A 53,195-nucleotide genomic window follows, 5' to 3' on the forward strand; every position below is an offset into this window, starting at 1 on the left:
CGCCGATGGAGGCGGGGACGGAGAAGGTGGCGTAGCCCGCCTGGTTGGCCAGGGCCCGGAGGGTTCCCTCCCGTCGGTCCGTGGTGGCAAAAATCCGGTCCCGGGCGCCCTCCCGGCCGTATTTTTCCTCCAGCAGCCGCCGGAAGAGGAAAAAGGCGATGGAGGACTCTGTGGTGTCGCCGGATTTGGAGATGACATTTACGGAGAAGTCCTTGTCCCGCACGTAGTCCAGCAGCTCGGTCAGGGCATCTGAGGAGAGGGTATTGCCTGTGAAGAAAATCTGAGGGGTCTTTTTACGCAGCAAGTTATAGTTGGGGGAGGTCAGTAGCTCCAGCATGGCCCGGGCGCCCAGATAGGAGCCGCCGATGCCAATGACAATGAGAACCTCCGACTGCCCCCGGATGATCCGGGCGGTTTGGAGAATCCGCTGCAGCTCCTCCGGGTCGTAGGAGGCCGGAAGATCCACCCAGCCGGTGAAAGCCCCCCCCAGTCCGTTGCCCCGTTCCAGCAGGTTCCGGGCCTCGGTCAGGCCGTCCAGCCGGGAGGAAAGCCAGTTCTCCGGCAGGAAGGGGAGGGCGTGGGTCACATCAAATTGCAGCAAATCAAACACCTCCTGATACAGGCGCGACGTTCCGTCAGACTCAGTTTTTCAGACTCTGCATGGGGGCCGGAATGCGGCCGCCCCGCTGGATGAAGGGGGCGCTGGAGAAGGGATGGACGGGGATCACCGGGGCGGAGCCCAGCAGGCCGCCAAACTCCACGGTGTCCCCCACCTTCTTGCCGGGGGCGGGGATCAGGCGCACGGCGGTGGTCTTGGAATTGACCATGCCGATGGCGGCCTCGTCGGCGATGATGGCTGAGAGGGTCTCGGCGGAGGTGTCTCCGGGCACGGCAATCATGTCCAGACCCACGGAGCAGACGCAGGTCATGGCCTCCAGTTTGTCCAGCCCCAGGGCCCCCTGCTGGGCGGCGGCGATCATCCCTTCGTCCTCGCTGACGGGGATGAAGGCACCGGAGAGGCCCCCCACGTGGTTGGAGGCCATGACGCCTCCCTTCTTCACCGCGTCGTTGAGCAGGGCCAGGGCGGCGGTGGTGCCGTGGGTGCCGCAGACCTCCAGCCCCATCTCCTCCAGAATCCGGGCCACCGAGTCCCCCACGGCGGGGGTGGGGGCCAGGGAGAGGTCCACAATGCCGAAGGGGACCTCCAGCCGGGCGGAGGCCTCCCGGGCCACCAGCTGGCCCATGCGGGTGATACGGAAAGCGGTCTTTTTAATGGTCTCGGCCACCACGTCAAAGGGTTCGCCCTTCACCTGCTGGAGGGCGTGGTGGACCACCCCGGGGCCGGAGATGCCCACGTTGATGACGCACTCCGGTTCCCCCGCCCCGTGGAAGGCGCCGGCCATGAAGGGGTTATCCTCCACGGCGTTGGCGAAGACCACCAGCTTGGCGCAGCCGAAGCCCCCCGCCGCGGCGGTGCGGTCGGCGGTCATTTTGATGACCCGGCCCATCTCCGCCACGGCATCCATGTTGATGCCCGCCTTGGTGGAACCCACGTTCACCGAGGAGCACACCAGGTCGGTGGTGGCCAGGGCCTCGGGGATGGAGGCGATGAGCTTTCGGTCAGACTGGGTGAACCCCTTCTGCACCAGGGCGGAAAAGCCGCCGATGAAGTTGATGCCGATGGTTTTGGCGGCCTTGTCCAGGGCGGCGGCAAAGGGAGCGTAGTCCGCTGTGTCACTGGCGGAGGCCACCAGGGAGATGGGGGTCACCGACACCCGCTTGTTGACAATGGGGATGCCAAACTCCTTTTCAATGGTCTGGCCGGTGGCCACCAGGTTTTGTGCCCGGCGGCAGATCTTGTCATAGACCTTCCGGCAGGCGGCCTTGGGGTCGGGGTCGGCGCAGTCCAGCAGGGAGATGCCCATGGTGATGGTGCGGATGTCCAGATGCTGCTGGTCGAACATGTGGATGGTTTGCAGAATTTCCGAGGAATTGATCATGACAATGGTTCTCCTTCCTCAGATCCGGTGCATGGCCTGGAAGGTGTCCTCCCGCTGGGCCCGGATGACCATGCCCATCTGGTCGCCCAGAGCGGACATCTGGTCGGCCAGTTCGCCAAAAGGCACCTTGGCGGCGCCGGCGTCCACCAGCATGACCATGGTGAAAAAGTCGGGGGGAAGGATGGTCTGGGTGATATCCAGAACATTGACATTCTGCTGGGCCAGGGTCTGGGTGACCGAGGCGATGATGCCCACCCGGTCTTTCCCGGCGACGGTGATAACTGCACGCATAGTGAATGATACCTCTCTTATCCTTAGTTTGATCTTATGGCCGTTCTGGGCTGCCTATGCCTGGGCGTCGGCCTGGAGTTCGTCCAGGGTGAGGGGAAAGGCGGGGAGAAACTCCGCCAGGAAATAGTCCAGCTCCGGCAGGTGGAAGGCGTCCAGGGCCGCGCGGGTTTGCTGGGCGGCGGACTGGAACTCCCGGTTGCCCGCCTTCAGTTCCTCCAGGCACTTGAGATGGGCCGAGAGCTTGTCGGCGGCCTTCACCAAAACCAGCACCTCCGGGTCGGATTCCTCCAGCAGGGTGGCGAAGGCGGGGCGCATCTCCTGGGGGAGCATGGCCACCAGCCGCTGGGCGGCGTCGGCCTCCACCGCCTTGTAAGCGGTCTGGATGGCGGGATTGGCGTACTTCACAGGGGTGGGAAGGTCCCCTGTGAAAATCTCCGGCGCGTCGTGGTAGAGGGCCACGGCGGCCACCCGGCCCGGGTCCACCGTTCCCCCAAACTTGTCCCGCCGGATGACCGCCAGGGCGTGGGCCAGCACGGCCACCATGTGGGAGTGCTCCTGGATATTTTCCTGCATGGTGTTGCGCATCAGGCCCCAGCGGACAATATAGCGCATGCGGGCGATGTAGGCGAAAAAAGGATGGGACATGGCAAACTCCCCTGGAAACAAATTGACCGACCTGCGGATTTGTGTTAAGATCGATCATGAGTGTTCTATTATACCAGGTTTTTTTCCAAAAGAAAAGCATTTTTCCCACACAGGAGGTTCCCCATGCGCGTTGCCATCCACACCCTGGGGTGCAAAGTGAATCAGTACGAGAGCCAGGCCATGGAGGAGCTCCTCCGGGCCAGGGGACACAGCCTGGTGCCCTTTGAGGCCCAGGCCGATGTCTATCTCATCAACAGCTGCACCGTGACGGCCACCAGCGATAAGAAATCCCGGCAGGCGGTCCGGCAGGCCCGGAAGCGGGCGCCCGGGGCGCTGGTGGCGCTCTGCGGCTGCTATCCCCAGGTCTCCCCGGAGGCTGCCCGGCAGCTGGAGGCAGACCTCATCGGCGGCAGCGGAGACCGGCGGGGATTTTTGGACCTGCTGGAGCAGCTGGCACGCACCCGGGAGAAGGCGGTGGCCCTGGATGATCCCTTCCGCCGCCGGGTCTTTGAGGCCCTCCCCGCCGGGGGGCTGGAGGGGCGGACCCGGGCCATGCTCAAGGTGGAGGACGGCTGCACCAACTTCTGCGCCTACTGCATCATCCCCTATGCCCGGGGGGCGGTGCGCTCCCTGCCGGTGGAGCAGGCGGCGGCCCAGGCCCGGGACCTGGCCGAAGCGGGCTACCGGGAGCTGGTGCTCACGGGGATTGAGCTGTCCGCCTATGGCCGGGACCTGCCGGAACGGCCCGGCCTGGCCGCGCTCATTGCTCAGGTTTGCCGGGCGGTGCCCGGGATGCGGGTGCGGCTGGGGTCCCTGGAGCCCAGGACGGTGACCGAGGACTTCTGTGCCCAGCTGGCCGGTCTGCCCAACCTATGTCCCCACTTTCACCTGTCCCTGCAGAGCGGCTGCGACGCCACCCTGGCCCGCATGAAGCGGCGGTACACCACCGAGCGCTACCTGGAGTCGGTGGGGCTGCTGCGCCGGCATTTTGACCGGCCCGCCCTCACCACGGACCTGATTGTGGGCTTTCCGGGGGAGACGGAGGGGGAGTTTGCCCAGACGCTGTCCTTTCTCCAGACCTGCGCCTTTGCCCAGATGCACATTTTCCCCTACTCCCGCCGGCAGGGCACCCCGGCCGCCGGGATGCCCGGGCAGATTCCCAACGGGGAAAAGGCCCGCCGGGCCCATCAGGGGGCGGAACTGGCCCGGGCCATGGAGAAAAGCTGGCTGAGCAGCTGGATGGGACAGCGGGTCGCTGTCCTGTTTGAAGAGGAAAAGGACGGGTTCTGGCGGGGCTATACCCCCCAATACATAGAAGTTCGGGGGAAGGGGGAGAACCTGCACAACCGGGTTTGCCCCGTCACCCTTACCGCTGTGGGGGAGGGCGTGGCCTTCGGCGTTGTCACAGAGGAGGAAGCACCATGAGCAAAGCAGACCAAATCTTCCTGGCCAACTGCCAGGAGATTTTGTCCCGGGGCACCTGGGACACCCATCTGCCGGTCCGCCCCCGGTGGGAGGACGGCACCCCCGCCCATACGGTCAAATGTTTCGGCCTGGTCAACCGCTATGATCTGCGGGAGGAATTTCCCATCCAGACCATCCGGCGGATGTACCTGAAAAGCGCGGTGGAGGAGCTGCTGTGGATCTGGCAGAAGAAGTCCAACAACGTCCGGGCTCTGTCCACAGGCATCTGGGATGCCTGGGCGGATGAAACCGGGTCCATCGGCAAGGCCTACGGCTATCAGATGGGGGTGAAGCACCGCTACCCGGAGGGAGAGATGGACCAGGTGGACCGGGTGCTGTATGACCTGAAGCATAACCCCTCCTCCCGGCGCATTCTCACCAACCTGTACAACCACCATGATTTGAGTGAGATGGCCCTGTATCCCTGCGCCTACTCCATGACCTTTAACGTCACAGGAAACACCCTCAACGCCATTCTCCACCAGCGGTCCCAGGACATGCTCACCGCCAACGGCTGGAATGTGATGCAGTATGCTGTGCTGGTTCACATGCTGGCCCAGGTGTCCGGGCTGGAGGCGGGCGAGCTGGTCCACGTGATCGCGGACGCCCACATTTACGACCGCCATGTGCCCCTGGTGGAGGAGCTCCTGGGCCGCACGCCTTACCCGGCCCCCAGGCTGCGGCTGGACCCGGCGGTGACGGACTTTTATGCCTTTACCCCCGACAGCGTCCAGTTGGAGAATTACCGGTATCATCCCCTGAAGGAAAAGATTCCCGTGGCCATTTGAGGAGGTGCGCCCATGAAGCTCATTGTTGCGGTGGATGCCTGCTGGGCCATTGGAAAAGACGGGGATCAACTGTGCTATATCCCCCCGGATCTCAAGCGGTTTCAGCGGCTGACCACCGGCCATCCGGTGCTGCTGGGACGAAAGACCCTGGCCACCTTTCCCGGGGGACGCCCCCTGAAAAACCGGCGGAATCTCATCCTCTCCACCGACCCCGCCTTTGCCCCGGCGGGCGGGGAGGTCTTTGCTACCTTGAAGGCCGCCCTGGCCGCCGCGCCGGCGGATACCTTTGTCATTGGCGGGGCCTCCGTATACCGGCAGGCCCTGGCCTACTGTGACACAGCCTATGTGACCCAGATTCACAGGGCCTTCCCGGCGGCGGACTGCTATTTTCCCAACCTGGCGGCGGACCCCGCCTGGGAGGCTGTGGAGACGGAGGGGCCTTACCGGTATGAGGACCTGGCCTATACCTATGTGACGTATCGAAGACGGTAACGCCAGATATTTTCTGGAAACGAAGAAAAACGGTCAAGAAGAGAAGAACTCTTCTTGACCGTTTTTTGGCAGGAGAGGAGAACCCATCCAGCATAGGCTATCCCTGCTGTACCGCTGCTTTGGCCTGGCCCTGCCGCAGCATGATCCAGAGGATGCCCATACCGGTCCCGCCGGTTACAGTGGAAAAGGCCAAGGTGGGTCCGGTGCCGGCGGCATCCAAGAGAAAGCCGCCCAGAAAACTGCTCAGAACGATGCCCAGGGTATTGGCCATGGTAAAATAGGTTTGTCCTTGGACCCGGTCTGCGGGCGCTGTCATGTCGTTGACCCAGTAGACGGAGGCCACAGCGTACAGGGCATATCCTGTGGTCTCAAAGATCTGAATGCCATAGAGGAAGAATACACTGGGGGCCAGCCAGGTGAGCAGGGCGTGGAGGAAAAAGGAAAGACCGGCCAGACGGACCCAGCGCCAGCTGGCAGCCCGGCGGAGCAGGAGGGAGAAGAGCACCATGGCGGGGATGTCCATAAGGCCCTGGAGGGTGAGAAGGGTTCCCATTTCCCCGCTGCCGCCGCCCAGATATTGGACAATTTGATAGGGAAAACTCATGAGAATATTGTGGCTGGTGTAGAGAAGAACCACCCCGGCCAGTAGGGGGAGGAACCGGGGGTAGCGCCGCCAAAAGGACTGGGGAGACGATGGCGGGGACGCTGGGGGTGGGGCCGCCTGCTTGGCTGGGGTACCGGGCCGGAAGGAAAGGGCGGCCGCCAGCAGCAGGAGGGTCGCCCCGCCCAGCAGCACAGGGATACACTTTGGACCAAAAGCGGCGGCTGCGCTGCCGCAGAGGGTGGAGGCCAGCGCGTAGGACCCTGCCCCCACACCCCGGGCAAGGCCGAAGTTCAGCGGCATACCCTGGTTGACACAGTCCATCCCCAGGGCATAGAGCAGGGAGGTCAGGAGCTGAAGCAGGAGCAACAGGGAGAGAAAGAGTCCCCCTTGGACGGCCTGTCCAGGAAGCAGGAGCAGACCGCCGGTGCACAGCAGCATGGCCAGGATCAGCAGGGCGGCGAACTGCCCCAGGGAGAGAACCTTTAGGTGGTCCGCCCTGGCCCCCACAAAGGGTTGCAGCAGGGCGGTCAAAAGGCCGGACAAGCCAAGCAGCAGGCCGATCTGGGTGTTGGAGAATCCTTGGTCCAGCAGATATACGCTGGAAAAGGAAAGCAAAATGCAGTAAGCCATCCAGTAGCAGCCCTGTATCCAGGCGTAGTGGGATGTGAGAAAGCGAGGTTTCATGGGGGCCTCCTTTCCAAAGGGGAAAGATCACCCCCCGCTGTTTCTGCGCAGCGGGGGGAGAGAAAAAAGGGAGAGAAGTCACAGAGGGATCAGGCGTTGCGGCGGCGGAAGCTCGGGGCTTTCTTCTTGGGTTCGGCGGAAGATTCCGGCCCGGTCAGGCGGCCGATGAGCGCGGCGGCCAGGAAAGCAACCAAGGTGGGCGGGAGGATGGGGAGAAAGATCTGGGCGGGGGTGCCGGAGAGGTTGGAAAGCATCAGGTAAAAGATGAGGCCCACACAGAAGACATCGACGATTCCCAGCAGGATGGCAAAGAACTTTTTCATGATGATCGCTCCTTTTTAAACTTTATTTCACGAGGAGGGCTGTCAAACCGTTCTCTCTTGATCTGTCTGTATCATACCGGGAAAATTGCTTGATTTCAATGACTAAACCCAGTGAAAATTCCAACATAGATTAGGTAGTCCTTCTGAAAAATGAGTGGACAGCATACGAAAGATAAGAAGAAATTATGAAAAATAAGTAGGAATCATATGGAAGACTCTGGCGGGAATGCGGAAGGATGCGGCTTTTGGAAAGAGAAAAGAACATAAAAATCCCGGCGAAGAGGAGCGGGGAGGGGCGCGGCATAAAGTGCTTGATTTTAGCTGGGGGAGACGATAGAATGAAAAGGAATCGGTGCCTTGGATGTCTGCTCTGGAGGAAATCCCCATGGAGAAAAACGACTTTCTGCTGTACAATGAGATCATCTATCATATCCATACCTGCCAGGATATGGATGACCTGAAACGCTCTATTCTGGCCCAGGTGAAGCTGATGATCCCTTATACCTATGCCAGCCTGATTGTGGTGGAGATTGACCCCGAGACCCGGGAGATCCGCCACAGCGATCCCTTCTGCCTGCCGGACAGCTTCACCGCCCTGGAGGAGGCCTGGATCGACCGGGATCACCAGGACGAGAGCTTTTGGGTCAGCCACGCCCCCGAGTCCATCGTGGTCCGCAGCAGTGACCTGACCGGGGAGGCCCGGCTGGAGAGCCCCATTTTTCAGGAGCTCTATCAGCAGTATAACATTTACGACACCATGAGCATGAATCTGGCCTACGATCACCAGGTGATGGCCCTGCTTACCCTGTACCGGACCCGGGCGGATGGGGTGTTTACCGACCAGGAGGCCTTTTATCTCCGGGCACTGGCAGGACATGTCAACTATGCCTATTACACCATGGCCCAGCGGGAGGCCAGCAAGCCCCCCAAGACCCGGACCATGGAGGAGCTGGTCCAAGACTACGAACTGACCCGCCGGGAGACGGAGATTCTGGGCCTGGTCTTCCAGGACCTCAACAACGAAGAGATTCTGGACCGGCTCCATATCTCCCGGCACACCCTGCTCAAGCACTTGCAAAACCTGTACCGCAAGTGCGGGGTTTCCTCCCGCTGGGACCTGCTGAAGCTGCGGCCCTAAAAGGGGAACGACGATGCACAAGGAGAGATCTGCCCATGGAAACCAATGACTTTCTGCTGTACAATGAGGTGCTCTACCGGCTCCACGCCTGCCGGACCATGGAGGAGCTGAAGCCGACGCTGCTGGGACAGTTGAAGCTGATGATCCCCTACACCTATGCCAGCTTTCTCTCCATTCAGGTGGACCCGGAGACCCAGGAGCTTGTCCACCGGGACCCTTTTTGTCAGCCCCGGCAGTTTGAGGCGGCAGAGCGGGCCTGGCTGGGGCAGATTGACCAATCGTACAGCATCTGGCTCAGCCATGCGCCAGAGTCCATGGTGGTGCGGGACAGCGAAATCCTGTCGGGAGACAACCGGTTTTCCGCCCCCAGCTACCGGAAAATCTATCTGGATTATCACATCTACGACTGCATGCAGATGAACATCACTTACGCGGGCCAGGCCATGGGCCGCCTGGCCTTTTACCGTACCCAGGCGGACGGCCTGTTCACCGACCGGGAGGCCTTTCTCCTGCGTACCCTGTCCAACCACATTGATCTGGCCTGCTATCACTGTACCCAACGCCAGGCCCAGGCGGCACAGCCGGCCCGGACCCTGGAGGAACTGACCCAGGTCTATGGGCTGACCCGTCGGGAGACGGAGATCCTGGGGCTGGTGTTTCAGGACCGGAACAATGAGGAGATTTTAGAGCAGCTTCATATCTCCAAAAACACCCTGCTGAAACATCTGCAGAACCTGTACCGCAAATGCGGGGTCTCCTCCCGCTGGGACCTGCTGAAGCTGCGATAACGGACAAAAAGAAGGTCGTTTCCCTCTTCGAGGAAACGACCTCTTTTTTTCAAAATTTTTGTAACGTTTGTTCTCTTCCGGCGTTATTGGAGAGAAAGGAGGGGGAGTTGTGTGGACTTCGAGGGGATTTATCAGTCCTACTGCAAGGACGTGTTTCGGTATCTGCGGAGCCTGTCGGCCGGGGAGGACCTGGCCGAGGAGATCACCCAGGAGACCTTTGCTAAGGCCCTCAAGGCCATTGACCGGTTCCAAGGGGACAAGGACATCCGCGCCTGGCTGTTTACCATTGCCAAACACACGTACTATACCCACTGCAAGCGGGAGAAGCGGACCACGGGGGAGGAATTTCCCCCGTCCATCCCCGGACCGGAGAAACCTCTGGTGGAGCAGATCATCGACCGGGAGCGGGCCTTTCAGGTCCACCGGTTTCTGCACGGGATGCGGGAGCCGTACAAGGAGGTGTTTACCCTGCGGGTGTTTGGGGAGCTTCCCTTTGAAAAAATCGGCCTGCTGTTCGGGAAAACGCCCAGCTGGGCCCGGGTGACCTTTTACCGGGCGAAGAAACAAATCATCGAATATATGGAGGGGATTGAGAATGAACACCATCCGTTGTAGCATTGTGGAGGACCTGCTGCCCCTGTACATCGACGGGGCGCTGCGGGAGGAGACTGCCCAGGCGGTGCGGGAACACCTCAGCGCCTGCCCCGCCTGCCGGAACGAGTATGAGAAGCTGGCCCAGACCCTGACGCTGCCCTCCGCCCCCGACCTGCAGGAGGAGGACCGGCGGGCGTTCCAGGCCTTTCGCCGGCACTGGAAGCGGAAGAAGCTTCAGGTGGCGCTGCTCTGCGTTGTTTTGACCGCGGCGGTGGTGATCGCCGGCTGTGTGGTCTATCAGGAGGTGGAGGTAGTGCACGATTTATTTTCCCCCACCACCACGGTGGTCCTGCGGGAGGCTCAGACCCACGGTACATGGGCACCTGTCCCGTGGGAGGAGGGAGACCGGCTGCGGTTTGAGGGCCTATTTGCAGAGAGAGCGGTCACCCTGGATGCCAACAGCGACAGCGCGGTCACACTCCGGGTGTGGGATGACCAGCACAACCTTGTGGTGGACGAGCTGACCGTGGCGCCGGGGGAAGAGGTCTCCCTGAAAACGCTGGAGCGAAACACCGACTATCAGGTGGAGATGCAGACAGAGGCGGAGTTTGCCTGCCTTCGCTTTCACTGACAGGGGCGGTCAGGGCCGGGCGGCGCGGAGCGCCCTGCCGTAGTTCCGGCCAAAGAGGAGGCCGGCCAGCAGCAGGGCGGCCCCCAGACCAGAGTAAAACACGGCCAGGAAGGGGTCCGGCGCCAGACCGGAGACACGGAGAAACATGCCCAGGCTCATCATCCCGGCCATGAGGAGAAAGGACTTCTTGTCAAAAAAGCGGAGGAAGAACTGTCTGTCCTCCCAATATCCCAGGATCCGTCTGGTGTGTTTTCCCACCAGGCGGCCGAAGACAAAGACCTGAAAGAGAAAAAAGACCAAAAGGGAGAGCAAGATGTGGGGGAGAGAGACTTGGGTGGCATAGGCCAGCAGGCCGATGCGGAGGATGTTGACCCCCGCCGCGGTCCAGACCAGGCAGGCCAGGAGCAGCAGGGTGTTCTTTTTCACTTGCATCTGAAAAACTCCTTTCTGAACAATGTTCAAGTTGGCGTTTGAAAAATTCCCACGATTTTGTGGGAATTTTTCAATAAATGGTTCTGCGGATCAGGGCAAGGATGGGGGCGCAGGGCGCGTCTTTCCGCAGCAGGGCGGCCAACAGCAGGGAGAACAGCAGGTCGACAAAGTCCTCGGCGGAAAACCCCTCGTGAAATGTCCCGGGGCGCACCTGGGGGTCCTGGGCCAGCACAGCGAGGAGGAACTGCTTGATGTGCGCCCAGGACCGCTCCATTCTACGCTGGCCGGCGTCCAGTTCCTCCTGGGAAAAGCAGAGAGCGTGGACGGAGAGAAAGCCCGGGTAGGTTTGGCGGCTCTCCTCCAGCCGCTGAAACAGCCATGCCACGCAGGAGAGCAGGTCCGCAAAGGCCCCGGGGTCCTGGGGAAGGCAGAAGATCTCCTGCCAAATGCTCTCCACCGTGGCGGCCACCAGCTGGGACTTGGAGCCGAAACGGTTATAGATCGACCCCACCGAGACCCCGCAGGCCGCGGCGACCGAGCGGATGTTGAGAGCGGTCCAGCCCTGCTCCTGGAGGAGGGTTCTGCTGGCCTGCAGGATGGCCTTGTCAGAGGTGACGGAGGGATACATGGAAGGACTCCTTTCAAGTTGAACAATGTTCAGCATACAGAAAAACCCGCCCCCTGTCAAGGCATGCCCGGAGAAAGCCGCGCGCCGGGACAGGGGGCGGGGGATCAGAAAGCGCCGGCCAGCTGTTTCCAGAAGGCCGCGCCTTTTGCTAAAATGGACTCGTCAAAGGCAAAGTTGTCCGCGTGAAGGGCCGGGGAGGGGCCGCAGCCCAAAAAGAAAAAGAGGGCGGGCAGATGGCGCTGGTACCAGGAGAAGTCCTCTGAGATCATGACAGGCTTCTCCAGCTCCAGGAAGGGAAGGCCCAGGTTTTTGACCCGGTCGTACAGGGCGTCGGGGTTCCATACGGCGGGATACCCGTCGTTGGTGTGGACCGCCACCTGACAGCCGGTGTCCGCCTGGACCTGCTGGCCAATCTCCCGCAGCCCCTGCTGGAGGTCCAGAAAGACCTCGTCCTGAAACGCCCGGAGACTGCCCAGCAGAACCGTTTTGCCGCTGACCGCGTTGCGGACGGTGCCGCTCTCCATCCGGCCGAATTTCAGCAGGCGGAAGAGGTGGGGGGGCAGGGCGGCCTCCAGGGCCGCAGCCCGGCGGTAGAATTCCACCCCGGCGGCCAGGGCGTCCAGGCCCTCCTCGGCCTTGGCGATGTGGCTGGAGCGGCCGGTGATGGTGACGGAAACCTCACAGGACCGGCTCATCATCTCCCGCTTTCGGGAGGCGATGACACCGGCGGGGAGCTCCGGCCACAGGTGCATGCCAAAGACGCACTGGACCTTATGGGCCTCCAGCACGCCGCTCTGGCACAGGTCCTTGGCGCCGCCGGTGGTCTCCTCCGCCGGCTGAAACAGGAGCAGGACGTTGTGGGGCAGGGCGGTCTGCTGGTCCAGCCATACCGCCAGGTCCAGGACCATGGCCATGTGGCCGTCGTGGCCGCAGGCGTGCATGCGCCCTGGATGGACAGAGGCAAAGGGCAGCCCGGTCCGCTCGGTGATGGGCAGGGCGTCGGCGTCGCTGCGGAAGGCGATGGCGTCGGGCCGGCCAAAGTCGAAAAAGGCGCACAGAGCGCCGGGGATGGGAGAGGAGAGGGTGCAGGAGAGGGGGGAGAGAATCCCCCGAAGGTAGGACAGGGTCTCCGGCAGGTCCCGGTCCAGCTCTGGAATCCGGTGCAGGGCCCGGCGGTATTGGATGACTTGCATAAAAAACCTCCTGCGCCGGGAAAGGGCGCGTCAAAGTGTGGGGCGGGGCGGTGGTCCGGGGGCGCCTGGGAAAGGTGCTTGCACAGCGGGGGAAAAGATGGTATACTGCCCCCATCTTACTGTCCCAAAGGAGGCGCTCAGATGAACGCACAGGAAATCATTGAACGAATCCGCACCGCGGAGAAAAAAACCCCGGTCCGGGTGTTCCTGAAGGCCCGGGAGCCGGTGGAATTTCCCCATGCCACCGTGTTTCCCTGCGGGGAGACCACCCTGGTCTTTGGGGACTGGAAGGACATCGGCCCGGTGCTGGAGGAGCACAAGGGGGACATCCAGGAACTGGTGGTGGAGAACGACAGCCGGAACTCGGCCATCCCGCTGCTGGACAAGCGGACGGTCAACGCCCGGATTGAGCCCGGCGCCATTCTCCGGGAGCAGGTGGAGATCGGGGACAACGCGGTGATTATGATGGGCGCCATTTTGAACATTGGCGCTGTGGTGGGCGCGGGTACCATGATTGATATGGGCGCGGTTCTGGGGGGCCGGGCCACGGTGGGCAAGAACTGCCACATCGGGGCCGGGACGGTTCTGGCCGGGGTCATTGAGCCGGCCAGCGCGGTGCCGGTGGTGATTGAGGACGATGTGGTCATCGGCGCCAACGCGGTGGTGCTGGAGGGCTGCCGGGTGGGCAAGGGCGCCGTGGTGGCCGCCGGTGCCGTGGTGGTCAGCGACGTGGCCCCCAACACCGTGGTGGCCGGCGTCCCCGCCCGGGTGCTGAAGGACAAGGACGGAAAAACTGCGGAGAAAACCGCCCTGATTGACGCCCTGCGGGCGTTGTAATAGTCGGCGCGGAAGCAAAGAAAATGGGCCGTTCGGGGATGACCCGAAGGGCCTTTTTTCTGATGTTTTCCACAGCCCGGCCCAGATTTGACCCCGGTTCATCCCCGGTCACACCGGGGCCAAATCCGGGCGGGGGTGGGGTCGGATTTGGGCCACAAGTAAAATAAATAGTCAAACAAAGAGTCAATCAAATCCTATTATGAGAAGCGGGGAAACACGACCACCGGGGCCAGTTATCCACAGGGGGAAAAAGATGGGGGCAGTTCCTCGTCAAAGACCTCTCCCTTGGCCACAAGGTTGGTGGGGCCGGTGAGCCAGAGGCCGGTGATCCGGTCCCCTGTCCGGGCCACGTCAATGGTGAGCACGCCGCCCGCCATGGAGACCTGCACCCCCTGGCCGCTGACCTGTCCCAACAGGGTGAGGACCGCCACCACGCTGCCGGTTCCCGTGCCGCAGGCCAGGGTGAAATCTTCCACCCCCCGCTCAAAGGTCTTCTCCAGGACCTGGTCCGGCCCGGTGGGTTCATAGAAGTTTACGTTGGCCCCCTTGGGGAAGGCGGGGTGCGACCGCATGGCCTTGCCCAGCTGGAAGAGGGCCTGGGGATCGGCGTCGGCCAGACCGGGGTAGGGGACCACCGCGTGGGGCAGGCCGGGGCTGCCCAGCTCCACATAGGCGCAGGGCCAAGCTTTGCCCTCCACCACCGGGGCCTCGTGGAGGCGGATTACGGTGGGGGAATTCAGCTGGACCCGATACTGCCGCCGGTCGATCCGGGTTCCGGTGACCAGACCGGCGGTGGTCTCCACCGTCTGGGTCGGGCCGGACAGCCCTGTCTCGTAGCCGTAGCGGCAGATACAGCGGGCGCCGTTGCCGCACATCTCTCCCAGGGAACCGTCGCTGTTGAAAAAGAGCATCTTGAAGTCCGCTCCTTCCTGGGCCTGCTCCACCACCATCAGGCCGTCGGCGCCCAGGGAGCGGTGGGGGGTACAGAGGGTACGGGCCAGCAGAGGAAAGGCGGAGGGGGGGAGCCTCTCTTCCAGGTTGTTCAGGATGATAAAATCATTGCCCGCGCCGTTCATTTTCCAAAATTGCATGGGGGGTCTCCTTTCCCGGAATTGCTGTGTTCTATTTCAACATAAACCCGTGGAAAAATCAAGGCCGGAAAAGACATGGTTCGCTCTTGACAAAAATTTCTTCCAGTGTTACTATATTTTTGTACAAACTGTTTCGCTGTTTTGAATGGAGGAGGGCGGTTTCCCCCGCTCTCACAATCTATTTGAAAGCCGGCAAATGGCGTGCGCTGACGCTCCCATTGCCGGTTTTTTTGCGTCTTTGGGGAAGAGAGAAGGAGAGATTGTCATGCACTTAGGTCCGCTGCACGTGGTGGGAATGCTTGCCACCATTGGGCTTATCGTTGGAATTGGCGTATATTCCGGCCGGAAGGTGGCCTCCGCTGCGGATTTTTCCAGCGGCGGCGGGAAGGCCGGGGCCTGGATTGTCTGCGGGGCCATTATGGGTACCTTGGTCAGCGGCCAGGCCACCATCGGCACGGCACAGCTGGCGTTTTCCTTTGGAATGTCCGCCTGGTGGTTTACTCTGGGCTCGGGGATTGGCTGTCTGATTCTGGCCATTGGCTACGCCGCGCCCTTCCGGCGCAGCGGCTGCACCACCCTGCTTCAAGTGGTTTCCCAGGAGTACGGTCCCCGGGCGGAGACGGCGGGAAGCATCTTCTGCTCCGTGGGCATTTTCATCAGCGTGGTGGCCCAGGTGCTGTCGGCCACGGCGCTGCTGACCACCATTTTTCCCCTCAGCCACTTGGCCGCGGCCCTTATCTCCATCCTACTGATGGGGTTTTACGTGATCTTCGGGGGAATGTGGGGGGCCGGCATGGGCGGGGTCGCCAAGCTGATCCTCCTCTACGCCTCTGCCATTGTGGGGGGAATTCTGGTTTACGGCCTGGCCAATGGATTCGGCGGACTGCTGGAGACCCTGGAGCAGCTGCTGACCTCCTCCCCCCTGGGGGCGGTCAGCGGCCTGGCCACGGAGGAGGCGGTCCACCAGCGGTTTACCTCCCTGGTGGCCCGGGGCGCCTCCAAGGACATTGGATCGGCGCTGTCCCTGGTGCTGGGAGTGCTGTCCACCCAGACCTATGCCCAGGCCATCTGGTCAGGCAAGAGCGACAGCGCGGCCCGGAAGGGGGCCCTGCTCAGCGCCCTGCTGATCCCGCCCATCGGCGTTGCCTGCATTCTCATCGGCCTGTACATGCGGGGCCACTGCATCACCGCCGAGGAGGTGGCGGCGCTCCAGGCCCTGGGCCAAACCGTGCCTGGGGATCTCATCCCCCTGGATTCCACCTCCCAGGTGTTCCCGGTGTTTGTGGCCCGGTTTATGCCCCAACTCCTGGGCGGGGTGGTGCTGGGCACCCTGTTTATCACGGTGGTGGGCGGGGGCTCCGGGCTGGCCTTGGGGATGGCCTCCATTCTGGTCACCGACCTGTTTGCCCGGAAGAGTAGCCGGATGAAGCAGTCCCGCACCAATCTTCTGGTCACCCGGGGTACCATCCTGGTGATTCTGATGGCGGCGGCTGTGGTGGCCATTTTGGTGCCCGGCGCCATGATCAACGACTTTGGTTTTCTGTCCATGGGGCTCCGGGGCGCTGTGGTTTTCCTGCCCATGTGCGGGGGGCTGTGGCTCAAGGGGAAGATTCCCCGGGGGTTTGCCCTGGCCTCCATTTTCGCCGGCCCCATCGCGGTGCTGGCGGGGAACTTTATGGACCTGCCTTTTGATCCGCTTTTCCTGGGGATGGCGGTCTGCCTGAGCATTCTGGCGGTAGGGCTGGCCGTGAGGACCCATCGAAACGCTTCTTTGTCCATACACTGACTTGCAATAGACGCCGCCTCCGGCCGGGAACAGCAGCCCGCCGGAGGCGGCGCCGCGCGGAGAAAAGACCGCTGGTTGGGACGGACGCCGGCAAAATTACCTGGGGAGCCGATGACAGGAGGGAAGCCGTGTGCTATAATAAAAACAGAGACATGAAGTGCGGAGAGAATGGAGAGGGGTGCGTTTTGGATGCTGGGTGCGTTGATTGGGGATATTGTGGGCTCGGTCTATGAGTGGCGGAATCGAAAGGACAAGGGGTTTCCCCTCTTTCAGCCGGACTGCCGGATGACGGATGACAGCGTGATGACCGCAGCGGTGGCGTCGGCGGTGCTGATGGGGGGCTTGGAGGAGCTGGAGCTCTTTCAGGCCCACGTGATTACGGAGATGCGCCGGCTGGGGCGGAAATATCCGGCCCTGGGGTACGGCCCCCGGTTTGAGGCCTGGATTCTGTCCCAGGAGCCCAAGCCCTACCGCAGTCTGGGCAACGGCAGCGCCATGCGGGTTTCCCCGGTGGCCTGGGCGGCGGAGAGCCTATCCCAGTGCCTGGCGCTGGCCAAGGCCTCGGCGGAGGTGACCCATGACCATCCCGACGGCATTGCCGGGGCCTGCGCGGTGGCCGGGGCGGTCTACCTGGCCCGGATGGGGGAGAGCAAGGAGGCCATTGTGGACCACGTGACCCGGTATTACCCCCTGGACTTTACCCTGGACGAGATTCGAGAGGGCTACGCCTTTGACGTCTCCTGCGCCGGCAGCGTCCCCCAGGCCATGGAGGCCTTTTTGGAGGCGGAGGATTTTGAGGACGCGCTGCGCAACGCCGTCTCCATCGGCGGCGACAGCGACACCATCGCCTCCATGGCCGGGGCGGTGGCCGCCGCCTTTTACGGCATTCCCCGGTCCATCCGGGATCAGGCCCTCCCCTTCATCGACGGGGAGGTACGGAACATCTATGACCGGTTTATTCGGCGATATTGAGGAGGCGTGGCTATGTGGAACACCACCTTGTGTTACATCGAGCGGGAAGGGCAGTATCTGATGCTCCACCGGGTGAAGAAAGAAAACGATGTCAACCAGGACAAATGGGTGGGCATCGGAGGAAAATTTGAGGACAAGGAGAGCCCCGAGGAGTGCCTGGTTCGGGAGGTCCGGGAGGAGACCGGCCTGACCCTCACCGACTATGCCTATCGGGGGCTGGTGACCTTTGTCTCGGACCGGTGGGAGACCGAATACATGCACCTGTTCACCGGGCACACCCAGCAGGACCCCTGTGTGGTCTGTGATGAGGGGGACCTGGAGTGGGTGGATCAGGACAAGGTGAAGGACCTGCCCATCTGGACAGGAGACAAAATCTTTCTGGACTTGCTGGCCCGGGAGGTTCCCTTCTTCTACCTCAAACTCTCCTATGAGGGGGATACTCTGGTCCAGGCGGTGCTGAACGGCAAGGAGCTTTCCACTGAAATCTAAAACCAACGGCCTGCCGCATGTGTTGCGGCAGGCCGTTGGTCAAATGCTGAAGAAAAAGGGACGGGACCCAATGAGTTCCTCAATTTGGGACTCTCCATAGACCGTGATGCCGTGTTTTTTCAGCATCTGGGCGGTCAGACCATCCCCTAGGGTCAGGGTTTTGGTGAAGGTACCGTCGTAGATCTGCCCGCTGCCGCAGGAGGGGCTGCGCTCCTTGAGCAGGGCGGCCCTGCAGTGGTAGAGGTCTGCCAGGCGGAGGACTTCGGCGGTTCCCCGGACGAAGGCCTCGGTGACATCGTCACCGTCCCGGGTGACTACCCGGTTCCCCTGGCGCTCCGCCGGGACCCGGGGGGTGGGGAGGCCGCCAAAGAGCTCGGCGCAGACGGGGATGCAGGTGTGCTGCTTCAGCAGCTGCTCCAGCTGCGGAAGCTGGTTGCTCTGCCCGTCGTACCGGCAGCCCACCCCCAAAAGGCAGGCGCTGACCAGAAGTCTCATAGGACCGGCCCTCAGCCCAGGGCTTCGGCCCACTGGTCCTGCTGAAAGCCCACCAGGACCCGGCCATCGTCCAGCACCAGAATGGGGCGCTTGACCAGCATGCCATCGGAGGCCAGCAGGGCGTACTGCTCCGCCTGGGTCATGTCCGGCAGCTTTTTCGACAGGGACAGGGCGCGGTAGAGCTGGCCGCTGGTGTTGAAGAATTTTTTCAGGGGCAGGGCGCTGGCCTGGTGCCAGGTTTCCAGCTCCTGCAGGGTGGGGTTGTCCTCCTTGATGTCCCGCTGGGTGTAGGCGATGCCCTGTTCATCCAGCCATTTCTGGGCCTTTTTGCAGGTGGAACACCGGGAATAACAGAGAAACAGCATGGTTTTATCCTCCTATGAACGTGAATGGTCTCTTCTGAGATTCTTGAGATTCTATCATATCGAAGTGCGGCCGGAATTGCAAGACCGGGCGGACGGGAAGGGGCCGCCCCATAGGAGGTCGTCACAGAGCAAACGAAAGGAGAGCGCGTGCAATGCAGGTAGAACAGTATGTCATGGCCTATGAGGTGGAACAGGACCGGCTCCGTGCCCTGCTGCCGGCGGGATTTGTCTCCCTGCGGCCTGTGCTGCGGATCAACGGTGAAATCCGGCGGGGACCGGAAGAGACAGCCTATCTGGAGCTGAATACCCCTGTGGAGGGGCATGGGAAACGGGGCTGGCTGAATGTGGGGCACTGGGACAGCCGGACGGCGGAGCTGTCCTATGCCCGAGAGGGAAAAACCGTCACCTTCGCCGCCCCCTTTCTCACTATCTCCTTTGCGGCGGTTGGGGTGGAGGGCGGGTGCCCTGCGGAACGGGACAACGAGGGGTGCTTCTTTCTGGGGGAGACCCTGTCTTTTCGGCCCAGCCAGCCTGGAAACAGCCACAAGGAATTTTGTGACTGTGTCTTTGCTTGGCAGTTTTCTCCGGGGGACGCCCAGGGCGCCAGCCAGGGGAAAACCCTACCCGCCTTTGCAACAGCTCCCCGGAAGACGTATGAAAAGCGCGCCCTCTCCCCGGAAAACGCGGCGGCCATTCCCTGCCGGCAGGTGCTGGGGTCCTATGTGGTTCGGTGGGAGCGGGGGGAGGACCCGTCGGAGCAGGGGTCCTGAACGGGGATCTCGATTTGGGTGATATAGTCCTCGTCCTGCTGGATCACCAGCTCATTGACGCCCTTTTCATAGGCGAAACCGGTCAGGGTCAGCTCGTGGTCCCGGGCATAGGCCAGAATGGCCTCGTACTTGGCGGGAAGTCCCTGCCAGGGTCCCTGGTAATAGGCCAGAAGATACCGCCCTTTGGGACGCCGGTGCAGCCCCGTCCGGCGGGTGGGGGCGGGGACCTCCAGGAAGAGGTGGGTGTAGTCGGTGAACCGCCCCTGCCGCAGGTGCTCCACGGGGAGCATGGCGCCATAAACCCCTTCGTGAAGGTGGCCCAGCTGATGGGCCTTGGCCTGGTCGATGACCGCGGCAATCTCCCGGTCCGTGGGGGTGTCCCCGGGCAGGGGCACTGTGGCCAGGTAGCAGGTCTCCCGGCGGACCAGGGAGATTTGTGTCAGGGGCAGGGTTTCCAGCCGGGCCAGGGAGGCCTGCTGCCGGACCAGGGCGTGGCGGATTTCCTCCAGGCGGCGGATCTGCCCCTCCACTCCGGCAATTTTTTCCGTGAGCAGGCGCCGCAGCTCCCCGGCGGAACGGTGGGACAGAAAGGTTTTGATCTCCGGGATGGAGACCTCCAGAGCCCGCAGCATCAGGATGGTTTCCAGCCGGGCGCTCTGGCGGTAGCTGTAATATCGGTAGCCGTTCTCCCCCACAAAGGCGGGGGAGAGCAGTCCCACCTGGTCGTACCACATCAGTGTTTTTTTGTGGATGCCGTGGATGGCGGCAAACTGTCCGATGGTGAATGTTGTCTCTTGTGGTATCAATGTAAAAACTCCTCTTGACTGTCCAGTTACAGTACGGTTTATTGTACTGGATACAGCGGGGAAAGGCAAGGGGAACCGTCGCCTCCCCGGCTGAATTGCACAACAAGGAGAGGCAAGAAGCAATGGAGTACCAAATAGACATCCGCCCGTTCCAGCCGGAGGACCAGGAGGCCTTGGCCGGGGTGATCCGCCGGACCTGGCAGTATGATCGTTTCTGTGGGCCGAAGACGGCCCAGCGGCTGGGACGGGTCTACCTGCGCCAGTGCCTAACGCAACAGACCTTCACCCGGGTGGCGGTGGTGGACGGTGTGCCTGTGGGGATCATCATGGGGAAGAACGAGAGGACCCACCGCTGCCCCTGGTCCCTGCGCTGGCGGGCGGCCCGGGCAGTCCTGGCGCTGCTGGCGACCCGGGAGGGGCGGAAGGTGGCCCGGCTCTTTTCCGGGGTGGAAAGGATCAACCAGGCGCTGCTGTCCCGGTGCCCCCAATCCTACCCCGGCCAGGTGGCGTTTTTCGCCGTGGACCAGCCCCGCCGGGGCATGGGACTGGGCAAACGTCTGTTTCAGGCGGTGATGGACAACATGCGGCAGGAGGGCATCGGGACCGTTTTCCTGTTCACAGATACCAGCTGCAACTATGGCTTTTATGAACACCAGGGGATGGTCCGCCGGGCCGAGCAGACCCAGCGTATCTGGCTGGGACAGGAATCTGGAGAGATGACCTTTTTCGTCTATGACTACACCCTGGCCGGCTGAGACCGGGGGTTGCGGCGGGGCCGGGACTGTGGTATGATAAAAAAGCCGGGAGAACCGGCGTGAGAACAGAAGAAAGGACGATGTTTTTTGAGAAACTGGTGTGATTCGGTGCTTGTGGCCTGACCGGGAGGTTGGTGCCAGACCATCATCGCCAAGCCTCCCCAGATAAAGAAAGTATGGAGGAGGACCTTCCCAATGAATCGGGAAAACAAACGAAAAACCTTTGAAAAGGGTTACTATAAAACCCATCGCTGCAACGATACCTTTTCCTGCCGGGTCTGCGACCGGCTGGTCTTTCCCACCCCCACGGGGGGCGACCACCGCAACCACTGCCCCAACTGCCTGAGCAGCCTCCACGTGGACCAGGAGCCGGGAGACCGCGCCGCGGATTGCGGCGGCATCATGGACCCCATCGGGGTGTGGGTGCGGAAAAAAGAGGAGTGGGCGGTGATTCACCGGTGCCGCCGGTGCGGCAAGCTCAGCTCCAACCGGGTGGCGGGGGATGACAACCCCATGAAGCTGATGTCCATTGCCCTCAAACCCCTCTCTCTGCCTCCCTTTCCCCTGGAGCGGATCGAGCAGCTCACAGACGCCATGGGCGGCAGCGGCAGCCTGGGGATAGGCGGCAGGACCCCTTAAAGCGTGATACAGAGGACGTTCCCCCGGGAGCGTCCTCTGTTTTTCTGGAAGAAGGAGGGTTGACCGTTGAAAAATGACGCGGTCCATGGTACAATAAACTCCTACCAAGCAAGACAGAACCCAGATTCCGTCCTGAAAGGAGGGAGCGTATGAAACGAATCAAGACCATTGTGTCCTTTCTCTGCGCCGCGGCGCTGGCACTGACCCTGCTGGTGATGCCCTCTTCGGCCTCTGGAGGACTGTTTTTCCTGTCCCTCAACGACACGCTGCCCGCCCAGTCTGTGCAGATGACCCCGGTCCAGTACAGCGGCTGGGTGTACGTGCCGGTGAATGTCTTCAACAGCCAGAGCACCGGGGTCAATTTCGGTCTATACTATGGGCTGACGGAGAACAACACCAAGCTCGTTCTCTATAACCTCTCCGGGAAGACCATGACCTTTGATCTTCAGAATGGGACCGCCACGGCGGTGGGGGGAGAGGCCCCTGTCCCAGGGAAGGTTCTGCGGCAGAACGGGGTGTACTACGTCCCCGCCTATGCGGTCTGCCGGTATTTTGGCCTGAGTTATTCCTTTTACAGCACCGACTACGGTCCGCTGCTGCGGCTGAAGGACGGAAACGCCATGCTCAGCGATTCCCTGTTCCTCAGTTCCGCGGCCTCGATTATGCGAAGCCGGATCAACAGCTATTACCAGAGCCAAAGCCCCAATGGCGGCGGGGACGGGGGCGGCAACAGCACCATTGTTATCCCCAATGATCCCGATTCCGGCACCCCCAGCCAGCCCAATCAGCCGGGGAACCCGGATACTCCGGTGGCCCCGGACATTCCGGCGGATGCGGAGCCGGCCCCCACATTCTCCCTGTATGTAGGGGTCCAGGCCTCGGCGGACCGGGAGATTACCGCGACCCTGAATGCCATGAGCACGGTGGGAGTCCGCGGCGTGGTGTTCTTCCCGGCGGAAGAGGTGAACCAGTGTGCCGACCAGATTCGGCAGGCAGCCGGACGGGGGCATAAGGTGGGCCTGATTCCCACGGGGAACACCCCGGCGCAGCGCCTGGAGAGCGTGGAGGCCGGCAGCCGGCAGCTGGCGGGCATCCTGCGCCAGGAGACATGGTTTGTTCTGAGCAAGGAATCCACCCTGGCGGAGGCAGGCTATCTCTGCTGGACCCCCAGCCTGACCTTCTCCTCCGTCACCGACCCGACCCGGACCTATGAGACCCTGGTGCGGGCGGGAGAACAGCAGGGGTCGGCCCTCCGGGTCTTGGTCCACAGCCAGTCCGCAGGCGGGGCCCTGGCCGGCGTGCTGGGCCAGCTGGCCCAGGATGGAGACACCTTCCTACCGGCCCGGGAAACCAGCTATTGAAAAAGGAACTGCCAGAATCCCTGATCCCCCGGCATTTGCCGGGGGATTTTTCATGGAAAACAGGGGAGAAATCCCCCCAGGCCCCCAGGCTGATTTTGGTGAAAACGACAAAAATGCACCGCAGAGCAAAAAAAACGCAGCAAGGGCTTGCAATCTGTCTCTGGTGTGGTATTATGTTAATACTTTATCACGATAGAGTGCTAAAAAATCGTGAGAAAAGAAGGAAGAAGTTTGATTGAGAATGGAGCGTTAGAACATGAAAAAAGCACTTGCAGTCTTGCTGGCAGCCGTGATGTGCTGCACCCTCCTGTCCGCCTGCGGGCAGCCCGAAACCACGGACCCCACCGAGGGAACCGAAGGTACCCAAACAGAGACCAATGCCGCCGACCTGGTTTACGCGGTGGAGGCCGGCAGCGCCGGTGAAGCCATTGCCAAGGAGAAGGGCTGGCAGACCAACCCGGTGACCGCCCAGGCGGACACCCTGATGGAGGTCTCCGCCGGCACCTCCGACGCGGCCATCATCGACCTGCTCATGGCGGCGGCTATGACCGGGGAAGGCACCAGCTATCCCGATCTCACCTATGACAGCCAGGGTCTGACCACCGAGGAGTACGGCATCGGCTGCCGCAAGGGCTCTGACCTGGCCCAGTACATCAACAATGTCCTGGCTGAGGCCTATGCCGACGGCACCATGAAGGAGATCGCTACCACTTATAAGCTCCAGGACGCCCTGGTGGAGCAGCCCGCCGCAGAGGAGTTCACCCCTGCCGCAGACGGGGATGTGGCCTATATCCAGGACAAGGGTACCCTGATTGTGGGCATCACCGAGTTTGAGCCCATGGACTACAAGGATGAAAACGGCCAGTGGATCGGCTTTGACGCAGACATGGCCAAGGTCGTGGCGGAAAAGCTGGGCGTGGAGGTCCAGTTTGTGGTGATCGACTGGGACAACAAGATCATGGAGCTGGACTCCAAGAATGTGGATGTGCTGTGGAACGGCATGACCCTCACCGATGAGGTGAAAAACTCCATGGAGTGCACCAACCCCTATTTCAACAACGCCCAGGTGGTGGTCACCGCCGGGAAGTGACGGGGGCTATCCCAGAGAAAGCAATCAACCGCAAAGGCAGAGAGCGGCCGCTCTCTGCCTTTGCCTGGCCTATTGAACATCAGACGAGGAGTTCACCATGTTTTGGAACGTAACCTTAACCCTGCTGAGCGGCTTGGGGACCACAATACAAATCTTTTTCTTGACGCTGCTGTTTGCCCTGCCCTTGGGGCTGGTGATTGCCTTCGGCTCCATGAGCCGGCTGACCCCCCTGCGCTGGCTGTGCAACACCTTGGTCTGGATTGTCCGGGGAACCCCCCTGATGCTCCAGCTCATCGGTTTCATGTACATCCCTGGGATTTTGGGCAACAACATTTGGGACGGAGAGGCCGGCCGGATGACAGCCACAGTGGTGGCCTTTTCCATCAACTACGCCTGCTACTTCTCTGTCATTTACCGGGGCGGAATCCAGGGGGTCCCGGCGGGCCAGCGGGAGGCCGCGGAGGTCCTGGGACTGACCAAGCAGCAGATCTTCTTTAAGGTCACCCTGCTCCAGATGATTAAGCGCATTGTGCCCCCCATGTCCAACGAGATCATCACCCTGGTCAAGGATACCTCCCTGGCCCGGATCATCTCCGTGTATGAGCTGACCTTCACCGGTTACTCCTTCATGAAAAGCAGCGGCCTGGTGTGGCCATTCTTCTATACCGGCGTGTTTTACCTCCTTTTTGTGGGCATCCTCACCATCCTTTTCAATCTCATCGAGCGGAAGCTCAGCTACTTCCGGTAAGGAGGCACTCTATGGCGATTTTAGACGTACAACATATTGAGAAGAGTTTTGGCGCCACCAAGGTGCTCAAGGACATCAATTTCTCCCTGCCGGAGGGACAGGTTTTGGCCATCATCGGCTCCTCTGGCAGCGGCAAGACCACCTTGCTGCGCTGCCTGAACTTTTTGGAGACCCCGGACAAGGGGAGCATTTCCGTGCGGGGCGAGACCCTGTTCGACGCAGGGGACCCCGCCACCCAGCGGGAGAGTGAGATTCGCCGAAAGCGGCTCCATTTTGGCCTGGTGTTCCAGAATTTCAACCTTTTTCCCCAGTATACGGCCCTGGAAAATGTCACCCTGGCCCGGGAACTGATGGCAAAGGGAGAGAAAACCGGAGAATCCCTGGAGGATATCCGGGCGGAGGGGAGAGACCTGCTGACCCAGATGGGACTCCAGGACCGGATGGGGAACTATCCCCACCAGCTCTCCGGTGGCCAGCAGCAGCGGGTGGCCATTGCCCGGGCCCTGGCCATGAAGCCGGACATCCTCTGCTTTGACGAGCCCACCTCCGCCCTGGACCCGGAGCTCACCGGTGAGGTGCTGAAGGTCATCCGAAGCCTGGCGGACCAGCACACCACGATGATTATTGTCACCCATGAGATGAGCTTTGCCCGGGATGTGGCCGATCACGTTCTGTTCATGGACGGCGGCGTGGTGGTGGAGGAAGGGACGCCGGAAGAGGTTTTCGGCCATCCCCAGCAGGCGCGTACCCGGCAGTTTTTGGAGAAATACAAGGGGGACTGATCCCCGGCATAGAGAAAGAGCGGCCGTATCGGCCGCTCTTTTTTTCCTGTAAAGATGCGGAAGGGGGATTAAAAGGCGATTTCATACGCTGGGCCCAGGGTCACGGGCCCGCCGACGGACAGACGACGGAGACTGCCGCCTTGAATGGCCACGGTGGTTTGAAGGGTGCCCCCCGGCTGCCGGATGGTTCGCTTATGCAGTCCCTCCTGCCGGCGTGCGTGCCAGGCGGCCATAGCGGCCGCAGCAGTGGAGCAGCACGGGGGCTGGAGAAGGGTGTCGGTTTTTGGCAGGTAAACCGCAGAACGCATGAAGTCCTCCTGGGGGTTCCAAAACAGAACGCCTGCGCCGGGAATCTCCCATTCCCGGGCCAGCTGGGAGAGGAGAGTCCGCAGTTCCGGGTCAGGGGGGAGGGCGCTTCCCTGGCAGATGACATAGGAGAGGCCCGGGAAGTGGAGTACGGAGGCCTGCTGGCCGAACAGGGAACGAGTGCCTTGGGCCTGGGGTGGGGGCAGGTCCACGGTCACCTGGCCGGTGAGGGGGTTGGCGTGGACCAGAAGAGGGGCGGGGACACTCTGGGCCTCCACCGGGAATTTTTTCTCCCGCCGGATGCCCCGGCTCACGGCGAAGGCCAGGCCGGCTTGGCGGAGTAGGTCCCCGCTCAACGCGCCTGCCGCGGTCTCCAGCCGAACCACACCGTCCCCTTGAGGGGGGGTAAGAAAGGCCACCTGTTGAGCTTGGAGTTCTTGGACAGACAGCAGGCGCTGGGTCAGGTCCTGGTAGGCATCTGGAGAGACTGAAGTTTTGACCAATAGGGTCCGCGCGCCATCCGGGCCGGCGGTTTGAAAGGATAGCTTCATGGAGCACGCTCTTTTCCTTGTGAAGTGGGAGCGGCGCTCCAGGCAGGAGGGCCGCCGGAAAAACATGGTATTTGTGATTATTGTAGCATAATGCCCCCCTTTCGTAAAGGGGAAGCTGGGATTCCGCCCAAAATGAATGACAATATTTTGCGGAATCTTTACAAATTGGGTGTTTTCAGGGCGAAAGAGATATGATATAATATCCTGAACTATGTAGAATTAAAATGAACCCGATGACTTTTCTGTTTCAGAACAATCGTCAGGAGGATGATAGCATGCGTTACGATGATTATGACGATTACAGCAGCCGGTCCTCTCGAGGGAGCTCCCGCCGGGGCTCCTCCTCTTATTCCAGTGGACGGGACTATGACCGGGACTATTATCGCGACCGGGATTACCGCAGTGACTTTGGGCGGGACTATGACCGTGGATACTATGACCGGGACCGCTATTCGGACCGATACAGCACCCGGAGCAGCCGGGATTGGTATGATGACTTTGACCGCTCGGACTGGGAGCGCACAGCCCCCAACTGGGAGGACCATGGCGCCGCCCGGAAGAAACGGCCCGCCGGCGGCAGCACCCGAAGCAGCCGGCCCGCCCCCAGCGGACGGAGTGGTTCCCGCAGCGGTTCCTCTTCCAGCCGGAACACCTCCCGCTCTGGGCAGGGCAGCCGGAACGGAAACCGCCGGCCCCCGGAGGACCCCAGGAGAAGACCGTCCAGCCAGAGCCAGCGCCGGCCCCCCGCGTCCTCCAGCCGGAGAAGCGCGGTGCAGCTGGTGCCCATTATCCTGGGCCTGGTGGTGATTGTGCTGGCGGCGCTGGTGATCCGCTCCATGCTGGGCGGCAAGAGCGGCTATGAGCTGGAATTCTCCACGAAGAACATTGTGGTGGGAGAGACGGCCACCGCGACCCTTAAGGGCGTGGACAGCAACGCCGCAGAACCAGAGGTTCTCTGGACCAGCAGTGAGAACAACGTGGTCTCCGTGGAGGGCGAGGGGCTGGAGTGTACCTTGACCGCCAAGAGCCTGGGCAGCGCCACCATCATCGCCACCGTGGAGGGGGAGAAGGTGGCCAGCGGGACGGTCACCGTGGTGGACACCGCCCCTGGGGTTGTCTCCATCCGGGTGAGCCAGGACGAGGTGACCATTTCCTCCGGGGAGACCTACACCATCAACGCCACTGTGGAGATGGAGAAGGCGGATATGACCCCTGCCACCATCAAGTGGAGCAGCAACAACACCTCCGTGGCTGAGGTGGACAGTGAGGGTGTCATCACAGCTCGGGAAGTGGGCAACGCGATTATCAAGGGCGTGGCGGGAGAGAAAACCGTGGAAATCGCCGTGGAAGTGGTGGAGAACCCCAATTCCACCCCCCATGACTCCACCCAGGATGCAGGACGGGAGCCGGAAGAGGGACAGGACGCCACAAATAACAATAACAACAGCAATAACAACAGTAACAGCAATAACAGCAGCAACAACCAGAACAACAGCAGCAACGGTGGCGGTACCACCAGCGGCAACAGCGGGACCGGCGGCACGGGGGATGGAAACCAGACCAACGGCGGCACAGGGAATACCACCACCGGCGGGACGGGCGGCACAGCCGATGGCGGCGCCACCGGCGGCCAGGGAACCGGCGGCACAGACGCCGGGACCGGACAATAAGCCATGCAGAGCGCGGACAGGTCCAACCGGACCTGTCCGCGTTTTGTAAAGGGGCGGACAAACAGGAGGGAACCAGATGAAAAGCATTGGATGGATTGGCGTGGGCATCATGGGAAAACCAATGGTGCGGAATTTGCAGAAGGCGGGGTATACACTCCATATTTATGCCCGGAACCGGGAGAAGGTGGCGGACGTAATCCAAGAGGGGGCCATATTTCACGACACCATTGGGGACTGTGCCCAGGGACGGGACGCGGTGATCACCATGGTGGGCTTTCCCAAGGATGTGGAAGAGGTCTATTTTGCCCCGGGAAATATCCTGGACCGGGCAGACCCGGGGACCTATCTCATCGACATGACCACCACCAGCCCTGCCTTGGCCCAGCGGATTTTCCAGCAGGGCCGGCAGCGGGGCCTGCGGGTTTTGGATGCCCCGGTGACCGGCGGGGACATCGGGGCCCGGGCGGGCACCCTCTCCATTTTGGTGGGCGGGGAGGCGGCGGACTACCAGGCCTGCCGGCCCCTGCTGGCGGCCATGGGGACCAACCTCAGCCACCAGGGCCCCGCAGGCTGCGGACAGCATGCCAAACTGGCCAACCAAATCATGATTGCCGGGACCTTGTCCGGTCTCTGCGAGGGACTGCGCTATGCCCAGGCCAAGGGGCTGGACGGCAGAAAACTCCTGGGGGCGCTGGCCACGGGGGCGGCGGGGAGCAAGCAGATGGACGCTTTGGGGGGAAAAATTCTCGCCGGAGACCATGCCCCGGGGTTTTTCCTCAAACATTTTGTCAAGGATATGACCCTGGCCCTGGGGGAGTCCCGGGACAGCGGCCTGTCCCTGGAGGTGCTGGGGCAGGTGCTGGAAAACTGCCGGGATTTGGAGGAACGGGGGCTGGGGGACCTGGGAACCCAGGCCCTTATGGTTCATTACCGTCCGGAGGAGTGACCGGCCTGCTTCGGCGGAGAGAGGACGGAGAGAAAAGGAGGCGGGCCCCATGGCGCGGCGGCGGGCGTTTGATATGTGCCACCCCAGTGTGAATTTACTGTATTTCCTGCTGGTGCTGGTCTGCTCCGTGGGCTGCATGCACCCTGCCTGCCTGGGGATTTCCCTGGGCGGTGCCCTGGCCTGCGGGCTTCTGTTCCGGGGGCGGCGGGCCGTGGGACGGCTGCTGGGCCTGCTGGGGCCGGTGGCCCTGCTGGCGGCGGGGGGAAACCTCCTTTTGGTCCGCCAGGGGGAGACGGTGCTGGCCCGGCTGCCCGGCGGGCGGCCGCTGACGCTGGAAAGTACCCTCTATGGCCTGGCGGCTGCCTGCCTGCTGGGGGCGGTGGTGCTCTGGTTTGCCAGCTGGCAGGCGGTGCTCACGGCGGATAAGATCACCTATCTCTTTGGACGGATTGCCCCTGCGCTGGCTCTGCTGCTCTCCCTGACCCTCTCCTTTGTGCCCCGGCTGCGCCGCCGGCTGGAGGAGACGGACCGGGCCCAGCGGGGCCTGCTGGGTCAGCCCCGGCGGCGCTTGGACAAGGTGGGCTGGGGCGCGGCCCTGCTCTCCAGTCTGCTGGGCTGGAGCCTGGAGAACGCCATAGAGACAGCGGACACCATGAGAAGCCGGGGGTACGGCCTGCCGGGCCGCACCTGCTTCTCCATCTACCGGCTGGACCGCCGGGACAAGGGACTGCTGGGGTGGCTGGCCCTCAGCGGCGGTTATGTGGTGGCCGGCTGGGCGGCGGGGGGCCTGTCGTATACCTATTATCCGGCCTGCCAGGCCGCTGGGGGCCCAGGGAGCCTCAGCCTGCTCACCGTGTATCTGGCCCTGTGCCTGACCCCGCTGGCACTGGAGGCATGGGAGGAGAGACAATGGAAGAGAACAACCAAAAACACTGGTCGGTAAGGGAGAGCCTGTCCTTCCAGCGGCAGGTTTCCGAGACCATGCGCCTGGGCATTCTATTGGCATTGTCTGGAGGGCTGATGGACGCTTATTCCTATCTCTTTCGAGGGGAGGTCTTTGCCAACGCCCAGACAGGAAATATCCTGCTGTGCAGCGTGGCCCTGTCCCAGGGGGAGTGGGGGGTGGCGGTGCAGTACGCCTTTCCCGTGCTGGCCTTTGGCCTGGGGATTTTGATGACCTTTCTGATTCGCCAGCGGTTCCGCAACCGCACCAACCGGATTCACTGGCGGCAGCTGGGGGTGCTGGCGGAGATTTTGCTGCTGACTTTGGTGGCCTTTCTGCCGCAGCAGGCCAATCTGTTGGCCAACAGTCTCATCTCCCTGGCCTGCGGCTTTCAGGTGGAGGCGTTCCGAAAAATTCACGGCAACGCCATCGCCACCACCATGTGCATCGGAAACCTGCGGGCGGGGATTCATGCCGCAGCGGAATTCGGCTTTTCCAGGAAGCGGGAGGACCGCAACCGGGCCATCACCTATTTTACGGTGATTCTGGCCTTTGCCCTGGGGGCGGTTTTGGGGAACCTGGCCATTGCCCAGTGGGGGACCTGGGCCATTCTGGGCAGCAGCGCCCTTCTGCTGGTTTGCTTTGGCCTGATGTTTTTCCAGGGAAAGGAAGGGGAAGGTCATGGCACAGCTTGAGCTCCACGACCTGACCGTGTTCTACCCCGGGCAGGAGACCCCCGCGTTGAGAGGGGTGACAGCTTCCCTGGAGGCGGGAGAGTTTGTGACCTTGTGCGGCCGGTCGGGCAGCGGAAAGTCTACCCTTCTGCGCTGCTGCAAGCCTGCCCTGGCGCCCCAGGGGACCCGGCGGGGGGAGATTTTCTGGGCGGGGAGGCCCCTGTCGGGGCTGTCGGACCGAGCCCAGAGCGCCAGCATCGGATATGTGGGGCAGTCTCCCGAGAACCAGATGGTCACGGACCGGGTTTGGCAGGAGCTGGCCTTTGGCCCGGAGAATCTGGGCTGGGACCCGGCGGTGATCCGCCGCCGGGTGGCGGAGATGGCCTCTTTCTTTGGCATCCAGACCTGGTTTCACCGGGAGATATCCACCCTCTCCGGGGGACAGAGACAGCTGCTGGCCCTGGCGGCGGTGATGGTGCTGGAGCCAGCCTTGCTGCTGCTGGATGAGCCCACCAGCCAGCTGGACCCCATTGCCGCCGGGGATTTTTTGGAGATGGTCCAGCGGATCAACCGGGAACTGGGGACCACAATTCTTTTGGCGGAGCACCGCTTGGCAGAGGCGGTCCCCCGGTCGGACCGGCTGCTGGTGCTGGAGGGCGGCCAGCTCCTGTGCCAGGGAACCCCGCGGGAGGTGGGGGCGTGGCTGCGCCGGCAGAACCACCCTCTGGCCGCCGCCCTGCCTGCCCCCATGGAGATTTGGGCCCGGGTCTCTCAGTCAGGGCCCTGCCCGGTGACGGTGGGGGAGGGACAGATCTGGCTGGCCGAGTATGCCCGGTCACACCCTCTGGGTGACCTGCCCCCGGTGTGTCTCCCGTCCCCGGGAGAGACGCTGCTGCAGGCGGAGAGCCTCTGGTTCCGCTATGACCGAAACGGGCCTGATGTGGTCAAGGATTTCTCCCTGTCGGTGGGACGGGGGGAATTGCTGGCCCTTCTGGGAGGGAATGGAACGGGGAAAACCACGGTGCTGCACTTGCTGGCCGGGCTCCGGGCCCCCCAGAGGGGGAGGCTGCGGAGGCAGGGGCGGGTGGCGATGCTGCCCCAGAACCTCCAGACCCTCTTTTGGAAGAAAACCCTCCGGGAGGACCTGCTGGACCAGACAGCGCGGATGGACCTGCCGCCGGCGGAGGGGGCCGCGGCGGTGGCGGAGATCGCGGCACTGTGCGGCCTGGAGGGGCTGCTGGACCGTCATCCCTACGATCTGTCTGGGGGAGAGCAGCAGCGGGCCGCCCTGGCAAAGGTCTTGCTGACCCGGCCGGAGGTCCTGCTCCTGGACGAGCCCACCAAGGGGCTGGACTGGCGGTGGCAGGAGGAACTGGCCGCCCTGCTGCAAAGGCTCCTCTCCCAAGGGGCGGCGGTGATTCTGGTCAGCCATGATTTGGAGTTCTGCGCCCGGCACGCCCACCGCTGTGCCCTGTTTTTTGACGGTGCTGTTGTGGCTCAGGACCAACCCCGGGCCTTTTTTTCCGGGAACCGGTTCTATACCACCGCCACCAACCGGATGGTCCGGGCATACCTGCCCCAGGGGATCACGCCGGAGGAGGTCATCTCCGCCTGCGGCGGGGAACCCAGTGGGGAGAGGAAACCGCTGGCCCGCCCTCCTGAGAACCAGGCGGCGCCGGAAGAGGCAGGGGAACCAAGGGAGCCTGCCGCCATACCGGCCCCGCCCCGGGACAGAGCGCCCCGGCGTAAGCTGACGGTGGTGGGGGTACCCCTTGTTCTGGGCGCTTTGACCCTGCTGGCCGGGGAGCTTCTGTTTCAGGGGAAGCAGTATCATTGGATCAGCCTGCTGCTTCTGATGGAGGGCCTGCTGCCCAGCTTTTTCTGGTTTGAGCAGCGGCGGCCCGGGGCCCGGGAGCTGGTGCTGCTGGCCTGCCTGTGCGGGCTGGGGGTTGCGGGGCGGGGGGCCTTCTTTTGGGCGCCCCAGTGTAAGCCAGTGACCGCGTTGACCATTCTCACCGGCGTCAGCCTGGGGGGACAGGCGGGGTTTTTGGTGGGCGCGGTGACCATGCTGGTCTCCAACCTGTTTTTTGGACAGGGCCCCTGGACCCCCTGGCAGATGTTTGCCATGGGGTGCATTGGCGGCTTGGCCGGCAGCCTGTTTTCCCGGCGGGGGCGCCGTCCCAGGAAGGGGATGCTGTGCCTGTTTGGCTTTTTGGCGGCTGTGGTGCTCTATGGGGCCGTGATGAACACCGCCTCCGTACTGCTCTGGTCCCATTCCCTCCAGTGGGAGCTGATCGCGGCCGCCTGCGCGGCGGGTCTGCCCATGGATTTGCTCCACGGGGGGAGCACAGCCCTGCTCCTGTACCTGCTGGCAGACCCGGTGCAAGGCAAGCTGGACCGGATGCGGGAGAAGTATGGATGGGGCCGAGGGTGAACGGGGAATGGGCCATGGAAACAAAAACAGACCACCGGCCGGACATGCGGTCGGTGGTCTGTTTGTTTGGAAGGGGCGCTATCCCCGGAAGAAGCCCACAGAGGGGTTCATCAGATCGAAGATCACAAGGAAAATGAGCACCAGGGTCAGCACGCAGCAGCAGACAAACAGCCTGTGCAGCCATTTGTTTTTGGACTCTATCATGGCTTCGTAGAGGGATAGGATCTCCTGGCTGGCCCGGGCCTTTTTCTCTGCCTGGGGAATCTCTTGCTGGATGCCCACCAGCTCGTCCAGGGAGCCGTCCATGGCCATCACCATGTCGCAGACAGTCTGAAAGCTGGGGTTGTCCGTCTGCCCGGACAGAATGCGGTTGATGGTCCCCACGGGGACCCCGGAGAGGTCGGAGAGCTGCTGGTTGGTGAGTTTTCGTTTTTCTTTCAGAAGCTTTAATTGGGTGGAAAGCATCATTTTATCACCTATGATAACGGATTTTATCAAATAAGGGTGGAGATTTGAGGGGACATCTATCCCTGCCATTGACGAATTCTGTCGAATTGGCTACCATATAGCCAGTTTTTGTCGAACCATAGCGAAGGAAGCGGGGGAGATGTCCCCAGGAAGGGCCCGGCGAGTCAGGGCAGGCAGTGCGCTGCCCCCATGCCGCGGAACCCGCCTTAGTATATCATTTTGCTTCCCGGCCTGTAAAGCACAATTTTCGAGAAAGGAGCAGGCGGCATGACGGAATACGTGGAAAAGCAGGAGGATTGGATGGCCCCCAACGGATGGGGGCAGCGGCTTTCGGTTCAGGGGGTGCGGTATCAGACGGTCTGTTCCCGGCGGCAGGATGCCCCGGAGGCCTACTGCACCTATGGCCTGGAATGTTTGGGAGAGTGCAGGGGAACCTGGGTCCAGATGGATGTGATTGAGGATGTCTCTCCCAGCCGGGAGAATGTTCTCTTCCTGGCCGAGCGGTTCAATACCTTGGGCCTGTCCCCCCTCCATTTTCGGGATGCGGTGCTGGACAGCCTCAATGGATAACAGGGGAAACAGGCAGACTACGGCGTATGCCTCAGAAAGGTCTCTCGGGGAGAGGCCTTTCTTTTTTTGCCGGAAAAGGCCGGAACAAACTGGTCCATCCTCTCCCCCTTCTGACCTTTTTTGAGGGGGGCGGGCCGTATAATGGGAGACAAGCTTGACGGGGAATGAGAGGAGGGGATGCTGTGACGGTGGTCTATCTGGATGCCTTCCTGGTGCTGAATTTTGTGGTGAACTATCTGCTGCTGGCCTGTGCCGGCAAGCTGGATGGGGAGCCGGTGGGCCGGGGGCGGACCGCGCTGGCCGCCGCCCTGGGAGCGGCCTATGGAGGATTGGCCCTGCTGCCGGACTGGGGCTTTTTGGAGCACCCGGTCTGCAAGGCCGGCGCGGCGGTGCTTATGCTCCTGGCGGCCTTTGGTCGGTCGGAGCGGCTGCTGCGGACAGGGGCGCTGTTCCTGGTGCTCTCCTGTGCCTTCGGGGGGGCGCTGCTGCTGGTGGCCATGGTCCGGGGGGGTGACCCGGGGACAGGGGGGCTGCTGGGGCCCTCTCTGGGGATGCGGGGCATCCTCATTGCGGCGGCTTTGAGCTATGGAATGCTCTCCCTGCTGCTGCGGGGGCAGTTTGCCCACACCAGGACGGGGGGAGAGCTTCAGGAGCTGACCCTCTCCCGGCAGGGGCGCTCTGTGACGGTGCTGGCCCTGCGGGACACGGGCAACACCCTGCAGGATCCTGTCACAGGCCGGCCGGTGGTGGTCATTGAGGGGGAAAAACTCCAGACCCTGGTGCCGGAACTGCCCGTGCTGGACCGGCAGAGCCTGTCCCACCCGGTGGACCTGCTGCGGGACCTGGAGGGGGAACTGGGCGGTCTGCGCCTGCAGCTTCTGCCCTACCGGGCGGTGGGGGTGGAGTGCGGTATGCTGCTGGCCCTGCGGGTGGACCGGGCCCGCTATGGCCCCTGGGAGTACCGGAACTGTTTGACCGCCCTCTCTCCCACCCCGCTGTCCGATGGGGGCGGATACTGCGCCCTCATCGGCGGACGGGAGGGAGCCTGAGCGGGCGGATCGGAAACGAATGGGAGGAAGCGCACATGAAGGGACGTTTTGGCGTGTGGTATCTGCGGCTGTGCCAGTGGCTGGCCCGGCACCGGCTGTGGCGGCCGGGAAAAATTATGTACATTGGGGGCAGCGACGTGCTGCCCGCTCCTTTGAGCCGGGAGGAGGAGGGGGAGCTCATCGCCCGGCTGGCGGAGGGGGATCAGGCGGCCTCCTCCACCCTAATTGAGCACAACCTCCGGCTGGTGGTCTACATTGCCCGGAGGTTTGAGAACACGGGGATCAACATTGAGGACCTGATCTCTATTGGGACCATCGGGCTGATCAAGGCGGTGGGCACCTATCAGCCGGCCAAGAACATCAAGCTGGCCACCTATGCCTCCCGGTGCATCGAGAATGAAATCCTGATGCACCTGCGCAAGACGGCCAGCCTGAAAAGCGAGGTGCCCTTTGACGAGCCCTTGAGTACCGATTGGAATGGCAATGAGCTCCTGCTCTCCGACATCCTGGGGACGGAGAGCGACCTGGTGATGAGGCCCATGGAGGAGGATGCGGACCGCCAGCTCCTGGCCGACGCCCTGGAAAAGCTCACCCAGCGGGAACGGGAGATCATCACCCTCCGGTTTGGGCTGGGCGGCCGCCGGGAGCATACCCAGAAGGAGGTGGCGGATCGAATGGGAATCTCGCAATCCTATATCTCCCGGTTGGAAAAGCGCATCATCGGCCGCTTGAAGCGGGAGATCCTAAAGGTCACGGAGATTCCGTGACAGGGGTAAACAGGGGAGGACCCCACAGACAAAGGACTGGGTGAGACGTGTGAGGTCTCATCCAGTCTTTTTGTGTAAGGGCACCGGTTTGGCAGGACAGATCAAAAAGGACTGTTATCGAATATAAGAAATCAACAAATGATAGAATTTAATAAATAGTATTTGAAAAGGGATGAATTTCAAAAGGAATTTTGATATAAACAGATATCTAATCCAATGATTCAATGGAAAAGAGAGGGGAATGGGGGTATTATAAAAGAAAAAACCTGTCAAATATCATAAAAAGCTTGATTTTCGATGGGAAAATTAGTAAACTAATGCCAAAGGAGGCGGGGAGATGGATCGGCGGTCGAAAGGGTATCTCATGGTGGCGGCGGCCATTGCCCTGGTGGCGGTGGGGGTGGCTGTGTGGGCCCTGTTTTTCCGAGACCCTTCCCCGGCCCCAGCCCCGGATATCGCCCCTCCGGTGGAAGACAACGCCCTGCCCACGGGAGAGGATGACGGGGACAAACTGCCCCAGGCCCAGGGAGGCGGGGCGGTGAACATCACCTATTCTGACCAGGTGGCGGTCTGTCTGGAGACAAGGACGGTATCCATTCGGTTTGCCAACCCCGCCCGCTCGAACCAGAGTATGGTGGTGCGTCTCGTCCTGGGGGAGCTGGTGGCGGCGGAATCCGGCACTCTGCCCCCAGGCAGCGCCCTGGAGTCCCTGCCGCTGCTGGCCGATGTGACGCTGCCGGCCGGCGAGTATGCGGGGGCGTTTCACGTTCTGTTCTACGACAGCCAGGATGGCGGCCGGGCGGGGGTCAGTACCAAGCTCCCGGTGTCTGTGACGGTGGCGTAGAACCCCGCGCCGTGTGTCTGCGGCCTGCTGCAAAGGAGTTGGATGGGATGAAAAAATGGTTGACACTGCCCCTGGCGGCCGGGTGCCTGGTTCTCCTGGCCATGCCCGCGCTGGCCAATGAGGGCCACATGAATCGGCCCTCTGACCTCTCCACGATTCCGGTTAAGGGGTCCTATCAGGAAAAGCTGGAGACGGAGACGGTATACAGCGTGGATATCTCCTGGGGCAGCATGGAGTTTGTCTATGCCAAGGAGGGGACAGGGGTCTGGAACCCGGAGACCCATAGCTATGACAACGTAAGCGGCGCGGGCTGGCAGTATCCCGCTGGAGGACCAGGGGGGCTGGCGGGCAATGAGGTTCAAATTACCAACCACTCCAACACGAAGATTGTCTGTTCCCTGGACTTTACCACGGAGGAGGCATTCCCGGAGATCGTCGGAACCTTTGACCGGCCGGAGATTTCCATTTCCAGCGCGGAGGGGAAAGCCGTGGACGACGAGACGCTGACCCAGAAAAGCAAGCTGAACATGCAGGGCGCCCTGGCAGAGCAGGTGGTGACACCCACGCCCATTGGAGAAATTTTGGTGACGCTCCAGGAGTGACGGCCTGGTTGAGAGGAAAAAAGAGGAAGCATCGGCGGGATGCTTCCTCTTTTTGTTGGGTTACGTCTCCGCCACCTCCGCGAGCATGGACCGAAAGAGGCGGACGTGGTGTTCCTCATCCTGGATGATTCGTTGGAGATTGGCCACGATGTTGGCGTCCTGGATGGTTTCCGCCTGCCGGCGGTATTTTCCAATGGCCGCCAGCTCGCCCTGGATGGCGTTTTGAAGAAGGGCCGGCAGCTGCTGGGGATAGCGATTGTAGGCGGGGGTCCAGTAGTGGGACCGGCTCCCCTGGACGCTCCACAGGCGGGGGTCCAGCCCCATCTGGTGGGCGAAGGAGGCGAAGATGTCCAGATGGTGCATCTCCACAATGCTGATCTGGTGAAAGCACCGGGCGAACGCCGCGTGCTGGGGGGAGAGGAGAATGCTGTTGTAGAAGTAGAGACTGACAGCGGACATCTCGGAGTTGTCGCTGCCCACGTTGCTCAGCATGGCGTAGGCGTACTCTTTCCGATGGGTTTCCGGCTGGACGGGGGGATAAGGCAGGTCGAGATCGACGGAAAATTTGCCGTTTTGATTGGTTTCCATGGGGCGCCCTCCTTTTGGGATGATGGTCTCGGAATACTTTACGAGAGCGGGCCCAAAAGTATGACGGAGGGGCTTTTCCGATGAGGACACCGGGGCTACTTTAGCCGGCGGCGTTATGAGGCGTCGGGCGTTTCCTTTTGCCGGAGCATCCGATATCCCACGCCGATGTGGGTCTGGATGTACTGGGGGTGGCTGGGGTCGGTTTCCAGCTTTTTCCGGAGAGTGGCCATAAAGACCCGGAGAGAGGGGGTGTCCGAGGCGGTGGAGTTGCCCCAGACCTGGCTGAGGATATAGTTGTGGGTGAGGACCTTCCCGGTGTTTTTGGCCAGCAGACACAGCAGTTTATATTCAATGGGGGTCAGATGGATTTCCTGCTCCCCCCGATAGGCGCAGCCGCCAGCGTAGTCAATTTTCAGCGCGCCGTTTTGGTAGACGCTGGCCTCCTGGTCGGTTTTTTGGGTGTCATAGCGGACCCGCCGCAGGGCGACCCGAAGCCGGGCCAGCAGCTCCTCCACGGAGAAGGGCTTGGTGAGATAGTCATCGGCGCCGGCGTCCAGGGCGGAGACCTTGTCGCTGTCCTCGCTGCGGGCGGAGATGACAATGATGGGCAGATTGCTCCAGGAGCGGATTTTTTGAATGAGGGTGACGCCGTCCATATCGGGCAGGCCCAAGTCCAGCAGGATCACGTCGGGGCGGTAGGACAGGGCGTCCATCAGAGCGCCCGCGCCGGTTTTCGCCCGGTGGAAGAGATAGTTTTGGGTCTCCAGGGTGGTGGTGATGAGGTTGCCGACAGCGGTGTCGTCCTCCACCACTAAGATCTGGGGTTTGTTCATGGATGGTTACCTCCAAGGGATTGTAAAGTCGCGGATGGGTCCGCTGAGGGGAAGAACAGCGGATAAAGGCGCCATAAAGAGAAGGAAAAGCGGAGCAGTCTGGAAAAGGGACAAATGGCGGAAAAAATGGCCAAAAAAGAGGGGGAGAGCGCCGTTTCTCCCCAGTATACCACAAGCTTGCCGGTTTTCCTATTTTTATTTCCACCAAAAATGCGACATTTCTTAATGCCGCCTTAATACCTTGACGTTTTCTTTAATGGGACGCTAATTCGGCCCGTGCTATAATACAACCAGATAGGACGACCCCAGACTGGCGTGCAGTTCCGGGGGGAAAGTTCGGAGGTTCTCCATGCCTTTTTTGAAACATGATCGCATCACCCCGGCCCAGGTGGTGATTTTGGGCTTTCTCTTTCAGATTCTGATCGGCGCCTGCCTGCTGAGTCTGCCGGTGGCCACCCAATCCGGGGAGCGCGTCCCCTTTCTGGACGCGCTGTTTACCGCCACCTCCGCCACCTGCGTCACCGGCCTGGTGATCCATGACACCGCGCTGTTCTGGTCACCTTTCGGACAGGGGGTGATCCTTCTGCTGATCCAGGTGGGGGGCATGGGGGTGGTGACCATGGCGGTGGCCATCTTTATGTTTTCCGGCCGGAAGATCGGTCTGAAGCAGCGCTGGGTGATGCAGGAGTCCATCTCCGCCCCGCAGGTGGGCGGAATCGTGCGGATGACGGGATTCATTCTCAAGACCGCTTTTCTCATAGAAGCCATTGGGGCCCTGCTGCTGGCGCTGCGGTTCTGTCCCCAGTTTGGGTTGGGGAAGGGCATTTGGTATGGTATTTTTCACGCGGTCTCCGCCTTCTGCAACGCGGGCTTTGACCTGATGGGGGAGACAGGGGCCTTCTCCTCCCTGACAGGGTATGTGGGGGACCCTCTGGTGAACCTTGTGATCTGCCTGCTCATTGTGGTGGGGGGGCTGGGCTTTCTCACTTGGCACGATGTGGCGGCCCATGGCCGGCACGTGAGCCAGTACCGTCTCCAGAGCAAGCTGATCCTCCTCACGACCCTGGCCCTGCTGGTGGGAGGCTTTCTGTTCTTCCGGTTTTATGAGTTTTCCCGTCCGCAGTGGGCGGCACTGACCGGCGGAGAGCGGGGGCTGGCGGCCCTGTTTCAGTCGGTCTCCCCCCGGACAGCGGGCTTTAACACCGTGGATTTGACCCAGCTCAGCGCCTGCAGCCAGCTTATGACCATCCTGCTCATGCTGGCAGGGGGCTCTCCCGGCTCCACCGCCGGGGGATTTAAGACCACAACGCTGGCGGTGCTGCTGCTCAGTGTGGGGGCGGTGATCCGCCGGCAGGGCAGTGCCCGGTGCTTTGGGCGGCGCCTGCCGGACCAGGTGCTCCGCAACGCGTGCGCCATCTTCTTGCTCTATCTGGTGCTGTTTTTGGCGGGCGGGATGCTGATCTGCTGCATGGATGAGATCCCGCTGATGCAGGCGCTGTTTGAGGCGGCCTCCGCCATTGGGACTGTGGGCCTGTCCCTGGGCGCCACCGCGGAGGCTTCGGAGGCGTCTCGGCTGATTTTGATTTTTTTGATGTATTTTGGACGGGTGGGCGGCCTGACCATGATTTACGCCATGGCGGCCGGCTCCAACGGCGCCTCCTCCCAGTATCCCCAGGAACAGGTGACGGTGGGATGAGGACGTGCCCGGAATAAAAGAGAAAGGACGATGGTATGAAATCTGTCTTGCTGATTGGGCTGGGCCGGTTTGGCCGGCAGATGGCGGAGAAGCTGCGGGAGCTGCGCCACCAGATTCTGGCGGTGGACCGGGATGAGGGCCGGGTCAATGACATTCTGCCCCTGGTGACCAACGCGCAGATTGGGGATGGCACCAACGAGGCCTTCATTGCCTCCCTGGGGGTGCGGAACTTTGACCTGTGCGTGGTGGCCATTGGGGATAACTTTCAAAGCTCCCTGGAGACCACGGCCCTCTTGAAGGAATATGGCGCCCCCTTTGTGCTCTCCCGGGCCTCCAGTGAGGTGCACGCCAAGTTTCTCCGGCGCAACGGGGCGGATGATGTGGTGTACCCGGAGAAGCAGATGGCCCAGTGGGCCGCGGTACGGTACAGTGCCGACCATGTGTTTGACTATGTGGAGATGACCCGGGACCACTCTATTTTTGAGACCCAGGTGCCTGCGGCCTGGATCGGAAAGACCATTGTGGAACTGGCGGTGCGGCAGAAATACCGCATCAATGTTCTGGCCACCCGGACAGGGGACCAGCTGGAGTTCCTACCAGGGCCCATGCATCGCTTCCGCAGGGAGGAGACCATGTTCATCCTGGGGGCCAACCGGGATGTGCAGAAATTCCTGAATCTTTGACTGGACAGCAGAACGCCCTGGGCTCGAAACCGTGAGGAATCGTGTGCCCAGGGCGTTTTCTATCGTCTTTTGTTTTGGACCGGTCAGCGGGTGTCCAGGGGAAAGAGCAGCTTGAGAAAGAGCTTTTCCGCCGGTCCGCCTCGGGTGAAGTCAAACCGCCGCTCCCGCCCCGTTCCGTCCAGGAGGCAGAAGCTGTTGGTATCCCGGTTGACCTGAAAGGACAGCTGGTCCAGCACCATGTCCAGGGCCAGCTCCCACTCCAGAAGCCAGCGGGTCTGGTCGGTGTAATAGATCTCCCACAGCCAGGCAAACTCCAGGGGCTGCTGGCCGTCGGCCAGGAAGGACTCCCAGAGAAGGGCCTTGTGCTCCGCGGTCAGTGCGGTGAGGAGCTGTTGGGGACGGGCGTTTTCCCAGGCAAAGTAGGAGAAGAGGCTTCCCTGGGTGGGCTGAAGCAGGCCGCATTTGTGGACAAAGGCCTCATGCTGTCGGGAGACCACCCCCCAAGGTCCTCCGCTGGCCGCCAGCGCCCGGGCCATCACGGTGAGATGGTCGGCGGCGTCCCGGTCGCCCAGGTCCAGACGGACCCCCAGCCCTTGCAGGCGCCGGATGGGGCGGCCGGAGAGGGAACGGGTCAAAACCCGCCCTTTCTTGGGGGAGCTGCCGGGACGGACGGTCATTTCCGCGGTTTCCCGGTGTTCGGTGGTGCCGTAAAAGGTCAGGGAGCAGGTCTCGCTGATATGGCAGGCCAAGCCGCCTACGCTGTTCAAAATATCCTGGTCACTGTACACCACGTCCCGGTACAGCAGGGTGAGGGCGGTGCCCTCGGGCAGGCGCAGCACAGCGGGGAACTCGTCAAAGAGCTCGTCCAGCGTGACCATCAACTCCAGAAAGGCTGCGGTGGCGGGATAGGTTTTGGGCAGTGGGGTTAAAGGAATCTGCCACTCTTTGATGACTTGAAAGGGATATCTCATGGGGATCTTGCTCCTTCCCTGGGCTGGGCGCGGACGGCCCTGTGTCAAGGATTCCGTGCCTATTGTACCCCGAAAAAAATTAGGATGCGGTTTAGAATCCTGCCTGGGCGTTAAACTCTCATTAAGAAGGGACGGTGACGGAGGGCCCTTTATAAAACCTTAACAGGGGGCGGAAAATACAAATCTCACCCATATCTCTTTGGGGGTATAATGGGGAGTAAGAAAAGGAATCCCCTGTTCAAATCCCATTCCCCGTCGTATGATGGAAAGGGAAAGCACACCAGAGGCGGGGATTTCGAAACCGCAAGGGAGAGAAGGGGCGCGTATGGAATCGGTGCTGCTGGCAGTGGCTTTGCTGGGGTTCGGCATAGGGGGCTATTTCGTGGTGGGGCGCGTCGCGCGTTTCTTTGCCATAGGGACCTCCGGCCGGTCCGCCGGGAGAGGGGCAAGATCGAAGGAGCGGGAGGACATGCCCTGGCTGTCCCGCCAGTGGCCCACCCCCCCGGAGCAGGAGAAGCCCCGGGAGAAGGGCGGAAAGTCATCCCGGCTGGCGGGGTGAGAGCGGGCTGCCAGTGCAGCCTGGAGACAAGAAGGAGGGAGTTCTGTGAAGGAAGAAGACAGACGGCCGGATTCGGAGCAGCTGCTGCGCAGCATCCAGAATGCGGACGGCCCCCCTGGGGGAAGATTAAAAATCTTTTTTGGCTATGCCGCCGGCGTGGGGAAGACCTACGCCATGCTGGAGGCCGCCCACCGTGCCAAGGAGGCGGGGGTTGACGTGGTGGCCGGCTATATTGAGCCCCACACCCGGCCTGAGACCATGGCGCTGCTGGAGGGGCTGGAGGTCCTGCCCACCAAAACCGTGACGTACAAGGGCATCTCCCTGAAGGAGTTTGACTTGGACGGTGCCCTGGCCCGCCACCCCCAGCTGCTGCTGGTGGATGAGCTGGCCCACACCAACGCCGCCGGCAGCCGCCACACCAAGCGGTATCAGGACATCCAGGAGCTGCTGCGGGCGGGGATCAATGTGTACACCACGGTGAACGTCCAGCATCTGGAGAGCCTCAACGACGTGGTGGCCTCCATCACGGGCATTTCCGTGTCCGAGCGGGTGCCCGACAATGTGTTTGACTCGGCCTACCAGGTGGAGGTGGTGGACCTGGAGCCGGCGGACCTGCTGGAACGCCTCCGGGAGGGGAAAATCTATCGGGGGCCCCAGGCGGCCCAGGCCCTGGATCATTTTTTCAGCCTGAAAAATCTGGCCTCCCTCCGGGAGATTGCCCTCCGGCGCACCGCGGACCAGTTGGAGAGCTCCCCCCGGTTTCAGGGGGAGGTGAAGCCCAAGGCGGGGGAGCATATTTTGATCTGCCTGTCCGGCGCGCCCTCCAACGCCAAGGTCATCCGCACCGCGGCCCGGATGGCCAAGGCCTTTCACGGGGCGTTTACAGCACTGTTTGTGGAGACGTCGGACTTTGCCTCCCAATCGGAGCAGGACAGGAAACGCCTGCGGGATCATGTCCACCTGGCCGAGGAGCTGGGCGCCCGCATTGCCACGGCCTATGGGGATGACCCGGCGGTACAGATCGCGGAGTACGCCCGGATCAGTGGTATCTCCAAGGTGGTTCTGGGCCGGAGCCCCCGGAAGCGGGGCTTCACCTCCCCCAAAAACCTGGTGGACCGGCTCAATGAGCTGGCGCCCGACCTGGACCTCTATATCATCCCGGACCAGACGGCCCGGCAGAGCAAGCGGCTGCGGCGGCTGCGGCAGTCCCAGGAAAAGTTCTCCCCCAAGGACCTGGCCAAGATGTTGGGAATTTTGCTGCTGTGTACCCTGGGCGGTGCCCTGTTCAGCCATTGGGGGTTTGCCAACTCCAATGTCATCATGCTCTATATTTTGGGGGTTTTGGGCATCGCCATGGTTACCACAGGCCGGAGTTACAGTGTGGCGGCCTCGGTGCTGTCGGTGCTGATCTTTAATTTCTTTTTTACCCACCCCTATTTTACCTTTATGAGCGACCCCAGCTATATCGCCACCTTCGGTGTGATGTTCGTGGTGGCCTTTCTGGGCAGCTCTTTGACCACCCGAATGAAGCGGCAGGCCAGGCTCAACGCGGAGAAGGCCTACCGCACCGCCATCCTCCTGGAGACCAGCCAAAAGCTCCAGAAGGCGGAGGGGAGCCAGGCCATCCTGGCCCTGACCGCCCACCAGCTGAACAAGCTTTTGGACCGGGACCTGGTGATCTACCAGCGGGAGGAAAACGGGGAGCTGAGCCCCACCCTCTTTCCCGTCTCTCCAGAGACAAATTGTCAAGGACTTTTTAATCAAATTCACAAAAAATCTACAAAAAAGGTGCCAGAAGCATTGTATGGCTCCTGACACCTCGTTTGATAGATTACATTTTTCCGTTCAGCAGGTCTTTGCAGAGATACGCGTAGTCTGGCAGCTGGTTGATATATGACTCCCAGCGCCGCTTGATTTCGGCCAATTCCAGCGGGTCGGCTGCTTCCAGTGCATGATCGTTGCCCGTCATATACAAAACATCCGTAGCAACATCGTCCAAACACCTGCCGCAGAGATCGGCGGCTGATTCTATCCTGATACCGGTATCCACATAAAGCGGATTTACGCCAATCGTCAGCCAGACATAGCCCACCTTGTCCGACCAGAGCAGTTCAAAATCGGGGCTTTGCCGCAGATGTTCCGCAAAGACTTCCTTTACTCGCTCAATTTCATGTTTCTCTTTTTCTGTGTAAAGCATTTTTGTGTCCTCCTTGACAAAAATTTTGGTGCATACCATCATCAGTTTAGCACAAGGCGGCTTCGTTTATCAGTCTGTCACATCTGCTGAATTTCATTTTTGAGCATACGCTTGATTTTATCGCTCATGGTTTCTGTGCTGGTATTGCTGAAATGGACATGAACCTTGTAGGTCGTCTTACCGATTTTCTTTACCATCGCCGGCGTGTTTTCCGGCGCTCTGGACGCAGTAACGGCGTCTGCCACCTGCATAGTACGGGGTTCTTTGTTCATGGCGCTCCTTTCTCCGAACGGGTCTGTGCCGCCCGGTAAAAAATCAGTCGTGCTTACTGTTTACAATGTCTTTTGCTGTCTGTCGGGTAGCACCGGCATTTTCTTCCCGAAAATTCTTCCCGTCAAAGAGGATCGGCGCACACCGTTCCAAAATACGGTCATAGATACGGGCGTGGGCCAGATCAGGCGGGTTTTTCAGCTCGGACAGTTTCAAGTTTGTTGTGATAATCATGGGTCTGCGGCTGCGATAGCGGCTGTCAATGACGAAAAACATCTGCTCCATAGCATATTCGGTACTGCGCTCTACACCCAAATCGTCAATGATAAGCAAGTCATACTCATCAAAGCTGGCAATAAACTCCGACCTGTCCTCAGCGAACATCCCGGTCAGGCGGTTCAGAATGGTGGGAAAGTTCGTCATCAGCACCGGCACATCCTGGTCAAGTAGAGCGTTGGCAATACATCCGGCGAAAAAAGACTTGCCGGTTCCCACATCTCCAAACAGCAAAAGCCCGATATTGCTCTTATATGCCTCTTTCCAGTTCTCCACATAGGCATGAGCCTTGTCCATCAATGGGTTTTGCCCGTTATCATTGGAAAATGTGTAGTCGTACAGATAACGGTCTTGCAAGCCCTGTGCCTTTCGGCGTTTGATACGCTCCATACGGCGCTGCCGTTCTTCAGCAGCCTTGCGCTGCTCCTCAGCTTCCCGCTGGCACTGGCAGATGCAACGCGGCATAAAGTAGCCGGATTTCCCAAAGCATGGCACAACGGTCTGCCTCTGGCCGCCGCATTTCTTACAGTGAATGAGCCCGTCTGACAAGTCTATATACTCGTCCTCAGCCAATTCCACACCGGCAGCTGCCTTGTCGATGAACGCCCGGATTTCTGCGGTAATCTCAATCATACGGTTTCATCCTCCTTTACGCTGTAATCCCGGTTGCGTGAGGGTATGACAGTTTTTTTAGCGTCCTCACCGGCCCAGCGCCGGATGGTCGCTGCATGGCTCTGATAATGCTTGCCAGTAGAAGCCATGTACTCGGACAGCTTTTCGATGTACTGGCCCCATACAGTGGGAAAGCTGGCCTGTAAGTCTGCCAGTTCCCCGTCCGTCAGGAAAACATTCTGGTAACGGCCATAGGCGGGGGCGGGGTGTCCCTTCTCTATCTCTCTCTTTATCTCTATCTCTTTCTCTAACTCTATCTCTATCTCTGGTGGACGAATGTCGGACAAATGTCCGCCGTTTGTCCGGGGCGCAGAAAGAGCCTTATTTTGGAGCCTCGCAGCCCGCTTTCGCTCGGCCTCGGTGGAGGACTGGCCGATCAGCAGTTCAATATTGCTCATGTAGAAGGTGCCGCTGTCCAGCACTTCCACAAGACCCAGCTTCAAAAAGATCTGCAAGGCTCTCTCCACAGTGCCGATCTGCTGGCGGGTAATGGTGGCGATCATCTGCGCCGTGTAGGGGATGTCCTCGTCAAGCTGGAGCCGCCCGCCATGTTTCAGCGATTTCAGATACAGCTTGAGCAGAATGTTGGAATACAGCACACCATCCTGCATACTTTCCAGCAGCACGATGGAATCATCGTCAAAATAGTTTTCTTTGAGTTTCAGGTAATAATATTTTCGGTTGTCTGACATAGGGTTCCTCCTTGGGGTTTCTCTTGGGATTCTGTACGCATTTTAAGGCCATTTTAGGGGTCAGAGGATAAATCTATCAGCCTGCCTTTGACACCCTCGAAAAAATCCTTGATTTACAAGGGTTTTTCAGCCCCTAACGCGTGACATTTCTCCCGTTGTTTCCGCTTGCGCTTTGCGGCGTTGATCCGCTTCATGCGTGCGGCACATTCCAGGCAGTATTTGGCCCGGTTGGAACCGGGGGTAAACAGCGCCCCACATACGGCGCATTTCTTTGCATTCAGCCGGTGGAACAGCGCCGTTTCCAGTTCCTTATCCTGCGGCAATACCGCCGCCCGAAACCACCTGCACAACAGGGAGTAGGAAATAGACTGGACACAGACACATTCCTCCCCATCGTCCAGGGCGATACAGTTTCCGTCGATGTAGTTACAGCACTCATGCACCAGCCTCCGCGCTCTGCGGTACTGGCGGTAATCCATGACAGGGATAGGTTCAGACTTATTGTTCTTCATAAATGATTTCTTTCATAGTGTAGCTAACCTCCTTGAATGAATTTATTTTTAAATATTCGTGCAAAGTATTGTTTTCTTCGTGCAAATGGCATATACTATAATTGCCAGCAGAAAGGGGTTGATCGTATGGCTGGAAATACCACAAACATCAGTATCCGCATGGACGCAGATTTGAAAGCACAGGCGGACGCACTGTTTACTGAACTTGGCATGAACCTGACTACGGCGTTTAACATCTTTGTGCGCCAGTCGCTTCGTGAAGGCGGCATTCCCTTTGAAGTAAGGCTGGAACAGCCGAACAAGGAAACGATTGCTGCCATGCTGGAAGCGGAAAGAATTGCAAAAGACCCGTCTGTAAAGGGATACAATGACCTTGACGAGTTGTTTGCCGACCTGAAAAAATGAGGAAAACAAAGTACACCGTCAAGTACACGACCAGTTTCAAAAAAGACTACAAACGAGCCATCAAGCGTGGCTTGAAGATCGAATTGCTGGAGCAGGTCGTAGCGTTGCTGGCGATGGGCGAACCGCTGCCGGATAAGAACCGTGACCATGACCTGTCCGGCGATTGGGCAGGCCATCGGGAATGTCACATTCTCCCGGACTGGCTGCTTGTCTACCGCATAGAAGATGATGTTCTGGTGCTGACGCTGGCCCGCACCGGCACACACAGCGACTTGTTCGGCAAATAAACAGTCTGCCGCCGTATGGGGAAACCTGTACGGCGGTTTTTCTGTATGCCAAAGTATGTCGTGAAACGCGACGCACTTGACAGGGGTACGCCAAAACGCGGTAGCCTTTACCGCTCCGGCCCACGGTCGTGAGACTTGTCCCTTTCCTGTCGGGACAGCTGCTCGGCGGTTTTGCGGAGCCGTTCCACTGCTTTCAAATCCCCCCGCATGGATTTCATGGCAAGCGTGTCCGTCTGCTTTCCGGCGGTCAGCTGGTCGATTTCCCGCTGCCATGCCTTCGGGGTTATCCCCTCGCCGCTGTCTTTCAGTTCTTTCAGATACCGGGCTGCTGCGTCATACAGAATCAGTTCCCGGCTGTGGCGCTGTTCAAACTGTTCCCGTTTTTCCGGCTTTACTTTGGCAAGCTGCTTGTGGATGGACTTGTACTGGTTGTACTGTTCCCACATCTCCCCGCGCTCGGTAAGAGTGGCGATCCGGCGCTCGGCCTTGACGATCTTTCCCCGTAGGTCATAGTAACGGCTGTTCATATCAGCGATTTTTTCATGGAGCTGCTGCATGGATTGGATGCCGTTTGCCTGCAAAAAGCTGAACAGGGCGGCGCTCTCCTGTAAAGCCCGGATTTTGCCGGTGCGGGTGTCGGGCCGCTTGAGCTGCTGCTGGGCCTCCCACAAGTCAATCATGCTGGGCTGCTGGCCCTCCGGCTTCTCGGCCTCGGCCTTCGACCAGTTGTAAAGGCGGGTAATGCGGGCCTTGATTTCCTTGAGCAGCTTGTTGTCGGCGGCGATCTGCCGGTTTACTTCGCCCTTGTCGGTGCGGATGCCGCGCTTTTCCATTTGGCTGGCGGCTGGCCCCAGATGGACAGAGGGAATTTTATCAATGCCCTGCCGCTTGTAGCTGCGATGGTCAATGCGTTCCGGTCTGCCGGCAGATTCCAGCGCTCGATTGGTGTAGGCCGCCCACGCTACCCGCCAAATCTCCACATTTCCTTTATCGTTCCAATCGGTTGTATCCTCTCTGTGATTTTTCCAGCCGCCTTTCCCATCCGGGATACGCTGTCCATTCTCGTCCAGATCGTATGCCTTACGGCACTTTGCGCCCCACTGCCCATTTTCTTTCAGAGGCCGGAGCGTCAGCATGATATGGACATGAGGGTTGCCGGTTCCCTTGTCATGGATAGCAAAGTCGGCGCACATTCCTTTGTCTACAAAGTTGTCCTTCACATAGGCGCGCACAAGGGCAAGCTGTTGTTCGCCGGACAGTTCACGGGGCAGGGCTGCCTCGATCTCACGGGCAAGCTGGCTGTCCCTTGCTTTCTCGATTTGCTCCACGCTGTTCCAGAGGATAGAACGGTCTGCAAATTCTGGCGGGGCGTGGGCAGGCAGCATGATCTCCGCATGGACAATGCCGCCTTTCCGGGTGTAGTCGTGGGTCATTCCATCCCATTCATTTGTCAGCTTGGTTCCGCTGCGGTAAGCAGCTGCGGCAACGGCAGAACGGCCTGCGCTGCGCTTGATGATACTGACGGGGATATGACAGAAATCTATGGGGAACACCTCCTTTCAGTGAGGGGATATTTCAGGCTCTGTGGAGCCGGACAAACGCAAAGCGGGTGTCCGACGACTGCGCAGAGCGCACAAGGGGTTTGGGGAGCGTAGCTTCCCATCGCGGACGAAGTACGCAACGCCCCCGGCAGGGCGCACAGCACCGGCAACGGTGTATAAGTGCGCCCTTGTAAACAAGGGACTTATGGCGTGTCCCCGGATTTTGGCAGGTTTGCAGTTAATTCCGCAGCCCCCGGAAGATGGGACAGGGTAATCAGAAATGCTTTGACCTCTGCGCCGGAAAGGTTGGAAGCCAGTGGGAAAATCCCCTCCAAAATGGCTCCGCGCTCAATCAGGCGGCGGGTGCGAACCCTGCGTTCTTCGTTCCGCTGCTTGTTCTCCAAAATCTTCTTGCGGTTTTCAAGCTGCCGGATCTCCTTCAGGACTTCCTCCCGTTCTTCTTTTTGTGGGTGGGCTGTAATTTTTTCGTTCATGTCAGGCACCTCTTTTCTTTGGAAATACTCATAGATTGACCGTCCATTTCTGTCGAGCAAAGTACCGGCGCAGTCTCCGCAGTGCGGCATGGATGGATTTTCCCGCCTGTGCTGGCGTGATACCCTCCATTGCGGCAATATCTTTCACTTTCATACCCAGCATATAGCGGGCGTGAACACGGCGAGCCTGCATAGGCGGCAGGGAGGAAATGGCTTCATACAATCGCCGTATCAGTTCTTCGTATTCGGCTAATTCTTCTTTTTCTATCAGGTAGTCCTCCGGCGATGGCTGCGCCCAGCCGATGGCGGCATTTTCGATTCCATCGTTACAATCGAGGGAATAAAACGCCTTATACCGGAACATCTTGCGATCTCTGGCGGCCTCGGCTCTCTTGTCCAGAAGAAACGCTTCGACGATCTCATCGGACACCTCCACAAAAATGTCCTCTTTGCAAAATGGATAATATTGTTTGAGATTGATGGTCTGCATAGGCATGCCCTCACTCTGTTTGGAAAAAGCCATCATAGCAGCGGCGCATATTCCGCAGACCTCGACGGATGGCAACGCTGACCTTGCTGCTGTGGACGCCCTCTATCCGAGAGATTTCCGGCTGCTTGATACCAGCAATGTAGTAGGCGTGAACACGGCGGGCCTGTGTCGGAGTGGCATGAGCCAGAGCCACCGGCAAAGCTGCAATTAGGTATAGGCGGGTGGTCATTTCTTCTCGTTCCAGCAAAATATCTTCCGGCGATCTGCTGTGTTCCAGTGCGTAATTTTCCAGCCAGCTGTATGCGTCCAGAGAGTAGTAGGCGCGGTGGTAGACTTTCCGACGCTCATAGTTCTCCATCTCCCGCTTGGCCTGATACATCGCTGCCCATACCTCGTCCGTAACATCCACAAACTCGTCATGCCGGTAGTGGGGATACATCCACCGCAGATTGATTGTTTTCATAGGCTTACCTCCTGAAAATCGGAGAGGCGGACAGCTCGTCCGCTGTCCGCCCCTCGCTGAGATAAGGGAAATGATCCCTTTCACTTGGTAGCCAGAAAACAGGTCATTCGTTAAGCCTGTTCTCAAAGAAATTTATAAATTTTTTTCTGACCGCCTCCACACTTTGATACACAGCCACTTTGGAGCAGCCGCACAGCACACCAATCTCTGCAAGGCTCAGCCCGTCAAGCGCATAGAGCAGGAACCGGCGGCGCTGGGCCTCGGTACAGGTGTCCAGAACAGCCATCAGCTCATGCAGCGTTTCCATGCGGCAAAGGTATTCCTCCGGCGTTTCGCCGTAGACCCCTACACCCTCGGTGGTAATGATGTACTCGTCAAACTCCCGGCCATCCCAATGCCGCCGCTGTTCATGGAACAGGTTCTCCGTTTTATGATCGGCCCGGTCAAGAAATTCATAGACTTCCAGCGTAACCTCCACGGCCACAGCTTGTCCGTTATAATTGATGGTAACTTCCATCTGTCTTTCCTCCATTCAGATTTTTTTGGTAAATCTGAATGGGGCGGCGGAGAACGGCACTGGGGCCAGGGTTCGGGCCATGCTGGCCCGATGTTTCGGCTCCAAAGGGACAAAAAAGCGCCCGGACGGCATAAAGCCATACGAGCGTAATAGAGTATATTTTGCTGTTTAGTTACATGGTATAGTGCATACTTCTGACCGCATTGCTCCGCTGCTGGGAACAGGCTTTTTTTAGCTGGTGCAGGTCATGGGGACTGTGAAAAAAGGCAAAAATAGACACGGCGGCAATCCTCCTATGTGCCGCCGTGGATTTACACGGTGTTAGGTCGTCGTTAGATTGGGATAGATGAAAAGAAACGGCGGCTCTGATCTTCTCAAAGCCGCCGCTTCATAGGCGCGTGGAAATGTGTCTGCTGTACGACGGCTTTTTTCTTTTGCCGTCGTGCGGCAGAATGTTATTCAATATTCAATTCAATGTTTCCAGTAAAGTCCTCACACTCAATGCCGATATAATTTCCACCATCAGGAAGTGTAATTGTGTCACTATAAGTTCCGGTTGTTTCAATCAAAGTGACTGCTTCATCCGATCCAGAAATCCAAAATACTTTTGCAGTACCTTCCGTAACCTCCAAAGTGCAGTCAATAGACAGCTCCTTACCGGCTTCTCTTTTTATGGAAGTTCCTCCGAACACATACTCTGTATCTGAAAAATTCTCATAATCAGCCGTATAAGTTCCCGTATAATCATCGATCCCTTTTTCTTTTGTTCCTTCCAAAGATAACTTTCCTGTAAGCTCTATGGTTCCAGCTGACTGAACGATATTATTATAATGATCGAGAATTTCATCTTTTGAACAGCCAGAAAGCATAAAACTTCCAAAAAGAACAAATGCCAATGCTAAAACTGTTTTCTTCATAAAATCATCACCAGCCTTTCTTTGGTGCTACCTTTTTGGCCTTTTTCTTTGTTTGGGTTGCTTCTCGCTCTTTCATGCACAAAATCAAGATGGCAGAAATAACAACAGCAAGCACAAGACTGCAAGAACAGGTTCCGATATTCCAGTTGACTGCGGTATCATAGCTACGGTAGCCTACCATTCCGAGACTTGCGGTAATCGGATAAAGGTTTGCTAATGTCATATTTCCTGCGGCAAACATCCCTCCATATCCATAGACAAAAGCAATGATTACACCGACTAAAAAGCTGCCCGCCCTCCGACAAGTAAGAGCGATAATCGGCAGAACCGCAAGATATAAAAAGAAATTAACCGCGGTAATCTGCAAGGTTGCTTTTAGTGCTAAGGAAATTTCAAAGCCGGGAAATCCCACAATCATTTCTGCTATGATTGTAAACAGGCTGCATATCAGCCCGAAAATAATAGACAATACGCCGCACACAATCAATTTCCCGGTCAGCAGTTTCTTAAAAGAGATCGGCACAGTCAGAATATTTTTCAATGTGTCATCCGTCTGCTCACGAGAAATCATATATCCAGCAATTAGGCTGATACACATCGGAAAAATCATGGACATATTGTTTTTGA

At 60.2% G+C, this 53,195-nt stretch carries 65 protein-coding genes (1 of these 65 running past the window's edge); 35 read left to right on the top strand and 30 right to left on the bottom strand.

Translation table 11 applies throughout. The annotated features are described in order from the left end of the window. The 4 genes from DV520_RS07205 to yfbR all read right to left on the bottom strand — a co-directional run. Positions 1–601: glucose-6-phosphate isomerase (locus DV520_RS07205; protein WP_476737630.1), on the bottom strand; the 601-nt coding region annotated here is incomplete at its 3' end. A 40-nt stretch (positions 602–641) separates the two neighbouring features. Next, positions 642–2,000: a PFL family protein gene (locus DV520_RS07210; RefSeq protein ID WP_117142288.1), complete on the bottom strand. Its 1,359-nt coding sequence runs from the start codon at positions 1,998–2,000 to the stop codon at positions 642–644. 18 nt (positions 2,001–2,018) lie between these two features. Continuing rightward, positions 2,019–2,291 carry an ACT domain-containing protein gene (locus tag DV520_RS07215; protein WP_117142289.1) on the bottom strand — a complete coding sequence of 91 codons (273 nt, stop codon included), beginning with the start codon at positions 2,289–2,291 and terminating at the stop codon, positions 2,019–2,021. A gap of 54 nt (positions 2,292–2,345) precedes the next feature. Next, a complete protein-coding gene (yfbR, locus tag DV520_RS07220) occupies positions 2,346–2,936 on the bottom strand; it encodes a 5'-deoxynucleotidase (protein WP_117142290.1) in 591 nt (196 codons plus the stop codon). Between the two features lie 123 nt (positions 2,937–3,059). On the opposite strand from yfbR, the gene mtaB reads away from it, so the two are divergent. From mtaB to DV520_RS07235, 3 genes are read left to right on the top strand one after another with little or no spacing between them, the layout of a single operon-like run. After that, entirely contained in the window at positions 3,060–4,361 is a 1,302-nt protein-coding gene (gene mtaB / locus DV520_RS07225; protein ID WP_117142291.1) for a tRNA (N(6)-L-threonylcarbamoyladenosine(37)-C(2))-methylthiotransferase MtaB, read from the top strand. Beyond that, complete coding sequence (thyA, locus tag DV520_RS07230) at positions 4,358–5,188, top strand: thymidylate synthase (protein ID WP_021919930.1); 831 nt, start codon at positions 4,358–4,360, stop codon at positions 5,186–5,188. The genes mtaB and thyA overlap by 4 nt, the downstream gene beginning before the upstream one ends. A gap of 12 nt (positions 5,189–5,200) precedes the next feature. Then, entirely contained in the window at positions 5,201–5,680 is a 480-nt protein-coding gene (locus tag DV520_RS07235; RefSeq protein WP_021919929.1) for a dihydrofolate reductase, read from the top strand. A gap of 97 nt (positions 5,681–5,777) precedes the next feature. On the opposite strand, the gene DV520_RS07240 is transcribed toward DV520_RS07235, so the two are convergent. Continuing rightward, positions 5,778–6,968 carry an MFS transporter gene (locus tag DV520_RS07240; protein WP_117142292.1) on the bottom strand — a complete coding sequence of 397 codons (1,191 nt, stop codon included), beginning with the start codon at positions 6,966–6,968 and terminating at the stop codon, positions 5,778–5,780. Positions 6,969–7,057: 89 nt separating this feature from the next. Further along, a complete protein-coding gene (locus DV520_RS07245; protein WP_021919927.1) occupies positions 7,058–7,291 on the bottom strand; it encodes a hypothetical protein in 234 nt (77 codons plus the stop codon). A gap of 385 nt (positions 7,292–7,676) precedes the next feature. Here DV520_RS07245 and DV520_RS07250 point away from each other — a divergent pair, with 385 nt between their 5' ends. The 4 genes from DV520_RS07250 to DV520_RS07265 all read left to right on the top strand — a co-directional run bounded on the left by DV520_RS07250 (position 7,677) and on the right by DV520_RS07265 (position 10,442). Then, positions 7,677–8,429 (top strand): helix-turn-helix domain-containing protein, encoded by a 753-nt coding sequence (locus DV520_RS07250; protein WP_021919926.1) that lies wholly within the window; start codon positions 7,677–7,679, stop codon positions 8,427–8,429. Positions 8,430–8,464: 35 nt separating this feature from the next. Beyond that, positions 8,465–9,217, top strand: coding sequence for a helix-turn-helix transcriptional regulator (locus DV520_RS07255; RefSeq protein WP_117142294.1), 753 nt, complete (start codon positions 8,465–8,467; stop codon positions 9,215–9,217). Positions 9,218–9,328: 111 nt separating this feature from the next. Beyond that, complete coding sequence (locus DV520_RS07260) at positions 9,329–9,832, top strand: RNA polymerase sigma factor (protein WP_117142295.1); 504 nt, start codon at positions 9,329–9,331, stop codon at positions 9,830–9,832. After that, on the top strand, positions 9,813–10,442 hold the full coding sequence (locus tag DV520_RS07265) for an anti-sigma factor family protein (protein WP_117142296.1): 630 nt from the start codon (positions 9,813–9,815) through the stop codon (positions 10,440–10,442). Before DV520_RS07260 ends, DV520_RS07265 begins: the two co-directional genes overlap by 20 nt. 9 nt (positions 10,443–10,451) lie before the next feature. Here the strand turns inward: DV520_RS07265 and DV520_RS07270 are convergent, their stop codons facing one another. From DV520_RS07270 to DV520_RS07280, 3 genes are all read right to left on the bottom strand, one after another. Further along, positions 10,452–10,874 carry a hypothetical protein gene (locus tag DV520_RS07270; RefSeq protein ID WP_117142297.1) on the bottom strand — a complete coding sequence of 141 codons (423 nt, stop codon included), beginning with the start codon at positions 10,872–10,874 and terminating at the stop codon, positions 10,452–10,454. A 70-nt stretch (positions 10,875–10,944) separates the two neighbouring features. Continuing rightward, positions 10,945–11,502 (bottom strand): TetR/AcrR family transcriptional regulator, encoded by a 558-nt coding sequence (locus tag DV520_RS07275; protein WP_117142298.1) that lies wholly within the window; start codon positions 11,500–11,502, stop codon positions 10,945–10,947. Between the two features lie 104 nt (positions 11,503–11,606). Further along, positions 11,607–12,695, bottom strand: coding sequence for an amidohydrolase (locus DV520_RS07280; RefSeq protein WP_117142299.1), 1,089 nt, complete (start codon positions 12,693–12,695; stop codon positions 11,607–11,609). A 141-nt stretch (positions 12,696–12,836) separates the two neighbouring features. Between DV520_RS07280 and dapD the strand changes: the two genes are divergently transcribed. Then, entirely contained in the window at positions 12,837–13,532 is a 696-nt protein-coding gene (dapD, locus tag DV520_RS07285; protein WP_021919919.1) for a 2,3,4,5-tetrahydropyridine-2,6-dicarboxylate N-acetyltransferase, read from the top strand. Positions 13,533–13,765: 233 nt separating this feature from the next. Here dapD and dapF read toward each other — a convergent pair whose 3' ends face one another. Continuing rightward, complete coding sequence (dapF, locus tag DV520_RS07290) at positions 13,766–14,623, bottom strand: diaminopimelate epimerase (protein WP_117142300.1); 858 nt, start codon at positions 14,621–14,623, stop codon at positions 13,766–13,768. 265 nt (positions 14,624–14,888) lie between these two features. Between dapF and DV520_RS07295 the strand changes: the two genes are divergently transcribed. The 3 genes from DV520_RS07295 to DV520_RS07305 all read left to right on the top strand — a co-directional run bounded on the left by DV520_RS07295 (position 14,889) and on the right by DV520_RS07305 (position 17,870). Next, complete coding sequence (locus DV520_RS07295) at positions 14,889–16,409, top strand: sodium:solute symporter family protein (protein WP_242984664.1); 1,521 nt, start codon at positions 14,889–14,891, stop codon at positions 16,407–16,409. Between the two features lie 189 nt (positions 16,410–16,598). After that, positions 16,599–17,381, top strand: a complete 783-nt coding sequence (locus DV520_RS07300; protein WP_117142301.1) for an ADP-ribosylglycohydrolase family protein — start codon at positions 16,599–16,601, stop codon at positions 17,379–17,381. A gap of 12 nt (positions 17,382–17,393) precedes the next feature. Then, entirely contained in the window at positions 17,394–17,870 is a 477-nt protein-coding gene (locus DV520_RS07305) for an NUDIX hydrolase (protein WP_117142302.1), read from the top strand. Positions 17,871–17,909: 39 nt separating this feature from the next. Here the strand turns inward: DV520_RS07305 and DV520_RS07310 are convergent, their stop codons facing one another. Both DV520_RS07310 and DV520_RS07315 read right to left on the bottom strand, forming a co-directional pair. After that, a complete protein-coding gene (locus tag DV520_RS07310; RefSeq protein ID WP_117142303.1) occupies positions 17,910–18,365 on the bottom strand; it encodes a 2-thiouracil desulfurase family protein in 456 nt (151 codons plus the stop codon). Positions 18,366–18,376: 11 nt separating this feature from the next. Beyond that, positions 18,377–18,730, bottom strand: coding sequence for an arsenate reductase family protein (locus tag DV520_RS07315; protein WP_021919913.1), 354 nt, complete (start codon positions 18,728–18,730; stop codon positions 18,377–18,379). A 152-nt stretch (positions 18,731–18,882) separates the two neighbouring features. Between DV520_RS07315 and DV520_RS07320 the strand changes: the two genes are divergently transcribed. Further along, the gene (locus DV520_RS07320; RefSeq protein WP_117142304.1) at positions 18,883–19,500 is read left to right on the top strand and encodes a hypothetical protein; all 618 of its coding nucleotides are present in this window, start codon (positions 18,883–18,885) and stop codon (positions 19,498–19,500) included. Here DV520_RS07320 and DV520_RS12680 read toward each other — a convergent pair. After that, positions 19,449–20,306 (bottom strand): MerR family transcriptional regulator, encoded by an 858-nt coding sequence (locus tag DV520_RS12680; RefSeq protein ID WP_117142305.1) that lies wholly within the window; start codon positions 20,304–20,306, stop codon positions 19,449–19,451. The genes DV520_RS07320 and DV520_RS12680 overlap by 52 nt on opposite strands. A gap of 122 nt (positions 20,307–20,428) precedes the next feature. Here DV520_RS12680 and DV520_RS07330 point away from each other — a divergent pair, with 122 nt between their 5' ends. The 7 genes from DV520_RS07330 (at position 20,429) to DV520_RS07355 (ending at position 25,681) form a co-directional block, all read left to right on the top strand. After that, the gene (locus DV520_RS07330; protein ID WP_117142306.1) at positions 20,429–21,061 is read left to right on the top strand and encodes a GNAT family N-acetyltransferase; all 633 of its coding nucleotides are present in this window, start codon (positions 20,429–20,431) and stop codon (positions 21,059–21,061) included. Positions 21,062–21,256: 195 nt separating this feature from the next. Then, a complete protein-coding gene (locus DV520_RS07335; protein WP_117142307.1) occupies positions 21,257–21,700 on the top strand; it encodes an RNHCP domain-containing protein in 444 nt (147 codons plus the stop codon). A gap of 149 nt (positions 21,701–21,849) precedes the next feature. Further along, the gene (locus tag DV520_RS07340) at positions 21,850–23,061 is read left to right on the top strand and encodes a polysaccharide deacetylase family protein (protein ID WP_117142308.1); all 1,212 of its coding nucleotides are present in this window, start codon (positions 21,850–21,852) and stop codon (positions 23,059–23,061) included. Beyond that, positions 23,058–23,300 carry a hypothetical protein gene (locus DV520_RS12150; RefSeq protein WP_133308841.1) on the top strand — a complete coding sequence of 81 codons (243 nt, stop codon included), beginning with the start codon at positions 23,058–23,060 and terminating at the stop codon, positions 23,298–23,300. The genes DV520_RS07340 and DV520_RS12150 overlap by 4 nt, the downstream gene beginning before the upstream one ends. A 17-nt stretch (positions 23,301–23,317) precedes the next feature. Beyond that, positions 23,318–24,151 (top strand): transporter substrate-binding domain-containing protein, encoded by an 834-nt coding sequence (locus tag DV520_RS07345; RefSeq protein WP_021919907.1) that lies wholly within the window; start codon positions 23,318–23,320, stop codon positions 24,149–24,151. Between the two features lie 97 nt (positions 24,152–24,248). Next, the gene (locus tag DV520_RS07350) at positions 24,249–24,899 is read left to right on the top strand and encodes an amino acid ABC transporter permease (protein WP_021919906.1); all 651 of its coding nucleotides are present in this window, start codon (positions 24,249–24,251) and stop codon (positions 24,897–24,899) included. Between the two features lie 11 nt (positions 24,900–24,910). Continuing rightward, positions 24,911–25,681, top strand: a complete 771-nt coding sequence (locus DV520_RS07355; protein WP_117142309.1) for an amino acid ABC transporter ATP-binding protein — start codon at positions 24,911–24,913, stop codon at positions 25,679–25,681. A 68-nt stretch (positions 25,682–25,749) separates the two neighbouring features. Here the strand turns inward: DV520_RS07355 and DV520_RS07360 are convergent, their stop codons facing one another. Beyond that, a complete protein-coding gene (locus DV520_RS07360) occupies positions 25,750–26,538 on the bottom strand; it encodes a histidine racemase CntK family protein (protein ID WP_117142310.1) in 789 nt (262 codons plus the stop codon). A gap of 275 nt (positions 26,539–26,813) precedes the next feature. Here DV520_RS07360 and DV520_RS07365 point away from each other — a divergent pair, with 275 nt between their 5' ends. From DV520_RS07365 to DV520_RS07385, 5 genes are all read left to right on the top strand, one after another. After that, on the top strand, positions 26,814–28,208 hold the full coding sequence (locus DV520_RS07365; protein ID WP_117142311.1) for an Ig-like domain-containing protein: 1,395 nt from the start codon (positions 26,814–26,816) through the stop codon (positions 28,206–28,208). A 76-nt stretch (positions 28,209–28,284) separates the two neighbouring features. Next, complete coding sequence (locus tag DV520_RS07370; RefSeq protein ID WP_117142312.1) at positions 28,285–29,154, top strand: NAD(P)-dependent oxidoreductase; 870 nt, start codon at positions 28,285–28,287, stop codon at positions 29,152–29,154. 49 nt (positions 29,155–29,203) lie between these two features. After that, positions 29,204–30,097 carry an energy-coupling factor transporter transmembrane component T family protein gene (locus tag DV520_RS07375; protein ID WP_117142313.1) on the top strand — a complete coding sequence of 298 codons (894 nt, stop codon included), beginning with the start codon at positions 29,204–29,206 and terminating at the stop codon, positions 30,095–30,097. Next, on the top strand, positions 30,064–30,792 hold the full coding sequence (locus tag DV520_RS07380; protein WP_021919761.1) for a YoaK family protein: 729 nt from the start codon (positions 30,064–30,066) through the stop codon (positions 30,790–30,792). The genes DV520_RS07375 and DV520_RS07380 overlap by 34 nt, the downstream gene beginning before the upstream one ends. Continuing rightward, positions 30,779–33,205 carry an ATP-binding cassette domain-containing protein gene (locus tag DV520_RS07385; RefSeq protein ID WP_117142314.1) on the top strand — a complete coding sequence of 809 codons (2,427 nt, stop codon included), beginning with the start codon at positions 30,779–30,781 and terminating at the stop codon, positions 33,203–33,205. Before DV520_RS07380 ends, DV520_RS07385 begins: the two co-directional genes overlap by 14 nt. Before the next feature lie 78 nt (positions 33,206–33,283). Here the strand turns inward: DV520_RS07385 and DV520_RS07390 are convergent, their stop codons facing one another. After that, on the bottom strand, positions 33,284–33,670 hold the full coding sequence (locus tag DV520_RS07390; protein ID WP_165850063.1) for a helix-turn-helix domain-containing protein: 387 nt from the start codon (positions 33,668–33,670) through the stop codon (positions 33,284–33,286). A 270-nt stretch (positions 33,671–33,940) separates the two neighbouring features. Between DV520_RS07390 and DV520_RS07395 the strand changes: the two genes are divergently transcribed. From DV520_RS07395 to DV520_RS07415, 5 genes are all read left to right on the top strand, one after another. After that, on the top strand, positions 33,941–34,243 hold the full coding sequence (locus DV520_RS07395; RefSeq protein ID WP_117142316.1) for a hypothetical protein: 303 nt from the start codon (positions 33,941–33,943) through the stop codon (positions 34,241–34,243). A gap of 182 nt (positions 34,244–34,425) precedes the next feature. Then, entirely contained in the window at positions 34,426–35,292 is an 867-nt protein-coding gene (locus DV520_RS07400; RefSeq protein WP_242984665.1) for a sigma-E processing peptidase SpoIIGA, read from the top strand. A gap of 35 nt (positions 35,293–35,327) precedes the next feature. Continuing rightward, positions 35,328–36,059, top strand: coding sequence for an RNA polymerase sporulation sigma factor SigE (gene sigE / locus DV520_RS07405; protein ID WP_117142318.1), 732 nt, complete (start codon positions 35,328–35,330; stop codon positions 36,057–36,059). Positions 36,060–36,396: 337 nt separating this feature from the next. Then, entirely contained in the window at positions 36,397–36,903 is a 507-nt protein-coding gene (locus DV520_RS07410) for a hypothetical protein (protein WP_117142319.1), read from the top strand. Between the two features lie 47 nt (positions 36,904–36,950). Next, positions 36,951–37,505 carry a hypothetical protein gene (locus tag DV520_RS07415; protein WP_021920772.1) on the top strand — a complete coding sequence of 185 codons (555 nt, stop codon included), beginning with the start codon at positions 36,951–36,953 and terminating at the stop codon, positions 37,503–37,505. Between the two features lie 60 nt (positions 37,506–37,565). On the opposite strand, the gene DV520_RS07420 is transcribed toward DV520_RS07415, so the two are convergent. Further along, positions 37,566–38,093, bottom strand: a complete 528-nt coding sequence (locus DV520_RS07420) for a ferritin-like domain-containing protein (protein WP_117142320.1) — start codon at positions 38,091–38,093, stop codon at positions 37,566–37,568. A gap of 113 nt (positions 38,094–38,206) precedes the next feature. Next, entirely contained in the window at positions 38,207–38,926 is a 720-nt protein-coding gene (locus DV520_RS07425) for a response regulator (RefSeq protein WP_117142321.1), read from the bottom strand. A gap of 349 nt (positions 38,927–39,275) precedes the next feature. Here DV520_RS07425 and DV520_RS07430 point away from each other — a divergent pair, with 349 nt between their 5' ends. Together DV520_RS07430 and DV520_RS07435 are read left to right on the top strand one after the other, a co-directional pair. Further along, entirely contained in the window at positions 39,276–40,622 is a 1,347-nt protein-coding gene (locus tag DV520_RS07430) for a TrkH family potassium uptake protein (RefSeq protein WP_117142322.1), read from the top strand. A gap of 35 nt (positions 40,623–40,657) precedes the next feature. After that, entirely contained in the window at positions 40,658–41,305 is a 648-nt protein-coding gene (locus DV520_RS07435; protein ID WP_021920776.1) for a potassium channel family protein, read from the top strand. A gap of 83 nt (positions 41,306–41,388) precedes the next feature. Here DV520_RS07435 and DV520_RS07440 read toward each other — a convergent pair whose 3' ends face one another. Beyond that, the gene (locus DV520_RS07440) at positions 41,389–42,276 is read right to left on the bottom strand and encodes a hypothetical protein (protein ID WP_021920777.1); all 888 of its coding nucleotides are present in this window, start codon (positions 42,274–42,276) and stop codon (positions 41,389–41,391) included. A gap of 325 nt (positions 42,277–42,601) precedes the next feature. On the opposite strand from DV520_RS07440, the gene DV520_RS07445 reads away from it, so the two are divergent. Both DV520_RS07445 and DV520_RS07450 read left to right on the top strand, forming a co-directional pair. After that, positions 42,602–42,835: a hypothetical protein gene (locus DV520_RS07445; RefSeq protein WP_117142323.1), complete on the top strand. Its 234-nt coding sequence runs from the start codon at positions 42,602–42,604 to the stop codon at positions 42,833–42,835. A 45-nt stretch (positions 42,836–42,880) separates the two neighbouring features. Then, on the top strand, positions 42,881–44,650 hold the full coding sequence (locus DV520_RS07450; RefSeq protein ID WP_117142324.1) for a DUF4118 domain-containing protein: 1,770 nt from the start codon (positions 42,881–42,883) through the stop codon (positions 44,648–44,650). A gap of 16 nt (positions 44,651–44,666) precedes the next feature. On the opposite strand, the gene DV520_RS07455 is transcribed toward DV520_RS07450, so the two are convergent. The 5 genes from DV520_RS07455 to DV520_RS07475 all read right to left on the bottom strand — a co-directional run bounded on the left by DV520_RS07455 (position 44,667) and on the right by DV520_RS07475 (position 47,454). Beyond that, positions 44,667–45,032 (bottom strand): hypothetical protein, encoded by a 366-nt coding sequence (locus tag DV520_RS07455; RefSeq protein WP_007860222.1) that lies wholly within the window; start codon positions 45,030–45,032, stop codon positions 44,667–44,669. A 77-nt stretch (positions 45,033–45,109) separates the two neighbouring features. Then, complete coding sequence (locus tag DV520_RS07460) at positions 45,110–45,283, bottom strand: transposon-encoded TnpW family protein (protein WP_008978040.1); 174 nt, start codon at positions 45,281–45,283, stop codon at positions 45,110–45,112. A 64-nt stretch (positions 45,284–45,347) separates the two neighbouring features. Next, a complete protein-coding gene (locus tag DV520_RS07465) occupies positions 45,348–46,211 on the bottom strand; it encodes an ATP-binding protein (RefSeq protein ID WP_007860224.1) in 864 nt (287 codons plus the stop codon). Then, positions 46,208–46,942 (bottom strand): phage replisome organizer N-terminal domain-containing protein, encoded by a 735-nt coding sequence (locus DV520_RS07470; RefSeq protein ID WP_117142325.1) that lies wholly within the window; start codon positions 46,940–46,942, stop codon positions 46,208–46,210. Before DV520_RS07470 ends, DV520_RS07465 begins: the two co-directional genes overlap by 4 nt. A 113-nt stretch (positions 46,943–47,055) precedes the next feature. Continuing rightward, positions 47,056–47,454 (bottom strand): cysteine-rich VLP domain-containing protein, encoded by a 399-nt coding sequence (locus DV520_RS07475; RefSeq protein ID WP_117142326.1) that lies wholly within the window; start codon positions 47,452–47,454, stop codon positions 47,056–47,058. 126 nt (positions 47,455–47,580) lie between these two features. Here DV520_RS07475 and DV520_RS07480 point away from each other — a divergent pair, with 126 nt between their 5' ends. Beyond that, complete coding sequence (locus DV520_RS07480) at positions 47,581–47,859, top strand: type II toxin-antitoxin system RelB/DinJ family antitoxin (protein WP_014081141.1); 279 nt, start codon at positions 47,581–47,583, stop codon at positions 47,857–47,859. Continuing rightward, positions 47,856–48,146 (top strand): type II toxin-antitoxin system YafQ family toxin, encoded by a 291-nt coding sequence (locus DV520_RS07485; RefSeq protein WP_117142327.1) that lies wholly within the window; start codon positions 47,856–47,858, stop codon positions 48,144–48,146. Before DV520_RS07480 ends, DV520_RS07485 begins: the two co-directional genes overlap by 4 nt. A 107-nt stretch (positions 48,147–48,253) precedes the next feature. Here the strand turns inward: DV520_RS07485 and mobQ are convergent, their stop codons facing one another. The 7 genes from mobQ to DV520_RS07520 all read right to left on the bottom strand — a co-directional run. Beyond that, the gene (gene mobQ / locus DV520_RS07490) at positions 48,254–49,699 is read right to left on the bottom strand and encodes a MobQ family relaxase (RefSeq protein WP_117142328.1); all 1,446 of its coding nucleotides are present in this window, start codon (positions 49,697–49,699) and stop codon (positions 48,254–48,256) included. Between the two features lie 191 nt (positions 49,700–49,890). Next, positions 49,891–50,181, bottom strand: a complete 291-nt coding sequence (locus tag DV520_RS07495) for a DUF3847 domain-containing protein (RefSeq protein WP_007860237.1) — start codon at positions 50,179–50,181, stop codon at positions 49,891–49,893. Positions 50,182–50,209: 28 nt separating this feature from the next. Then, a complete protein-coding gene (locus DV520_RS07500) occupies positions 50,210–50,671 on the bottom strand; it encodes an RNA polymerase sigma factor (RefSeq protein WP_007860238.1) in 462 nt (153 codons plus the stop codon). A 10-nt stretch (positions 50,672–50,681) separates the two neighbouring features. Then, positions 50,682–51,134: a sigma-24 gene (locus DV520_RS07505; protein ID WP_021413289.1), complete on the bottom strand. Its 453-nt coding sequence runs from the start codon at positions 51,132–51,134 to the stop codon at positions 50,682–50,684. 103 nt (positions 51,135–51,237) lie between these two features. Then, positions 51,238–51,651 (bottom strand): RNA polymerase sigma factor, encoded by a 414-nt coding sequence (locus DV520_RS07510; RefSeq protein WP_007860240.1) that lies wholly within the window; start codon positions 51,649–51,651, stop codon positions 51,238–51,240. A gap of 455 nt (positions 51,652–52,106) precedes the next feature. Continuing rightward, entirely contained in the window at positions 52,107–52,568 is a 462-nt protein-coding gene (locus DV520_RS07515) for a hypothetical protein (RefSeq protein WP_007860242.1), read from the bottom strand. 7 nt (positions 52,569–52,575) lie between these two features. Continuing rightward, positions 52,576–53,195, bottom strand: the 3' portion of a protein-coding gene (locus DV520_RS07520) for an ABC transporter permease (protein ID WP_006874367.1). The gene runs 160 nt beyond the window's last position; only the last 620 of its 780 coding nucleotides appear in the window; its start codon lies beyond the right edge, outside the window; the stop codon is at positions 52,576–52,578.

The organism is Evtepia gabavorous (assembly GCF_003425665.1).
GTDB lineage: Bacteria > Bacillota > Clostridia > Oscillospirales > Oscillospiraceae > Evtepia > Evtepia gabavorous.

Coding starts and splice junctions, on each gene's coding strand:
- mtaB (WP_117142291.1), top strand. CDS start 3,060: ATGCGCGTTGCCATCCACACCCTGGGGTGCAAAGTGAATCAGTACGAG.
- DV520_RS07345 (WP_021919907.1), top strand. CDS start 23,318: ATGAAAAAAGCACTTGCAGTCTTGCTGGCAGCCGTGATGTGCTGCACC.
- DV520_RS07470 (WP_117142325.1), bottom strand. CDS start 46,942: ATGTCAGACAACCGAAAATATTATTACCTGAAACTCAAAGAAAACTAT.
- DV520_RS07305 (WP_117142302.1), top strand. CDS start 17,394: ATGTGGAACACCACCTTGTGTTACATCGAGCGGGAAGGGCAGTATCTG.
- DV520_RS07425 (WP_117142321.1), bottom strand. CDS start 38,926: ATGAACAAACCCCAGATCTTAGTGGTGGAGGACGACACCGCTGTCGGC.
- DV520_RS07270 (WP_117142297.1), bottom strand. CDS start 10,874: ATGCAAGTGAAAAAGAACACCCTGCTGCTCCTGGCCTGCCTGGTCTGG.
- DV520_RS07250 (WP_021919926.1), top strand. CDS start 7,677: ATGGAGAAAAACGACTTTCTGCTGTACAATGAGATCATCTATCATATC.
- DV520_RS07350 (WP_021919906.1), top strand. CDS start 24,249: ATGTTTTGGAACGTAACCTTAACCCTGCTGAGCGGCTTGGGGACCACA.
- sigE (WP_117142318.1), top strand. CDS start 35,328: ATGAAGGGACGTTTTGGCGTGTGGTATCTGCGGCTGTGCCAGTGGCTG.
- DV520_RS07245 (WP_021919927.1), bottom strand. CDS start 7,291: ATGAAAAAGTTCTTTGCCATCCTGCTGGGAATCGTCGATGTCTTCTGT.
- DV520_RS07475 (WP_117142326.1), bottom strand. CDS start 47,454: ATGAAGAACAATAAGTCTGAACCTATCCCTGTCATGGATTACCGCCAG.
- thyA (WP_021919930.1), top strand. CDS start 4,358: ATGAGCAAAGCAGACCAAATCTTCCTGGCCAACTGCCAGGAGATTTTG.
- DV520_RS07460 (WP_008978040.1), bottom strand. CDS start 45,283: ATGCAGGTGGCAGACGCCGTTACTGCGTCCAGAGCGCCGGAAAACACG.
- DV520_RS07500 (WP_007860238.1), bottom strand. CDS start 50,671: ATGCAGACCATCAATCTCAAACAATATTATCCATTTTGCAAAGAGGAC.
- DV520_RS07480 (WP_014081141.1), top strand. CDS start 47,581: ATGGCTGGAAATACCACAAACATCAGTATCCGCATGGACGCAGATTTG.
- DV520_RS07335 (WP_117142307.1), top strand. CDS start 21,257: ATGAATCGGGAAAACAAACGAAAAACCTTTGAAAAGGGTTACTATAAA.
- DV520_RS07210 (WP_117142288.1), bottom strand. CDS start 2,000: ATGATCAATTCCTCGGAAATTCTGCAAACCATCCACATGTTCGACCAG.
- DV520_RS07410 (WP_117142319.1), top strand. CDS start 36,397: ATGGATCGGCGGTCGAAAGGGTATCTCATGGTGGCGGCGGCCATTGCC.
- DV520_RS07510 (WP_007860240.1), bottom strand. CDS start 51,651: ATGGAAGTTACCATCAATTATAACGGACAAGCTGTGGCCGTGGAGGTT.
- DV520_RS07415 (WP_021920772.1), top strand. CDS start 36,951: ATGAAAAAATGGTTGACACTGCCCCTGGCGGCCGGGTGCCTGGTTCTC.
- DV520_RS07440 (WP_021920777.1), bottom strand. CDS start 42,276: ATGAGATATCCCTTTCAAGTCATCAAAGAGTGGCAGATTCCTTTAACC.
- DV520_RS07390 (WP_165850063.1), bottom strand. CDS start 33,670: ATGCTTTCCACCCAATTAAAGCTTCTGAAAGAAAAACGAAAACTCACC.
- dapF (WP_117142300.1), bottom strand. CDS start 14,623: ATGCAATTTTGGAAAATGAACGGCGCGGGCAATGATTTTATCATCCTG.
- DV520_RS07340 (WP_117142308.1), top strand. CDS start 21,850: ATGAAACGAATCAAGACCATTGTGTCCTTTCTCTGCGCCGCGGCGCTG.
- dapD (WP_021919919.1), top strand. CDS start 12,837: ATGAACGCACAGGAAATCATTGAACGAATCCGCACCGCGGAGAAAAAA.
- DV520_RS07330 (WP_117142306.1), top strand. CDS start 20,429: ATGGAGTACCAAATAGACATCCGCCCGTTCCAGCCGGAGGACCAGGAG.
- DV520_RS07420 (WP_117142320.1), bottom strand. CDS start 38,093: ATGGAAACCAATCAAAACGGCAAATTTTCCGTCGATCTCGACCTGCCT.
- DV520_RS07355 (WP_117142309.1), top strand. CDS start 24,911: ATGGCGATTTTAGACGTACAACATATTGAGAAGAGTTTTGGCGCCACC.
- DV520_RS07455 (WP_007860222.1), bottom strand. CDS start 45,032: ATGCTTTACACAGAAAAAGAGAAACATGAAATTGAGCGAGTAAAGGAA.
- DV520_RS07315 (WP_021919913.1), bottom strand. CDS start 18,730: ATGCTGTTTCTCTGTTATTCCCGGTGTTCCACCTGCAAAAAGGCCCAG.
- DV520_RS07215 (WP_117142289.1), bottom strand. CDS start 2,291: ATGCGTGCAGTTATCACCGTCGCCGGGAAAGACCGGGTGGGCATCATC.
- DV520_RS07265 (WP_117142296.1), top strand. CDS start 9,813: ATGAACACCATCCGTTGTAGCATTGTGGAGGACCTGCTGCCCCTGTAC.
- DV520_RS07300 (WP_117142301.1), top strand. CDS start 16,599: ATGCTGGGTGCGTTGATTGGGGATATTGTGGGCTCGGTCTATGAGTGG.
- DV520_RS07385 (WP_117142314.1), top strand. CDS start 30,779: ATGGCACAGCTTGAGCTCCACGACCTGACCGTGTTCTACCCCGGGCAG.
- DV520_RS07505 (WP_021413289.1), bottom strand. CDS start 51,134: ATGAAAACAATCAATCTGCGGTGGATGTATCCCCACTACCGGCATGAC.
- DV520_RS07375 (WP_117142313.1), top strand. CDS start 29,204: ATGGCGCGGCGGCGGGCGTTTGATATGTGCCACCCCAGTGTGAATTTA.
- DV520_RS07240 (WP_117142292.1), bottom strand. CDS start 6,968: ATGAAACCTCGCTTTCTCACATCCCACTACGCCTGGATACAGGGCTGC.
- DV520_RS07235 (WP_021919929.1), top strand. CDS start 5,201: ATGAAGCTCATTGTTGCGGTGGATGCCTGCTGGGCCATTGGAAAAGAC.
- DV520_RS07515 (WP_007860242.1), bottom strand. CDS start 52,568: ATGAAGAAAACAGTTTTAGCATTGGCATTTGTTCTTTTTGGAAGTTTT.
- DV520_RS07485 (WP_117142327.1), top strand. CDS start 47,856: ATGAGGAAAACAAAGTACACCGTCAAGTACACGACCAGTTTCAAAAAA.
- yfbR (WP_117142290.1), bottom strand. CDS start 2,936: ATGTCCCATCCTTTTTTCGCCTACATCGCCCGCATGCGCTATATTGTC.
- DV520_RS07495 (WP_007860237.1), bottom strand. CDS start 50,181: ATGAACGAAAAAATTACAGCCCACCCACAAAAAGAAGAACGGGAGGAA.
- DV520_RS07465 (WP_007860224.1), bottom strand. CDS start 46,211: ATGATTGAGATTACCGCAGAAATCCGGGCGTTCATCGACAAGGCAGCT.
- DV520_RS07275 (WP_117142298.1), bottom strand. CDS start 11,502: ATGTATCCCTCCGTCACCTCTGACAAGGCCATCCTGCAGGCCAGCAGA.
- DV520_RS07430 (WP_117142322.1), top strand. CDS start 39,276: ATGCCTTTTTTGAAACATGATCGCATCACCCCGGCCCAGGTGGTGATT.
- DV520_RS07320 (WP_117142304.1), top strand. CDS start 18,883: ATGCAGGTAGAACAGTATGTCATGGCCTATGAGGTGGAACAGGACCGG.
- DV520_RS07395 (WP_117142316.1), top strand. CDS start 33,941: ATGACGGAATACGTGGAAAAGCAGGAGGATTGGATGGCCCCCAACGGA.
- DV520_RS07360 (WP_117142310.1), bottom strand. CDS start 26,538: ATGAAGCTATCCTTTCAAACCGCCGGCCCGGATGGCGCGCGGACCCTA.
- DV520_RS07280 (WP_117142299.1), bottom strand. CDS start 12,695: ATGCAAGTCATCCAATACCGCCGGGCCCTGCACCGGATTCCAGAGCTG.
- DV520_RS07435 (WP_021920776.1), top strand. CDS start 40,658: ATGAAATCTGTCTTGCTGATTGGGCTGGGCCGGTTTGGCCGGCAGATG.
- DV520_RS07370 (WP_117142312.1), top strand. CDS start 28,285: ATGAAAAGCATTGGATGGATTGGCGTGGGCATCATGGGAAAACCAATG.
- DV520_RS07295 (WP_242984664.1), top strand. CDS start 14,889: ATGCACTTAGGTCCGCTGCACGTGGTGGGAATGCTTGCCACCATTGGG.
- DV520_RS07380 (WP_021919761.1), top strand. CDS start 30,064: ATGGAAGAGAACAACCAAAAACACTGGTCGGTAAGGGAGAGCCTGTCC.
- DV520_RS07310 (WP_117142303.1), bottom strand. CDS start 18,365: ATGAGACTTCTGGTCAGCGCCTGCCTTTTGGGGGTGGGCTGCCGGTAC.
- DV520_RS07445 (WP_117142323.1), top strand. CDS start 42,602: ATGGAATCGGTGCTGCTGGCAGTGGCTTTGCTGGGGTTCGGCATAGGG.
- DV520_RS07365 (WP_117142311.1), top strand. CDS start 26,814: ATGCGTTACGATGATTATGACGATTACAGCAGCCGGTCCTCTCGAGGG.
- DV520_RS07255 (WP_117142294.1), top strand. CDS start 8,465: ATGGAAACCAATGACTTTCTGCTGTACAATGAGGTGCTCTACCGGCTC.